Annotated in this window: 52 protein-coding genes, 3 tRNA genes and 1 riboswitch (2 of these 56 running past the window's edge); of the genes, 15 read left to right on the top strand and 40 right to left on the bottom strand. The window is 66.1% G+C overall.

The genetic code is table 11. The annotated features are described in order from the left end of the window. The 8 genes in view from N2K99_RS05525 to N2K99_RS05490 are tightly spaced (at most 44 nt apart) and all read right to left on the bottom strand, a layout consistent with a single transcriptional unit that may run on beyond the window. Positions 1-371: the 5' portion of an NAD(P)-binding oxidoreductase gene (locus N2K99_RS05525; protein WP_227924455.1), read on the bottom strand. 307 nt of this gene lie to the left of the window's left edge; the window shows 371 of its 678 coding nt (coding positions 1-371); its start codon is at positions 369-371; its stop codon lies beyond the left edge, outside the window. Positions 372-402: 31 nt separating this feature from the next. Beyond that, positions 403-1,215 (bottom strand): CoA ester lyase, encoded by an 813-nt coding sequence (locus N2K99_RS05520; protein ID WP_227934556.1) that lies wholly within the window; start codon positions 1,213-1,215, stop codon positions 403-405. A gap of 43 nt (positions 1,216-1,258) precedes the next feature. After that, complete coding sequence (locus N2K99_RS05515) at positions 1,259-1,765, bottom strand: MaoC family dehydratase (RefSeq protein WP_227934561.1); 507 nt, start codon at positions 1,763-1,765, stop codon at positions 1,259-1,261. Between the two features lie 31 nt (positions 1,766-1,796). Next, entirely contained in the window at positions 1,797-2,438 is a 642-nt protein-coding gene (locus N2K99_RS05510) for a CoA transferase subunit B (RefSeq protein WP_227934555.1), read from the bottom strand. A gap of 1 nt (position 2,439) precedes the next feature. Beyond that, complete coding sequence (locus N2K99_RS05505; protein WP_227924452.1) at positions 2,440-3,222, bottom strand: CoA transferase subunit A; 783 nt, start codon at positions 3,220-3,222, stop codon at positions 2,440-2,442. A gap of 44 nt (positions 3,223-3,266) precedes the next feature. Continuing rightward, a complete protein-coding gene (locus N2K99_RS05500; protein WP_227934554.1) occupies positions 3,267-4,430 on the bottom strand; it encodes an acyl-CoA dehydrogenase family protein in 1,164 nt (387 codons plus the stop codon). Beyond that, positions 4,417-6,585 (bottom strand): biotin carboxylase N-terminal domain-containing protein, encoded by a 2,169-nt coding sequence (locus tag N2K99_RS05495; RefSeq protein WP_227934553.1) that lies wholly within the window; start codon positions 6,583-6,585, stop codon positions 4,417-4,419. Before N2K99_RS05495 ends, N2K99_RS05500 begins: the two co-directional genes overlap by 14 nt. 6 nt (positions 6,586-6,591) lie before the next feature. Then, a complete protein-coding gene (locus tag N2K99_RS05490) occupies positions 6,592-8,196 on the bottom strand; it encodes a carboxyl transferase domain-containing protein (RefSeq protein WP_227934552.1) in 1,605 nt (534 codons plus the stop codon). A 143-nt stretch (positions 8,197-8,339) separates the two neighbouring features. Between N2K99_RS05490 and N2K99_RS05485 the strand changes: the two genes are divergently transcribed. Continuing rightward, positions 8,340-8,966 carry a TetR/AcrR family transcriptional regulator gene (locus N2K99_RS05485; RefSeq protein ID WP_227924448.1) on the top strand — a complete coding sequence of 209 codons (627 nt, stop codon included), beginning with the start codon at positions 8,340-8,342 and terminating at the stop codon, positions 8,964-8,966. 63 nt (positions 8,967-9,029) lie between these two features. Beyond that, a complete protein-coding gene (locus N2K99_RS05480) occupies positions 9,030-9,497 on the top strand; it encodes a GNAT family N-acetyltransferase (protein ID WP_227924447.1) in 468 nt (155 codons plus the stop codon). Positions 9,498-9,906: 409 nt separating this feature from the next. On the opposite strand, the gene N2K99_RS05475 is transcribed toward N2K99_RS05480, so the two are convergent. The 3 genes from N2K99_RS05475 to pdhA are packed head-to-tail and all read right to left on the bottom strand — an operon-like array spanning position 9,907 to position 13,423. Beyond that, positions 9,907-11,262 (bottom strand): dihydrolipoamide acetyltransferase family protein, encoded by a 1,356-nt coding sequence (locus N2K99_RS05475; protein WP_227924446.1) that lies wholly within the window; start codon positions 11,260-11,262, stop codon positions 9,907-9,909. Further along, positions 11,262-12,281, bottom strand: coding sequence for an alpha-ketoacid dehydrogenase subunit beta (locus N2K99_RS05470; RefSeq protein WP_227924445.1), 1,020 nt, complete (start codon positions 12,279-12,281; stop codon positions 11,262-11,264). Before N2K99_RS05470 ends, N2K99_RS05475 begins: the two co-directional genes overlap by 1 nt. Next, positions 12,281-13,423 carry a pyruvate dehydrogenase (acetyl-transferring) E1 component subunit alpha gene (gene pdhA, locus N2K99_RS05465; protein ID WP_374200075.1) on the bottom strand — a complete coding sequence of 381 codons (1,143 nt, stop codon included), beginning with the start codon at positions 13,421-13,423 and terminating at the stop codon, positions 12,281-12,283. Before pdhA ends, N2K99_RS05470 begins: the two co-directional genes overlap by 1 nt. 166 nt (positions 13,424-13,589) lie before the next feature. Here pdhA and N2K99_RS05460 point away from each other — a divergent pair, with 166 nt between their 5' ends. After that, the gene (locus N2K99_RS05460; protein ID WP_227924444.1) at positions 13,590-14,129 is read left to right on the top strand and encodes an Lrp/AsnC family transcriptional regulator; all 540 of its coding nucleotides are present in this window, start codon (positions 13,590-13,592) and stop codon (positions 14,127-14,129) included. 32 nt (positions 14,130-14,161) lie between these two features. On the opposite strand, the gene N2K99_RS05455 is transcribed toward N2K99_RS05460, so the two are convergent. Then, entirely contained in the window at positions 14,162-15,718 is a 1,557-nt protein-coding gene (locus N2K99_RS05455) for a cation acetate symporter (protein ID WP_227924467.1), read from the bottom strand. A 68-nt stretch (positions 15,719-15,786) separates the two neighbouring features. Continuing rightward, on the bottom strand, positions 15,787-16,158 hold the full coding sequence (locus N2K99_RS05450; protein WP_227924443.1) for a DUF485 domain-containing protein: 372 nt from the start codon (positions 16,156-16,158) through the stop codon (positions 15,787-15,789). Between the two features lie 256 nt (positions 16,159-16,414). Between N2K99_RS05450 and N2K99_RS05445 the strand changes: the two genes are divergently transcribed. Genes N2K99_RS05445 through N2K99_RS05430 form a run of 4 tightly spaced genes read left to right on the top strand, consistent with a single transcriptional unit; the run spans position 16,415 to position 20,284 of the window. Then, entirely contained in the window at positions 16,415-17,623 is a 1,209-nt protein-coding gene (locus tag N2K99_RS05445) for a sensor histidine kinase (protein ID WP_227934551.1), read from the top strand. Between the two features lie 10 nt (positions 17,624-17,633). Next, a complete protein-coding gene (locus tag N2K99_RS05440; protein WP_227924441.1) occupies positions 17,634-18,374 on the top strand; it encodes a LytTR family DNA-binding domain-containing protein in 741 nt (246 codons plus the stop codon). Beyond that, positions 18,371-18,757: a hypothetical protein gene (locus N2K99_RS05435; RefSeq protein WP_227934550.1), complete on the top strand. Its 387-nt coding sequence runs from the start codon at positions 18,371-18,373 to the stop codon at positions 18,755-18,757. The genes N2K99_RS05440 and N2K99_RS05435 overlap by 4 nt, the downstream gene beginning before the upstream one ends. 27 nt (positions 18,758-18,784) lie before the next feature. Beyond that, positions 18,785-20,284 carry a cation acetate symporter gene (locus tag N2K99_RS05430; protein ID WP_227924466.1) on the top strand — a complete coding sequence of 500 codons (1,500 nt, stop codon included), beginning with the start codon at positions 18,785-18,787 and terminating at the stop codon, positions 20,282-20,284. A gap of 6 nt (positions 20,285-20,290) precedes the next feature. Here the strand turns inward: N2K99_RS05430 and N2K99_RS05425 are convergent, their stop codons facing one another. The 6 genes from N2K99_RS05425 to rpsB form a co-directional block, all read right to left on the bottom strand. After that, positions 20,291-20,869, bottom strand: a complete 579-nt coding sequence (locus N2K99_RS05425) for a DivIVA domain-containing protein (RefSeq protein WP_227924439.1) — start codon at positions 20,867-20,869, stop codon at positions 20,291-20,293. Between the two features lie 173 nt (positions 20,870-21,042). Beyond that, positions 21,043-21,930 carry a phosphatidate cytidylyltransferase gene (locus N2K99_RS05420; protein ID WP_374200077.1) on the bottom strand — a complete coding sequence of 296 codons (888 nt, stop codon included), beginning with the start codon at positions 21,928-21,930 and terminating at the stop codon, positions 21,043-21,045. A gap of 80 nt (positions 21,931-22,010) precedes the next feature. After that, positions 22,011-22,568, bottom strand: a complete 558-nt coding sequence (gene frr / locus N2K99_RS05415) for a ribosome recycling factor (protein ID WP_227924437.1) — start codon at positions 22,566-22,568, stop codon at positions 22,011-22,013. 304 nt (positions 22,569-22,872) lie between these two features. Then, complete coding sequence (pyrH, locus tag N2K99_RS05410) at positions 22,873-23,604, bottom strand: UMP kinase (RefSeq protein WP_227924436.1); 732 nt, start codon at positions 23,602-23,604, stop codon at positions 22,873-22,875. 139 nt (positions 23,605-23,743) lie between these two features. After that, the gene (gene tsf / locus N2K99_RS05405; protein WP_227924435.1) at positions 23,744-24,583 is read right to left on the bottom strand and encodes a translation elongation factor Ts; all 840 of its coding nucleotides are present in this window, start codon (positions 24,581-24,583) and stop codon (positions 23,744-23,746) included. Positions 24,584-24,706: 123 nt separating this feature from the next. Continuing rightward, the gene (rpsB, locus tag N2K99_RS05400; protein WP_227924434.1) at positions 24,707-25,606 is read right to left on the bottom strand and encodes a 30S ribosomal protein S2; all 900 of its coding nucleotides are present in this window, start codon (positions 25,604-25,606) and stop codon (positions 24,707-24,709) included. Between the two features lie 452 nt (positions 25,607-26,058). Here rpsB and N2K99_RS05395 point away from each other — a divergent pair, with 452 nt between their 5' ends. After that, positions 26,059-26,601: a M23 family metallopeptidase gene (locus N2K99_RS05395; RefSeq protein ID WP_227924433.1), complete on the top strand. Its 543-nt coding sequence runs from the start codon at positions 26,059-26,061 to the stop codon at positions 26,599-26,601. 75 nt (positions 26,602-26,676) lie between these two features. Here the strand turns inward: N2K99_RS05395 and N2K99_RS05390 are convergent, their stop codons facing one another. From N2K99_RS05390 to N2K99_RS05350, 9 genes are all read right to left on the bottom strand, one after another. Further along, on the bottom strand, positions 26,677-27,861 hold the full coding sequence (locus N2K99_RS05390; RefSeq protein ID WP_227924432.1) for an acyl-CoA dehydrogenase family protein: 1,185 nt from the start codon (positions 27,859-27,861) through the stop codon (positions 26,677-26,679). 269 nt (positions 27,862-28,130) lie between these two features. Next, positions 28,131-28,204, bottom strand: a tRNA-Ile gene (locus tag N2K99_RS05385). A gap of 56 nt (positions 28,205-28,260) precedes the next feature. Continuing rightward, positions 28,261-29,460, bottom strand: a complete 1,200-nt coding sequence (locus N2K99_RS05380) for a glycosyltransferase (RefSeq protein WP_227924431.1) — start codon at positions 29,458-29,460, stop codon at positions 28,261-28,263. Continuing rightward, positions 29,457-30,389, bottom strand: a complete 933-nt coding sequence (locus tag N2K99_RS05375; protein ID WP_227934549.1) for a DMT family transporter — start codon at positions 30,387-30,389, stop codon at positions 29,457-29,459. The genes N2K99_RS05380 and N2K99_RS05375 overlap by 4 nt, the downstream gene beginning before the upstream one ends. A gap of 48 nt (positions 30,390-30,437) precedes the next feature. Then, complete coding sequence (locus N2K99_RS05370) at positions 30,438-31,079, bottom strand: CDP-alcohol phosphatidyltransferase family protein (RefSeq protein WP_227934548.1); 642 nt, start codon at positions 31,077-31,079, stop codon at positions 30,438-30,440. Positions 31,080-31,115: 36 nt separating this feature from the next. After that, the gene (locus N2K99_RS05365) at positions 31,116-31,904 is read right to left on the bottom strand and encodes a phage holin family protein (protein ID WP_227924428.1); all 789 of its coding nucleotides are present in this window, start codon (positions 31,902-31,904) and stop codon (positions 31,116-31,118) included. 101 nt (positions 31,905-32,005) lie between these two features. After that, the gene (locus N2K99_RS05360) at positions 32,006-33,442 is read right to left on the bottom strand and encodes a sugar porter family MFS transporter (protein ID WP_227924427.1); all 1,437 of its coding nucleotides are present in this window, start codon (positions 33,440-33,442) and stop codon (positions 32,006-32,008) included. Positions 33,443-33,728: 286 nt separating this feature from the next. Beyond that, positions 33,729-34,925 carry an NADP-dependent malic enzyme gene (locus N2K99_RS05355; protein ID WP_227934547.1) on the bottom strand — a complete coding sequence of 399 codons (1,197 nt, stop codon included), beginning with the start codon at positions 34,923-34,925 and terminating at the stop codon, positions 33,729-33,731. Positions 34,926-35,325: 400 nt separating this feature from the next. Then, positions 35,326-35,401, bottom strand: a tRNA-Asn gene (locus tag N2K99_RS05350). Between the two features lie 113 nt (positions 35,402-35,514). Between N2K99_RS05350 and N2K99_RS05345 the strand changes: the two genes are divergently transcribed. Then, complete coding sequence (locus tag N2K99_RS05345) at positions 35,515-35,970, top strand: NUDIX domain-containing protein (RefSeq protein WP_227934546.1); 456 nt, start codon at positions 35,515-35,517, stop codon at positions 35,968-35,970. 26 nt (positions 35,971-35,996) lie between these two features. Here the strand turns inward: N2K99_RS05345 and N2K99_RS05340 are convergent. From N2K99_RS05340 to dusB, 5 genes are all read right to left on the bottom strand, one after another. Further along, positions 35,997-36,069, bottom strand: a tRNA-Asn gene (locus N2K99_RS05340). Between the two features lie 73 nt (positions 36,070-36,142). Then, complete coding sequence (gene dnaG / locus N2K99_RS05335) at positions 36,143-38,188, bottom strand: DNA primase (RefSeq protein WP_227934545.1); 2,046 nt, start codon at positions 38,186-38,188, stop codon at positions 36,143-36,145. Positions 38,189-38,301: 113 nt separating this feature from the next. Then, positions 38,302-41,184 carry a thioester domain-containing protein gene (locus N2K99_RS05330; protein WP_227934544.1) on the bottom strand — a complete coding sequence of 961 codons (2,883 nt, stop codon included), beginning with the start codon at positions 41,182-41,184 and terminating at the stop codon, positions 38,302-38,304. Positions 41,185-41,504: 320 nt separating this feature from the next. Then, positions 41,505-42,788 carry a deoxyguanosinetriphosphate triphosphohydrolase gene (locus N2K99_RS05325; RefSeq protein WP_227924422.1) on the bottom strand — a complete coding sequence of 428 codons (1,284 nt, stop codon included), beginning with the start codon at positions 42,786-42,788 and terminating at the stop codon, positions 41,505-41,507. Positions 42,789-42,796: 8 nt separating this feature from the next. After that, positions 42,797-43,969, bottom strand: coding sequence for a tRNA dihydrouridine synthase DusB (dusB, locus tag N2K99_RS05320; protein WP_227934543.1), 1,173 nt, complete (start codon positions 43,967-43,969; stop codon positions 42,797-42,799). A gap of 179 nt (positions 43,970-44,148) precedes the next feature. Between dusB and N2K99_RS05315 the strand changes: the two genes are divergently transcribed. Then, positions 44,149-45,609: a short-chain fatty acid transporter gene (locus tag N2K99_RS05315; protein WP_227934542.1), complete on the top strand. Its 1,461-nt coding sequence runs from the start codon at positions 44,149-44,151 to the stop codon at positions 45,607-45,609. Between the two features lie 72 nt (positions 45,610-45,681). Next, the gene (locus tag N2K99_RS05310; protein ID WP_227934541.1) at positions 45,682-46,266 is read left to right on the top strand and encodes a TetR/AcrR family transcriptional regulator; all 585 of its coding nucleotides are present in this window, start codon (positions 45,682-45,684) and stop codon (positions 46,264-46,266) included. Positions 46,267-46,334: 68 nt separating this feature from the next. On the opposite strand, the gene N2K99_RS05305 is transcribed toward N2K99_RS05310, so the two are convergent. The 3 genes from N2K99_RS05305 to N2K99_RS05295 all read right to left on the bottom strand — a co-directional run bounded on the left by N2K99_RS05305 (position 46,335) and on the right by N2K99_RS05295 (position 49,833). After that, positions 46,335-47,240 carry a GNAT family N-acetyltransferase gene (locus N2K99_RS05305; protein ID WP_227934540.1) on the bottom strand — a complete coding sequence of 302 codons (906 nt, stop codon included), beginning with the start codon at positions 47,238-47,240 and terminating at the stop codon, positions 46,335-46,337. Then, positions 47,240-48,628, bottom strand: a complete 1,389-nt coding sequence (locus N2K99_RS05300) for a glycine--tRNA ligase (protein WP_227924417.1) — start codon at positions 48,626-48,628, stop codon at positions 47,240-47,242. Before N2K99_RS05300 ends, N2K99_RS05305 begins: the two co-directional genes overlap by 1 nt. A gap of 191 nt (positions 48,629-48,819) precedes the next feature. After that, positions 48,820-49,833 carry a DMT family transporter gene (locus N2K99_RS05295; RefSeq protein ID WP_227934539.1) on the bottom strand — a complete coding sequence of 338 codons (1,014 nt, stop codon included), beginning with the start codon at positions 49,831-49,833 and terminating at the stop codon, positions 48,820-48,822. Positions 49,834-49,909: 76 nt separating this feature from the next. Between N2K99_RS05295 and N2K99_RS05290 the strand changes: the two genes are divergently transcribed. Next, positions 49,910-50,140 carry an RNA-binding S4 domain-containing protein gene (locus tag N2K99_RS05290; protein ID WP_227924415.1) on the top strand — a complete coding sequence of 77 codons (231 nt, stop codon included), beginning with the start codon at positions 49,910-49,912 and terminating at the stop codon, positions 50,138-50,140. On the opposite strand, the gene N2K99_RS05285 is transcribed toward N2K99_RS05290, so the two are convergent. Next, entirely contained in the window at positions 50,137-50,799 is a 663-nt protein-coding gene (locus N2K99_RS05285; protein WP_227924414.1) for an alpha/beta hydrolase, read from the bottom strand. The two genes, N2K99_RS05290 and N2K99_RS05285, sit on opposite strands and share 4 nt — an antisense overlap. A gap of 88 nt (positions 50,800-50,887) precedes the next feature. On the opposite strand from N2K99_RS05285, the gene N2K99_RS05280 reads away from it, so the two are divergent. Further along, positions 50,888-51,730: an SGNH/GDSL hydrolase family protein gene (locus tag N2K99_RS05280; RefSeq protein WP_374200076.1), complete on the top strand. Its 843-nt coding sequence runs from the start codon at positions 50,888-50,890 to the stop codon at positions 51,728-51,730. Between the two features lie 8 nt (positions 51,731-51,738). Here N2K99_RS05280 and N2K99_RS05275 read toward each other — a convergent pair whose 3' ends face one another. After that, positions 51,739-52,179 (bottom strand): SRPBCC domain-containing protein, encoded by a 441-nt coding sequence (locus N2K99_RS05275; RefSeq protein WP_227924413.1) that lies wholly within the window; start codon positions 52,177-52,179, stop codon positions 51,739-51,741. A gap of 119 nt (positions 52,180-52,298) precedes the next feature. On the opposite strand from N2K99_RS05275, the gene N2K99_RS05270 reads away from it, so the two are divergent. After that, the gene (locus N2K99_RS05270; protein WP_227934538.1) at positions 52,299-53,078 is read left to right on the top strand and encodes a VOC family protein; all 780 of its coding nucleotides are present in this window, start codon (positions 52,299-52,301) and stop codon (positions 53,076-53,078) included. Positions 53,079-53,083: 5 nt separating this feature from the next. On the opposite strand, the gene N2K99_RS05265 is transcribed toward N2K99_RS05270, so the two are convergent. Both N2K99_RS05265 and N2K99_RS05260 read right to left on the bottom strand, forming a co-directional pair. Next, entirely contained in the window at positions 53,084-54,199 is a 1,116-nt protein-coding gene (locus N2K99_RS05265; protein ID WP_227924464.1) for a homoserine O-acetyltransferase, read from the bottom strand. A 38-nt stretch (positions 54,200-54,237) separates the two neighbouring features. Further along, a complete protein-coding gene (locus N2K99_RS05260) occupies positions 54,238-55,554 on the bottom strand; it encodes a bifunctional o-acetylhomoserine/o-acetylserine sulfhydrylase (RefSeq protein ID WP_227934537.1) in 1,317 nt (438 codons plus the stop codon). A 77-nt stretch (positions 55,555-55,631) separates the two neighbouring features. Then, positions 55,632-55,748, bottom strand: a riboswitch (SAM riboswitch). A 160-nt stretch (positions 55,749-55,908) separates the two neighbouring features. Between N2K99_RS05260 and N2K99_RS05255 the strand changes: the two genes are divergently transcribed. Further along, positions 55,909-56,140, top strand: partial view of a VOC family protein gene (locus N2K99_RS05255; RefSeq protein WP_227924410.1) — the start only. The gene runs 419 nt beyond the window's last position; the window shows 232 of its 651 coding nt (coding positions 1-232); it begins with the start codon at positions 55,909-55,911; its stop codon lies beyond the right edge, outside the window.

Genomic DNA, 56,140 nt, shown 5'->3' with positions numbered 1-56,140 from the left:
CGGGCGCCGCCTCTGACGGCGTCAAGGCCGCCGGAGGAGACCTGGAGGAACCGGCCGGCTCCTGCCTGCTCGGCGGCGTCGGCGAGCAGTACGGCGGCGGCGCGGTCCACGGTGTCCTTGCGGGCCGCACCGCTTCCCGGTCCGGCGCCGGCGGCAAAGACGGCCGCATCCGCACCGGTGAGGACCTGCACAACGTCCTCCAGGGTGCTGTTCTCCAGGTCCAGCACCACCGGTGCGACGCCGTCCGCCTCCAGGTCCGTTACCTGGTCCGGGTTGCGGATCAGGCCGGCAACATCGTGTCCGTCAGCCGCCATGAGGCGTCCCAGTTCGCGTGCGATTTTTCCGTGGGCTCCCGCTATGACTATGCGCATGATGAAAGAGTAGCGGCCGTCACGGCGGGATTCAGCCCTGCGCGCGGCGCAGCGTCTGCTCGGCCTGCTTCAGCAGCGGACCGTCGATCATCTGGCCGCGGAAGTTAAACACTCCCCCGTGGTTCCTGGCCTCGGCCAGCACCTGCTCGGCGTAGGTGACGTCTGCGGGGTCCGGTGCGTAAGCGGCGCGCACGGCAGCGACCTGGCCGGGATGGATGCAGGCCTTGGCTGCGAACCCCGAAGCGACGGCGTCGCGCGCTTCGACTTCCAGCCCCTCGGTATCCGGGATGTTGCCGTAGATCGAGTCGATGGCCCCCTTGCCAAAGGCGCCGGCTGCGAGCAGCACCGTGGAGCGGGCCTGCACGGCGACGCTGCGGTAGGTGCCGTCCTGGTGGCGGCTGGATTCCCCGCCGAGCGAAGCCAGCAGGTCCTCGGCGCCCCACATCAGGGCAGCCACGTTCTCCGTAGCGGCTATCTCCGCGGCCCGGACCACGCCCAGCGCCGTTTCCAGCAGGGCGACGACGGTGAAACCGGCGAGCGCCCGGGCGACGGCGGGTCCGTCCTCCGTCTTGGCCAGCATCACGGTGCGGTAGGGGGTCTGGTACAGGGCGGCGAGGTCTCTCTCGAAGTCCTCCGTCCCGAGGGGATTGACCCGGACAATGGTGCGTTCGGGGTCCAGCTCCGCGGCGATGATGTTCTTCCGGGCCGCTTCCTTGTCCCGGGGAGCGACGGCGTCCTCGAGGTCTAGGATGACGGCGTCCGCACGCTCGGCAGCTTTGCCGAAGCGTTCGGGCCGGTCCCCCGGGCAGAAAAGCAGGGCTGGTCCCATGGGGAAGGTGGTCATCGCTGTACTCCTAGGTCTTTCCTGTTGTGCTTGCCGATCCAACCTATCGCGTGCCGGCGCCTGCCTCATGTGCGGCGTAGCCCTCCTCCGTCCACATCAGGGCGGTCCGGGTGCACCGCCCGACAATGTCCCCGTTTTGGTTCCTGCCGGTGTGGGTCAGCGTGACGATCCCCTGCCCGGGACGGGAAGAGGAGAGCCGTTTGTCCGCGACTTCGGTTTCGGTATACAGGGTGTCGCCGTGGAAGAGCGGGTGCGGGAAGCCGACCTCCCCCAGCCCCAGCTGCGCCACCAGGGTGCCCTGCGTCAGTTGCCCCACCGACTGGCCCACCATCGTGGCCAGGGTGAACATGGAGTTCACCAGCCGCTGCCCAAACGGAGAGGCCCCGCTGTAGGCGGCATCCAGGTGCAGGCCCTGGGTGTTCATGGTCAGGGTGGTGAACAGGACGTTGTCCGCCTCGGTGACGGTGCGGCCGGGCCGGTGGCGGTAAACCGCTCCCGGCTCGAACTCCTCGAACCAGAGGCCGCGCTGCTCAATGACCCGAGGGGCCATCGCGACCTCCTCGGTGCCGGCGTCGGGCTCCTCATACGTCAAGGGAAACCTCCAACGGTGCATCCGTGCCCGCAACTACTTCCTCGACGCTGACGCCGGGAGCGGTCTCGCGCAGCACAAGCCCCTCCGGGCCAACCTCGATCACGGCCAGGTCGGTGACGATCAGGTCCACGCATCCCTTTCCGGTCAGCGGCAGGGAGCATTCGCGCACGATCTTGGGCCGGCCCGCCCGGTCCAGGTGCTCCATCATGACGATCACGCGCTTGGCACCGAACACCAGGTCCATTGCCCCGCCCATGCCCTTGACCATCTTTCCGGGCACCATCCAGTTGGCCAGGTCGCCGTTCGCTGCCACTTCCATGGCACCCAGTACCGCGACGTCCACATGACCGCCGCGCACCATGCCGAAGGAGGCGCCGGAATCAAAGAAGGACGCACCGCTGTTCACGGTGACGGTTTCCTTTCCGGCATTGATCAGGTCCGGGTCCAGCTGGTCTTCCGTGGGGTACGGCCCGACGCCGAGGATTCCGTTCTCGGAGTGCAGCACCACTTCCACGCCTTCGGGGATGTAGTTCGGAATCAGCGTGGGCATGCCGATGCCGAGGTTCACGTATTCGCCGTCGTGCAGCTCACGGGCTACCCGGGTGGCCAGTTCCTGCCGGCTCAGTGCCATCTCAGGACTCCTTGCTTCCGTTGGTGCTGCCCGCGCCGGCCGTAACCGTCCGCTTCTCTATGCGTTTCTCCGCGTCGGGTGCCAGGACCACCCGCTGGACAAAGATCCCGGGGACGTGGACGTGTTCGGGATCCAGCTCCCCGGGCTCCACCAGCTCTTCGACCTCGGCGATGGTGATGCGCCCGGCCATGGCGCAGAGCGGGTTGAAGTTCATGGCCGTGGCATGGAAGACCAGGTTTCCGTGCCGGTCTCCCTTCGCTGCATGGACCAGGGCGAAGTCGGGGGTCAGCGATTCCTCCAGCACATAGTCCGCGCCGTGAAAGCTGCGGACCTCCTTCGGGTCGGAGGCCAGCACCACGGACCCCTCGGCGTCGTACTTCTGCGGCAGGCCGCCCTCGGACACCTGCGTGCCTACCCCGGCCGGGGTGTAGAAGGCCGGAATGCCGGCGCCGCCGGCGCGCAGCTTCTCGGCGAGCGTGCCCTGCGGGGTCAACACCACTTCCAATTCGCCGGAGAGGAACTGGCGGGCAAATTCCTTGTTCTCCCCGACATAGGAGCTGACGGTACGCCGGATCCGGTGGTCGGCAAGCAACCGGCCGAGCCCCCAGTCATCCACGCCGCAGTTGTTGCTGACGGTTTCCAGGTCCGTAGTGCCTGCGGCATGCAGGGCATCGATCAACGCCACCGGAATACCGCAGAGGCCGAAGCCGCCCACGGCCAGGGAAGCGCCGTCCGGAATATCGGCGACGGCCTCGGCCGCACCGGGGTACACCTTGTTGATCATGGCAGTGTCCGTTCGTTCTCAGTTGGCAAAGTCACCGTCGGTTGTCACAGGCCCATACTGCGGGCAATCAGCATCAACTGCACCTCAGTAGTACCCTCACCGATTTCAAGGATCTTGGAATCTCGGTAATGCCGGGCCACCGGGAACTCGTTGATGAAACCGTAACCGCCGAAGATCTGGGTGGCGTCGCGGGCGTTGTCCATGGCGGCTTCGCCGGCCACCATCTTGGCGATCGCGGCCTGCGTCTTGAAGGGACGTCCGGCGAGCATGCGGGCGGCGGCGTCGTAGTAGGCGAGGCGGGCCGTGTGCGCCCGGGCCTGCATGCGCGCGATCTTGAAGGAGATCGACTGGTAGGTGCCGATGGCCGCACCGAACGCCTCGCGTTCCTTGGCGTATCGCAGAGATTCATCCACGCACCCCTGCGCGGCACCGGTGGCCAGCGCCGCGATGGCGATGCGGCCCTCGTCCAGGATCTGCAGGAAGTTCGCGAAGCCCCGCCCCCGGGCACCCAGCAGGTTCGCCTCGGGCACCCGGACGTCGGTGAGGGTCAGCGGATGCGTGTCCGAGGCATTCCAGCCCACCTTGTTGTACGGCTTTTCGGCCGTGAAGCCGGGCGTTTCGGTCGGCACGAGGATGGTGGAGATGAGCTTCCGGACGGAACCGTCCGGCTCGGTGACGGTGTCCGTCACAGCCGTGACGGTCACCAGGCGGGTGATGTCGGTGCCGGAGTTGGTGATGAACTCCTTGCTGCCGTTGATGACCCACTGCCCGTCCTCGAGCCGGGCGGTGGTCTTGGTGCCGCCGGCGTCGGAGCCTGCCTCGCGTTCTGTGAGGCCGAAGCCTGCGAGCGCTTCGCCGCTGGCGAGCAGGGGCAGCCACTTCTGCTTCTGCTCCTCGTTGCCGAACCGGTAGACGGGCATGGCGCCGAGCGAGACCCCGGCTTCCAGTGTGATGGCCACGGACTGGTCCACCCGGGCGATCTGTTCCAGCGCCAGGGCCAGGGCGAAGTAGTCTCCGCCCATGCCGCCGTATTCCTCCGGGAAGGGCAGCCCGAACAGTCCCATCTCCCCCATCTGGGCGATGACCTTGTACGGGAAGCTGTGCTCCGCGTCGTGCTGGGCGGACACGGGGGCGATGACTTCGTCAGCGAAGTCGCGCACCGTGTCGGAGAGGTCCTGGTATTCCTCGCTGAGTTCAAAGTCGGGCATGGTCTGCTCCTTGTTCGTTGTGCGGGTCTGTTGCGGCGTCGGTGCGGGAATCCGTTTCCGTTTCCGTTTCCGGCGTGAGGGTGGCCAGGACCTGGTCGGCCTTCACCAGGTCTCCGGGCTTCAGGCTGAGGGAGACGATGCCGGCCATGGGTGCCCGCAGCTGGTGTTCCATCTTCATGGCTTCGACGCTGAGCAGCGGCGCCCCGGCGGGTACCCGGTCACCGTCCGCCACGGCCACCGCGACGACGGTGCCCGGCATCGGCGAGCGCACCACCGGGTCCGCTTCGCCGGCAACGCGTCCGGCTGCCGCCAGGTGCCGGTCCAGCTGCTCGCGCCGGCTGCGCAGGCGCAACCGGACCGTGAACAGCTCGCCGGCCGTTCCTCCGGCGAGCCAGAACGCCCCGGTTTCCGGTTCGGCGGCGACAGTGAAGCTGTGCAGGACCCCGTCCAGGGAAACGCTCACGCGTCCCCCGTCCCGGGTCCCGCTGCCGGCCAGCAGGGAGGCGGTGTGCGTTATCCCGCCGATCCGCACCGCTGCGTCCCGAGCGGTGCCGGTAACGACCACTTCGACGTCGTTGCCGCCGGGTGCCGGGGCGGCAAAGACCAGGTGCAGGGGCGTTCCGCCGGCGTTGCCGTTCCCGCCGCCCGCACCGCTTCCGGCGATCCGCCAGCCGTCCGCCCGCCGCCAGGGAGAACCCGACGCCGTGTCCGCCAGCTCCTGCACGTACATCAGGGCGGCTGCGGCGAGTTCGGGGACCTGCGGCGACCGGAACTTCAGTCCGGGCAGGCGCCGCTCGATCAGGGTGGTGTCCAGCCGCCCGGCGCGGACATCGGGATCGGCCAGCAGCAGGCGGAGGTATTCCACGTTGGTGCCGATGCCCAGCACTGCGGTACCCGCGAGCGCCGTGTCCAGGCGGGCCAGTGCGGCGGCACGGTCAGGCCCCCAGGCGATGACCTTGGCCAGCATCGGGTCATAGCTGGAGGAAACGGCCAGTCCGGGCAGCAGGGAGGAATCCACCCGCACGCCGTCGCCGGCGGGTTCGCGCAGCCACTGCACGGAGCCCGACGTCGGCAGGAAGTCCCGCTCCGGGTCCTCCGCGTAGATCCGGGCTTCCACCGCATGCCCCGTGAGGGTGACATCCTCCTGTTTGAGGGACAGCGGATGCCCTGCGGCAATCCGGATCTGCTCGGCCACCAGGTCCACGCCGGTGACCATTTCGGTCACTGGATGTTCCACCTGCAGGCGGGTGTTCATTTCCATAAAGAAGAACTCGTCCGGAGCGGCGTCGGAAACCAGGAACTCCACGGTTCCCGCCCCGGTGTAATCCACGGAGCGGGCGGCATTGCACGCCGCCTCGCCGATGCGTTCCCGGGTGGCCGCGTCCAGCAGCACGGAGGGTGCTTCCTCGATGACTTTCTGGTGCCGCCGCTGCAGCGAGCATTCCCGCTCCCCCAGGTGGACGACGTTCCCGTGCGTGTCCGCGAGGATCTGCACCTCGATGTGCCGGGGTGAGGAGACCAGCCGTTCCAGGAACAGGGTGTCGTCGCCGAAGGCCGACGCGGCCACCCGCCGGGCCGTCTGCAGTGCTGCCGGCAGGTCGCCGGGATTCTGCACGGCCTGCATGCCTTTGCCGCCGCCGCCGGCGGAGGGCTTGATCAGGATGGGATAGCCGACGTCGGCTGCGGCCGCCAGCAGGCGGGCATCGTCCAGGCCTGGTTCGGCGATCCCGGGAACCACCGGTACGCCGTGTGCCTGCACATGGTTCTTGGCGCGGATCTTGTCCCCCATCAGATCGAGGGACCGGACCGGCGGGCCGATGAAGGTGATTCCGGCGTCAGCCAGGGCGGAGGCGAAGTCCGCGTTTTCGCTCAGGAACCCGTAGCCGGGATGCACGGCCTGTGCCCCGGTGCTGCGGCAGGCGGCGAGCACTGCGTCCACGGAGAGGTAGCTCTGCCGGGCCGGTGCCGGGCCGAGCCGGACCGCGAGGTCGGCTTCGCGCACATGGCGGGCACCGGCGTCGTCGTCGCTGTAGACGGCCACCGACCGGATCCCCAGCGTCCTCAGGGTGCGGATAACACGGCAGGCGATTTCGCCGCGGTTGGCGACCAGGACGGTGTCGAAAAGCGGTGCGGCGTTATAGGGCTGCGGGGTCATAGTCGCTCACATCCGGAACAGGCCGAAGGAGGTCTCCGGCAGGGGTGCGTTGGCGCAGACGTCCAGGGCCAGGCCCAGGACGGTGCGGGTGTCGAGTGGGTCGATGATGCCGTCGTCCCACAGCCGTGCCGTGGAGTAATACGGGCTGCCCTGGGTTTCGTAGGTTTCGCGGATCGGGGCCTTGAAGGCTTCCTCGTCCTCCGCCGGCCATTCCTCGCCGCGGCCCTCGAGCTGGTCCCGCTTGACGGTGGCCAGCACCGACGATGCCTGGGCTCCGCCCATGACGGAAATCCGGGCGGCCGGCCACATCCACATAAAGCGCGGCGAGTACGCCCGTCCGCACATGGAGTAGTTGCCGGCTCCGAAGGAACCGCCCACCACCACCGTCAGTTTGGGAACGCGGCAGGTGGCCACCGCGGTGACCATTTTGGCGCCGTTCTTGGCGATTCCGCCTGCTTCGTAATCCCGGCCGACCATGAACCCGGAAATGTTCTGCAGGAACACCAGGGGGATGCCGCGCTGGTCGCACAACTCAATGAAGTGGGCACCCTTGAGTGCTGATTCGCTGAACAGCACGCCGTTGTTGGCAACGATGCCGATCCGGTGGCCGTGCAGCCGGGCGAACCCGGTGACCAGGGTGGTGCCGTACTCCTTCTTGAACTCGTGGAACTCGCTGGCGTCCACCAGGCGGGCGATCAGTTCGCGTACGTCATAGGGGGTCTGCAGATCGGTGGGAACGGTGCCGTAGATTTCGGCCGGGTCCTCGGCGGGCGGCCGGGACTCCGCAATGTCCCCTACCGGTTCCTGCTGCGGGAAGGTCTCCACGATGCTGCGCACTATCTCCAGGGCGTGGGCGTCGTTTTCGGCCAGATGGTCGGTGACGCCGCTGATGCGGGAGTGCACGTCTCCGCCGCCCAGTTCCTCCGCGGTGACGATCTCGCCGATGGCTGCCTTCACCAGCGGCGGGCCGCCCAGGAAGATGGTCCCCTGGTTGCGCACAATCACGGTTTCGTCGCTCATTGCCGGCACATAGGCGCCGCCGGCGGTGCAGGAGCCCAGGACGGCGGCGATCTGCGGGATTTTCCGCGCGGACATCTGCGCCTGGTTGAAGAAAATCCTGCCGAAATGCTCCCGGTCGGGAAAAACCTCGTCCTGCCGGGGAAGGAAAGCTCCGCCGGAGTCCACCAGGTAAATGCACGGCAGCCGGTTTTCCAAAGCGATTTCCTGTGCCCGCAGATGCTTTTTGACCGTCATCGGGTAGTACGTTCCGCCCTTGACCGTGGCGTCATTGGACAGGATCATCACCTGCCGGCCCTGCACCAGGCCGATGCCGGCGATCAGTCCCGCACCGGGGCACTCGCCGTCGTACATGTCCGCAGCGGCCAGCGGCGCCACTTCAAGGAAGGGGCTGCCCTCGTCCAGGAGACGGATGACCCGCTCGCGGGGCAGCAGCTTTCCGCGTGCCGTGTGCCGCTCGCGGGAACGCTGCGGTCCGCCGGCGGCGGCGTCCGCCAGCCGTCCGCGCAGCTCCTGTACCAGCGCCTGCTGCGCCGCGGCATTTGCGGCAAACGCGGCCGAAGCCGTATCCAACCCGGATTTCAGTGTCTCCATTGACGTCTTTCTGCAACAGTGGCGAGGGAAAACCCTGCACTAAGCTGAGTTAATAACCCCTAACCCAAGTCAGGTTATTGGTTATTAACTCACCTGTCCACCACAATAGGAATAAATGCGCAGTCCAATCAGAAGGGGTGGGAATGGACGTAGCAAAAGACGAAGCAACAGCAGAGGCCCGAATGACCGGGCGCAGCCAGGCAAAGGCCTCCCGTCGGGCAGTAATGCTCGACGCCGCCGCATCCCTGTTTGCCGAACGCGGCTACAACGGTGTCTCCATTGAGGAGCTCGGTGCCGCCGCAGGGGTCAGCGGACCGGCGGTCTACCGGCATTTCAGCGGCAAACCCGCAGTGCTCTCCGCCCTGCTGATCGGTGTCAGCGAGGACCTGCTGGAGGGCGGGAAGGCGGTGGTCGCCGAATCTTCGACCCCGGAAATCGCCCTGCGCGGCCTGGTGGAATTCCAGGTTGATTTCGCGCTGCGCCAGGCGGACGTGATCCGGGTCCAGGACCGGGATCTGGGCAGCCTGCCGGAAGGCGACGAACGGCGGGTACGCTCCCTGCAGCGACAGTACGTCGAGGTCTGGGTGGACGCGCTTTCCGCGCTGCACCCCGGCTCCGACCTGCCGTTGCTGCGGCACCGGGCCCAAGGTGTCTTCGGCCTGATCAATTCCACCTCCCATACCGTCCGCGGCCGGATCAGCGCCCGCGAGACGGCAAGGCTTCGTACGCTGCTCGATAGAATGGCGTGGGCGGCCTTGAACGTCCAATAGCTGTCAGGCCTGCCGGCGTTCCCGGCAGGCAGAACTCCACCCCCCCGAGCAGAAAGACCTGCCGTGATTGAGCTTCGTGCCGTAGTTCCCGCCGACCTGGAGGAGTTTTTCTCCCACCAGCTGGACCCGAGTGCCAACCATATGGCCGCGTTCAGCGCCAAGAACCCGGCGGACCGCGGCGTCTTTGACCACCATTGGCAGAGCATCCTGAACGATCCGACCGTCACCGTGCGCACCATTGTGGCCGACGGCGAAGTGGTAGGCAGCATCCTCGCCTACCGTGACGGTGACATTCCCGAGATCAGCTACTGGATTGACAAGGCGCACTGGGGGCAGGGCATCACCACCGCGGCGGTGGGGTTGTTCCTGGAGGAATTCGCCGAACGCCCGATCCGGGCACGTGCCGTTGCGGACAACGTCAGTTCCATCCGCATCCTGGAGAAATACGGCTTCACCGTTATCGGTGAAACGCAGGGCTTCGCCAATGCCCGCGGCGCCGTGGTCAAGGAACTCGAGCTCGAACTGGCCTAGCTCCCGCGCTTTTCCTGCCACGCCGGACCGGGAAGCGCGTGATTTCAGGGCACCGGGCCCGGATTCCCTTCGGGTTGTCGGAATCCCTTCGGTTTGTGGCAATCCCTACGCCGCGCTGCGCAGGGATCCGGACAATCCGGAGGGATCTGGACAAAACGCAGGAACGGCGGGGCAGCGTCCGCCCCGGGCACCGCCACAGGGCGGGTCCGACGTAGGCGCCGGGATAAGGCGGCTTTAATATCCCGGCGAGCTCTGCGAGCAAGGGATTTCGTTGCCGCCTTTCCGGGCACCGAAGCGGACACCGAAGCTGTCTCCGTCCCCGTCGCCGGCCCGGGCTGCAGCAGGGTAAAGGGCCGCCTGCGGATTTCTCCGCAGGCGGCCCTTGATGCGTCTAAGCCCCTTTCTGCTCCTAAGCCATGGCCAGTGCCAGTGCGGGCTCGGCCAGAACGGCTCCCACTTCGCTCAGGAACCCTGCCCCCTGCTCGCCGTCGACGAGCCGGTGGTCAAAGGAGAGGCTCAGGGTCATTACCGAGCGCAGGGCAATGGCTCCGTTGTACTCCCACGGCTGCCGGCGGACTGCCCCCAGCGCCAGGATGGCTGCCTCTCCCGGATTCAGGATGGGCGTTCCGGTGTCGACGCCGAACACCCCCACGTTGGAGATGGAGATGGTCCCGCCCGCCAGGTCCGCGGGCTGCGTCCTGCCCTCCCGTGCGGTCTGCGCCAGGGACGTCACCGCAGCAGCCAGGCCATGCAGGCTCAGTGTCTGGGCATCCTTGATGTTGGGAACCATCAGCCCGCGCGGCGTGGCCGCGGCAATGCCGAGGTTCACGTAGTTGTAGCGGATGATTTCCCGTGCGGACTCATCCCACCGCGAATTCAGCGACGGGAAACGCTTCAGCCCCAGACAAACCGCCTTGGCCGCCAGCGTCAGCGGAGACAGCTTCAAGCCGTTGAAGGCCGGCTGCTGCCGGAGCCGTTCCAGCAGCTCCATGGTGGGAGTGACATCCACCGTGAGGAACACCGTGGCATGGGGAGCAGTGAAGGCGCTGGCCACCATGGCGGCAGCAGTATGCTTCCGCATGCCGGAGATGGCGATCCGTTCCTCCCGCCCCTCCGGCGCCGGCGGGGCAGGCACGGCAGCGGCGGAGTTCATTGCGGATGTTGGCGCCGTTTCGGCGGCGGGTGAAGCAGCACGGACGACGTCGGTACGCACCACGAGCCCGCCCGGGCCGGAGCCGTGTACCTGGGTGAGGTCCACTCCCATATCCCGGGCCAGCTTGCGGACCGGCGGGGTGGATCGCGGACGCTCCTGCACGGGGGCAGGCACGGGTGCAGCCGCAGCCGCAGCAGGGGCAGCCTCAGCCGCAGGCACCGCGGCAGGCACGGGTCCCGGGGCAGGAGCCGGGCCGCGGCGTCGTCGGGCGGGGCGACCGGTGGCATCCGGCACCGCACCGTACCCCACCAGGTTCGGCTCCCGCTTGGCCTGCACCGGCTCGCCGGCCGCTTCTGCCTCGGCACCCGCAGGCACCGCTACCTCGAATGAAACGATCGGGGATCCGACCTCGACCACCGTTCCGGCCTGTTCGTGCAGGCGGGCCACTGTCCCGGCGTAGGGGGACGGCAGCTCCACCACCGCCTTGGCTGTCTCAACATCGGCAATCACCTGGTTCAGCTGGACGATATCCCCCACGCTGACGTGCCAGTTCAGGATCTCGGACTCGGTGAGCCCCTCCCCCAGATCCGGGAGGCGGAATTCGCGCAGCATCAGCTCGCCGCCGATCCGGAAACGACGCCGGCCAGGGAACTGGGCCGGTCCATGGCACAGTCCACTCCGTCGAGGATGCGGTCGAGGTCCGGCAGGTGGTGGGACTCGAGCCGGGAGGGCGGATACGGGATGTCAAAGCCTGTAACCCGCACCGGAGCATGCTCGAGGTACTCGAAGCAGCGCTCGGTGATGCTGGCCGCGATCTCCGCGCCCAGGCCGCCGGACTGGGCTGCCTCGTGCGTGATCACCAGCCGCCCGGTCTTGCGCACGGAGGCCTCCACGGTGGCGAAGTCGACGGGTGCGAGCGAGCGCAGGTCGATGACCTCCACCGAGACGCCTTCGTCCGAGGCCGCCACTGCGGCGTCGCGGGCGGTGGGGACAAGTGGGCCGTAGGCGACCAGTGTTACGTCGCTGCCCTCGTTCAGCACCCGGGCGGAGCCCATGGGCAGCTGCGGTGCCGCTGCTTCGTCCACCTCCCCCTTCACGTGGTAGCGCCGCTTCGGTTCGAAGTAGAGCACCGGATCGTCGGAAGCGATGGCCTGCTGGATCATTGTGTACGCGTCCTGCGGGTTGGACACGCTGATGACGCGCAGCCCCGAAGTATGGGTGAAATAGGCCTCGGGTGATTCGGAATGGTGTTCGGGTGATCCGATGCCGCCGCCGAAGGGAACCCGGATGGTCAGCGGCAGTTTCACTGCTCCGCGGGTCCGGTAGTGCATCTTGGCCACCTGGGAAACAATCTGGTCGAACGCCGGGTAGATGAAGCCGTCGAACTGGATCTCCACTACGGGGCGGTAGCCGCGGAACGCCAGCCCCACTGCTGTGCCCATGATCCCGGACTCGGCGAGCGGGGTGTCCACGACGCGCAGCGGACCGAAGTCCTTCTGGAGTCCGTCTGTGATCCGGAAGACGCCGCCGAGCTTGCCGACGTCCTCACCCATAATCAGGACGCGGGGATCCTGTTCCATTGCCCGGCGCAGGCCGGCATTGATCGCCCGCCCGAAGGTCATGCTGGTCATTACCGGTTCTCCTCGCCAGCGAAACCGCTGAGATAACGCGAGTACTGCTCCTGCTGGCGGTCCAGCCAGGAGTGGGGCTCGGAATAGACATGGGCAAAAACTTCTGCGGGCACCGGGTCCGGCATACCGAGGCACGCGGCGCGCAGCTCGGCAGCTACGTCGTCGGCCCGGCGGCCGGCTTCGGCGGCGAACTCTTCGGTGAACAGTCCCATGGAAGCCAGCAGCGCCTGCAGCCGGGACAGCGGATCCTTTCGCCGCCACCGTTCCAGTTCGGCGGAGTCCCGGTAGCGCGTGGGATCGTCGGCCGTGGTGTGCGGACCCATCCGGTAGGTGACCGCTTCAATGAAGGTCGGCCCGTTGCCGGAGCGGGCCCGGTCCAGCGCCTCCCGGGTTGCGGCCATAACCGCAAGGACATCGTTGCCGTCCACCCGGATGGACGGGATGCCGAAGCCCGGGGCGCGGTTGGCGATGGGTACCTGTGCCTGCAGCGTGACCGGTTCGGAGATGGCCCATTGGTTGTTTGAGCAGAAGAAAACGACCGGGGAGTTGAAGCTCGAGGCGAAGACCATCGCCTCGTGGACGTCTCCCTGGCTGGTGGCGCCGTCGCCGAAGTAGCTGATCACCGCGTCATCGGTACCGTCGCGGGTGATTCCCATGGCGTAGCCGGCGGCGTGCAGGGCCTGGGCGCCGATGATGACCTGGGTGGGCGCCATGTTCACTTCATGCGGGTCCCAGCCGGCGCCGGCGTTGCCGCGCCAGACCCGCATCAGGTCACCCACTTCCACACCGCGGCAGTATGCCACGCCGTTCTCCCGGTAGCTGGGGAAAACGAAGTCGGAGGAGCGCAGGGACCGTACGGAGCCGATTTGTGCGGCTTCCTGGCCGAGCAGCGGAGGCCACAGCCCCAGCTCGCCCTGCCGCTGCAGGGCCGTGGCTTCGGTATCGATCCGGCGGATGACCGCCATGTCGATGTAGAGCTCCTGCAGCCGGGCGCCGTCGATATCCTCGACCCAGCGGTCATACAGGGGGTCCGGGGTACGGACGCCGTCGGGGGTGACGAGCTGTACGTAAGGGTCGGTGGGTGAGCTGCCGGAGTTTTCCGGGTGCCGCACCGGGGTATGCAGGGACACTTGGATACGCATCCTTCCGTGTTTGGGCCTCTGGGGTGGCGGGGCCAAACCGACCCCGGGCTCCATTGCCCGGGTACATGTGACCCTACTCACACCCAGCACCCGGCACAACCATTCCCGCAAAGACCGAGCATCCTGCCCTGTAAACGGCCAAAACGCCGTGCTAGCGTTGCGCACTATGCAGCCCCTCGACACCACCGACCTACGTCTCCTCCTTGCCCTGGCGGAGGATTCAACACGTACGGCCGTGGCCCTGGCGGCAGTCCTCGGCCTCTCCCGCAATACCGTCCAGGCCCGGCTGGCCGGACTGGAACGCAAAGGGGCGTTCCTGCCGTTTGAACGCCGGATCAGCACTGCCGCGCTCGGCTACCCCCTGATGGCGTTTGTGCATGTCCATGTCCACCAGCCGAGCCTGGCGCGGATCACCGAAGACCTGGCCGGACTGCCCGAGGTTGTCGAAGCCCACGGCCTCACCGGAGACGCCGACATCCTGCTGCGCGTCGTAGCTGCAGACGCCGAAGACCTGTTCCGCATCAACAAGCAGATCCTCGCCGTTGAAGGCGTCCAGCGCTGCGACACCAACCTGGCCATGGGTGAACTCATCCCCCTGCGCGCCGCTCCCCTGCTGCGCCGCGGGGCAGGACTGCCGCAGCCGCCGTCGTCGAGCCCCGAACGGCGGGAGCAGGCACCGGCCACGGCAAAGGCAGGCCCCGCCTGAGCGGAACCTGCCTTTGCTGAGGCTGTTGCCCCCTAGTGGTCGACGGCCTTCTCGGCGCCGACGCCGGTCAGTGACCGGACTTCCATCTCCGCCTGCTTGATGGCGGATTCGGTGTTCTTGTCCAGCACGGTACCCAGCCAGCCCAGGAAGAAGGCCAGCGGGATGGACACGATGCCCGGGTTATTCAGCGGGAACCAGGCAAAGTCCGCGCCGACGATCATTGAGGTTTCCGCACCGGAGACAACCGGCGAGAAGGCAATGAGCACAATCGCGGAGCCGAGGCCGCCGTACATGCTCCACAGTGCGCCCTGGGTGGAGAACTTCCGCCAGTAGAGCGAGTAGACAATCGTGGGCAGGTTGGCACTGGCCGCCACCGCGAAGGCGAGGGCCACCAGGAAGGCCACGTTCTGGCCCTGGGCGCCGATGCCGCCGAGGATCGAGATGATGCCGATCACCACTACCGTGGTGCGGGCTACCTTGACCTCGCCGTCTGCATCCACCTGTCCCTTGCGGATGACGTTGGCGTAGATGTCATGCGCGAAGGAGGCCGCTGCCGTGATGGTCAGGCCGGCCACCACTGCCAGGATGGTGGCGAAGGCGACGGCGGAAATCAGTCCCAGTAGCACCGGACCACCCAGCGCAAAGGCCAGCAGCGGTGCAGCCGAGTTCACTCCGCCGGGAGCTTCCTTGATGGCGTCCGAGCCGATCAGGGCCGCGGCGCCGTAGCCCAGGACCAGGGTGAACAGGTAGAAGATGCCGATCAGCCAGATGGCCCATACAACGGACCGCCGGGCTTCCTTGGCGGTGGGAACCGTGTAGAAGCGCATCAGCACGTGCGGCAGGGCGGCGGTACCCAGTACCAGTGCCAGGCCGAGGGAGACGAAGTCCAGCTTGGAGGTGTCCGACTTGCCGTACTGCAGTCCCGGATCCAGGATGGCCGGGTTGCCGGTGGTTTCGACGGCGGCACCCAGCAGTTCGGAGAGGTTGAAGCCGTGCAGGGCCAGGACCCAGACGGTCATAACGGCCGCGCCGACAATCAGCAGGAAGGCCTTGATGATCTGCACCCAGGTGGTGCCCTTCATGCCGCCGACCAGTACGTAGATGATCATCAGGGCGCCGACGACTGTGATGACCACGGACTGTCCGACCTTGCTGTCAATACCCATAAGCAGGGAGACCAGTCCGCCTGCACCGGCCATCTGGGCCAGCAGGTAGAAGAAGCAGACCGCCAGCGTGGTGATGGCTGCGGCAATGCGCACCGGCCGCTGCTTGAGGCGGAAGGAGAGCACATCGGCCATGGTGAACTTGCCGGTGTTGCGCAGCATTTCAGCGACCAGGAGCAGGGCGACGAGCCAGGCGACGAGGAAGCCGATGGAGTACAGGAAGCCGTCATAGCCGTTCACGGCGATGGCCCCGACAATGCCGAGGAACGACGCCGCCGAGAGGTAGTCACCGGCAATGGCGGTGCCGTTCTGCGGTCCGGTGAAGGACCGGCCGGCGGCGTAGTAGTCGGCCGCGGTCTTGTTGTTGCGGCTGGCGCGCAGCACCACCACCAGGGTGACGGCCACGAAGACACCGAAGATGACCATGTTCAGCAGGCCGGTGTCCTTGATGGACTCGGCCGTCACTTCGGTGGCGGCGGAAATGTGCAGGCTGTTCACTTGGTCTCCTCCGGGCGGCTCACTCCGTGGGCCTCAAGGTCACGGCGGAGGTCCGCCGCAATGGGGTCCATCTTGCGGTTGGCGTAGCTGACGTACCACATGGTGATGCCGAATGTGCTGACGAACTGCAGCAGGCCGAGGATCAGGCCCATGTTGATGTTCCCGATCACCGGGGTGGACATAAATTCGTGGGCGTAGTCGGCCAGCAGGACGTACGCGAAGTACCAGACCAGGAAAACCACGGCCATGGGGAAAATAAAGCTGCGCTGGCGCTTGCGCAGTTCCTGGAACTCAGGCGAGCTCTGGACGTCCCGGAAGTCCACCTGTTCCGGGTGCGCAGCGTGTGAAACCGGCTGCTCTTCAGCCATTGTTCCTCCTCTAGTGGGGCCCGCCGCGCGGCATCCACCTGTGGAGGTCAGGACACGACGCTGTGCAAGCTGTGACGCTGATCACTTTCCTACAGTCCCGGGGCGGTGTCGATCCGCCGCCCCGCGGCGTCGGTGAACGGTTGGTTCCGTGCGGTGAACGGCGGTGAACAGCGACGAACAGCGCTGAACGGCGTTCGACGGCGCTCTACGCGGCGTCGAACGGCCGAGACGTCCGCCGGGCCGTTAGGGTTGGTCCATGCTCAGTCCCGCCGTCGATATTGCCCTGGTCTGCGCCGTTGCCGTCCTGACCGTCGCCGTCGTGGGCGCACTCGGCTTCCGGCTCAGCCGATCGCAGCGGGACCTGGGGTCCGACGCCGAGCAGGCCACCTACTCAACCCTCCACACGGCGTCGCTCGCCTCGGCGCATCTGCGGGCCGGCCTGACGCCGGCCGGCGCCCGCAAGGCCAGCCGGCACCTGCGCGACCTGCTGGACTGCGACACCCTGGTGATCACCGATGCATCCGCCGTGCTGGCGTGGGACGGTGCGGTCAGTGACACTCCGTTCCGCCGCCAACGGCTGTTGTCGGCAGCGGCGCTGGTGCTCGAATCCGGCCGGACACGCGTCTTCCGCGGCGCCGCAGTGCGCGCCCTGGGCCTGGAGGACTGCGGCGAGCTGCTGGTCTCCCCGTTGCCGGTCAACGGCCAGACCCTGGGCACCGTCGCCGTGTTCGCCCCGACCGTCCGCGCCGGCCTGGTCCGGGCGGCCAACGAGGTGGCGGCCTGGCTTGCCACGCAGGTGGAGCTGGCGGAGCTGGATGCCTCCCGTGCGCAGCTGATGGAGGCCGAGGTCCGGGCGCTGCGGGCACAGATCAGCCCGCACTTCATCTACAACTCGCTGAACGCGATCGCGTCCTATATCAATACGGACCCGGCCCGCGCCCGGGAGCTGGTGGTCGAGTTCGCGGATTTCACCCGCTATTCCTTCCGCCGGCACGGCAACTTCACCACCATCGCCCAGGAACTGGAATCCGTGGACCGGTATCTCCTGTTGGAACGGGCACGCTTCGGCGAGCGGCTCAAAGTGGCCCTGCAGATTGCTCCCGAGGTGCTGGGTACGGTCATTCCGTTCCTGTCCCTGCAGCCGCTGGTGGAAAATTCCGTCCGCCACGGCCTGGAGACCAAGGACGGGCAGGGCCGGATCAGCATTGCCGCCGTCGACGCCGGAGCGGACGCCGTCATCACCATCGAGGACAACGGGGTGGGCATGGACCCCGAGTACCTCCGCTCCGTCCTGGCCGGCCACGCCGACGGGGACCATGTGGGCCTGCGCAACGTGGATGTGCGGCTGCGGCAGGTCTACGGCGAAAAGCACGGGCTCGTCATTGACACGGCACCCGGGGCCGGCACCCTGATCACCATGCGGGTACCCAAGTCGCAGCCGGAGAACCGGCCCACGAACGCGTAATCTGTTCTCCATGCGCAAACCTCTCCGGCCACTCACCGTTGTAGTGGCCGACGACGAAGCCCCCGCCGTCGAGGAGCTCGCCTACCTCCTGGGCCTGGACGCCCGGATCGGCACGGTCCACCGGGCTGCCAGCGGCGCCCAGGCGCTGCACGAAATCGAGACCCGCAACATCGATGCCGTCTTCCTCGACATCCACATGCCGGCCCTCTCCGGCCTGGACATCGCTAAGGCGCTGGGCCGGCGCGAGCGTCCGCCCGCCGTCGTCTTCGTGACCGCGGATGAGGACCAGGCACTGCGGGCCTTTGATCTTGCCGCCCTCGACTACCTGCTGAAACCCGTCCGGCCGGAGCGGCTCTCCGAGTCGGTCCGCCGGATCTGCGAGCTCGCGGCCGACGCCGAGCCGGAGGATGCCGACGTCGTCACCGTGGTCCAGGGCGCGACGACGAGGATCATCCCCCGCGGCGACATACGCTACGTCCAGGCGCAGGGCGACTATGCCCGGCTGCACACCGCGGACGCCAGCTACCTGATCCGGGTTCCGCTGGCGGATCTGGAGGAGCAGTGGGCCGGTGCCGGGTTCGTGCGCATCCACCGGTCCTTCCTGGTGGCCCGGACCCACATCCGCCAGGTGCGGCTGACCGGAGGGCGGGCAAGCGTGCGGCTGGGCGAGGTGGACCTTCCCGTCAGCCGGCGGCACCTGCCCGCCGTGCGCAACACACTCGCCGCCGGCCGCGTCCGGCCCACGCAGTGAACGGGGATTCCACTCCCGCCGCCTCACCTGGTTCCCGGCGCGTCCGGGTGACCGCGCCGGGCACGGGCGCAGCCCCGTTCCCGGTGTCCCGGGAGCTGGACGAGCAGTCCGAGGTGGGCGAGCTGATCATCGGTTCCCTGATCCGCAGCCAGCTCCGGCTGGCACTGGTGGTGGGCGGCGGCTTCCTGCTGATCCTGCTCAGCGTTCCGGTCCTGCTGGCTTTCCTGCCCGTGATTGCCGAGCTGTCCGTTTTCGGTGTCCCTGCTCCGTGGATCCTGCTCGGCGTCGGCGTTTATCCGCTGGTCATCGGCTGCGGGCTGCTCTACGTGCTCAGTGCCCAGCGGAACGAAAACCGGTACCGCGACCTGGTGGACGGACGGTAGCCGGTGAACTGGGATGTGGCCGCAGGCATGAACCCCGGCATCGGGTACACGGCGCTGGCACTGGTTTCCGCCGCGACCCTGCTGATCGGCTTCTACGGCCTGCGGATCTCGCGGACCACCAGCGACTTCTATGTGGCCTCCCGGACGGTGAAACCCTGGTGGAACGCCTCGGCCATCGGCGGCGAGTACCTCTCGGCGGCCAGCTTCCTGGGCGTGGCGGGGCTGATTGTCGCTTCCGGGGTGGACGCGCTCTGGTTCCCCATCGGCTACACCGGCGGCTACCTCATGCTCCTGCTCTTCGTCGCGGCACCGCTGCGCCGGTCCGGCGCCTACACCGTGCCGGACTTCGCCTCCGCCCGGCTGGAGTCACTCCCCGTGCGGCGCCTCACCAGCCTGCTGGTGATCGCCATCGGCTGGCTGTACATCGTGCCGCAGCTGCACGGTGCGGCGCTGACCATGCGCATCACCACCGGGCTGCCCGCCGAGATCGGCTGCCTGGTGGTCACCGGCGTCGTCTGCCTCAGCGTGGTGACCGGCGGGATGCGCTCCATCACGTTTGTCCAGGCTTTCCAGTACTGGCTGAAACTGGTGGCGATTGCCGTACCGGTGCTGTTCATCCTCTTCCGCCTCGCCGGTGACGGCCCGCCCGCCGGCGGCGGGCAGATCCTGGCGGAGGCGCTGAACCCGGAAACCCACGCTCCGCTGTACCGCAATATTTCGCTGAGCATCGCCCTGCTCTGCGGCACACTCGGACTCCCGCACGTGCTGGTCCGTTTCTACACCAACCCCGACGGCCCCTCGGCCCGGCGGACCACCCTGATTGTCCTGGGCCTGCTCTCGCTCTTCTACATCTTCCCGATCACCTACGGCGTGCTGGGCAGGATCTATGCCCCGGACCTGGCCGCCGGCGGTGCCGCGGATGCGACCGTGCTGCTGCTGCCGGGGCGGGTGTTCGACGGCGCCACCGGCGACCTGCTCGCGGCCCTGGCCACGGCTGGGGCATTCGCGGCGTTCCTCTCCACCAGCAGCGGTCTTACGGTCTCGCTCGCGGGAGTGATCAGCCAGGAGTTCTTCCGCGGCAGTGTCGGCGGGTTCCGGGTCTCCGCCGTGCTGGCCGCCGTCGTACCCCTGGTCATCGCCCTGCTGACTGAATCCTCGGCACTGGCCGGCAGCATCGGCACGGTTTTCGCATTCACTGCCTCCACCCTGTGCCCGCTGCTGGTGCTGGGCATCTGGTGGCGCCGGCTGACGGCGGCGGGCGCCGGAGCGGGAATGCTGACCGGCGCGCTGCTGTGCGGCGGGGCAATGGCCGCCGCGGCCGTCCTGCCGCGGATGGGCGCCGGCATTCCCGCCTGGATCGAACAGCCCGCGGCCTGGACGGTTCCCGCAGCGTTTGCGGTGATGGTGGCGGTGTCCCGACTGACGGCCGGATCAGCGCCGGACGGGACGGCGAAGTTCATGGCGCAGCTGCACACGCCGGAACCGCTGGATCGGCCCCGCCCGGGAACCGGAACAGGGGCGCGCTAGGACCGCCTAGTCTATGGAAGCCATCAGTTCGACCACGCGGTCGAGGAAGGCATCCACCTGGCTTTCCTCGTATCCCTGCTGGCCTTTGGCCTCGCGGAAGACGGCGCGGCGCACCACATCTACGCTGAGGGGCCGGTCGTGTTCGAAGTATCCAAGGAGCTCGTTGCACAGTGCGTCAACGTCCTCGACGTTGTAACTGGTGACGCGTTTCCTGCCGGGGCGGCGGAACCGCTCCCCCGGCTTGCGGTGCAGGCGGGCCCTAAGGACCGCGGACATCCGTCCGATCTGCAGCAGCCAGGCTTCTTCGCCGCGGTCGGATATCAGGCGGTCCCGTTCCCGCTGGGCGAAAACGTCTTCCAGCCGATCCAGTGCGGCGTCCACCGCCTGCGGCTCGTAACCGCCCTTTGCCGGGTCGAACGCCATGGACCGGACGTCCGCACTGGTCACCGGATTAGCCGACGTGGAATCCGAGTTGTAGTAGTTCCTGGCTTTCGTCAGGAACTCATCGACCTGGCGGATGTTGTAGCCGTAGTCCCGTCGTCCCACGCGTTCGAAAGGGGCACTGGCCTGCCGCACATCGTCCATGAATAAATTGTTCCTCTGTGGTTTTTCCCCGCGGAGTAATTCCCGCTGGATCCGGTTGTCCCTACAGGGCGCCTGCCGGGCATCGTCTGAAAACTCTGAAACATCTTACGATGCCCGTGCCGCGGACGTGATCCGGCACACCGGCCGTTGCCGGACCGTTACGGTTGCTCCTGCTAGGAAGCCGTGGAAAGCAGCACCGACAGCAGGAATACCACCGGGGAGGCGAACACCACGGAATCCAGCCGGTCCATTACTCCGCCGTGTCCCGGCAGGAGGTTGGACATGTCCTTTACCCCCAGTTCCCGCTTGACCATGGACTCGGAGAAGTCACCGGCGGTGGCCGCGGCCACTGTCGCCACAGCAAGCACAACGCCGAACCACCAGGGCTGGTCCAGGAACAGGACGGCAGCGCCGACGCCTACGACGGCGGCACCGACGGCAGAGCCGCCAAAGCCTTCCCAGGACTTCTTCGGGCTGATCTTGGGCGCCATCGGGTGCTTACCGAAGAAGGCACCTACCAGGTAGCCGAACGTGTCGTTGGAGACCACGAGCAGGAGCAGTACGGCGACTCGAACCTGTCCATCGGGTTCGCGCAGCAGCAAGAGTGCAAAGCTCAGCAGGAACGGCACCCAGAGAACCACGAAAATACCGGCGAGGATGCTCTGGATCGCTTCGGCAGCGGTGTCGATGCTCCGCCACAGGAGAATGGCAACCGACGTTGCGACCATCGCGAAGGCCAATGCTTCCGTGCCGCCGAAGAACGCCGCGAACGGCAGCGCCACGGAACCGACCAGCACCGGCACCTGCGGCACTTTCATGCCGCGCACTTCGAGCGCACGGTTGACTTCCCAGACACCGACGGCGGCGAAGCCAACCGCAATAATCACAATGGCGAAAGGGAAAAAGAGCAGGCCGCTAAGCAGGGAGCCGAGCAGAATCACGCCTACGGCGATGGCAGCAGGCAGATTGCGTCCGGCGCGCGAAACCTTTACGGGTTTCTCGGCGGACCGGCGGCCCCGGGCGGTGCGGCCGCCGACCTGTCCTGAATCAGCTGCGCTCATTTCCTTGGCCTTTGCTGCTGCCGGAACTGTCTCGACGGACGGTGAACCGCCAGCCTGGGTGGGAGGCTGGGCGTTACTCATCAGACCTCGAGAAGCTCGGCTTCCTTGCGCTTGAGGAGCTCGTCAATGGAATCCGTGTGCGCCTTGGTCAGTGCATCGAGATCCTTTTCGGCACGCGCGCCGTCGTCCTCGCCCACTTCGCTGTCCTTCACCAGGCGGTCAATGCCGTCCTTGGCCTTGCGGCGGATGTTGCGGACGGAAACCTTGGCGTCCTCGGCCTTGCCGCGGACAATCTTGACGTATTCCTTACGGCGGTCCTGTGTCAGCTCGGGCATGATGACCCGGATGACCTTACCGTCGTTGGACGGGTTGGCGCCGACCTCGGAGTCGCTCAGTGCCCGCTCGATGGCGCGCAGCGCGCTGACATCGTAGGGGGTGATGAGCAGGGTGCGGGCGTCAGGGGTGGCGAAGGATGCCAGCTGCTGCAGCTGCGTCGGGGAACCGTAGTAGTCCACCAGCACCCGGTTGAACAGCGCCGGGTTGGCGCGGCCTGTGCGGACGGAGGAGAAGTCCTCCTTAGCAACTTCCACCGCCTTGTCCATCTTGTCGGCGGCCTCTTTCAAGGTGTCTTCGATCACGGTCTCTCCTCATAAAACAGTGTCCACCAAGCGCTGTCGGCTTAGTGGCCGGACTCTTCTATCATCCTAAGCCAAAAGGGTGCGGGTTCCCTGCACCGAGCCTGCGAGGTGCAGGGGAACCCTTTCGGCGCAAAAGGGTGCAGGTTCCCTGCACCGAGCCTGCGAGGTGTAGGGGAACCCGCACCCTGCGGGGCCAGTCCCGGAGGGACCTGGAGGAAGGCGGCTTTAAATTCCGGAGGCCGCCTGCGGCCGAGGGGATTTCGTTGCCGCCGTTCCAGGTCCCGCAGGGACAAGCTGCCCAACGCTAGTTGGAAACGATGGTGCCGATCTTCTCGCCGCGGAGGGCGCGGGTAACGTTGCCTTCACCCTCCATGCCGAACACCACCATGTTCAGGTCGTTGTCCTTGCACATGGTCATGGCCGTCTGGTCCATAACGCGGATGTCCTGGCGCAGGGCGTCGTCGTAGGTCAGGGTCTCCAGCCGTACCGCGCTGGAATCCTTGTTCGGATCGGCGGTGTAGACGCCGTCCACGCCGCTCTTGGCCATCAGCACCTCGTCTGCGTGCACTTCCAGCGCCCGCTGGGCGGCTACCGTGTCGGTGGAGAAGTACGGCAGGCCTGCGCCGGCACCGAAGATGACCACACGGCCCTTTTCCAGGTGCCGGATGGCGCGCCGCGGAATGTAGGCCTCAGCCACCTGTCCCATGGTGATGGCGCTCTGGACGCGGGTCTCGACGCCGGCCTGCTCCAGGAAGTCCTGCAGTGCCAGGCAGTTCATTACTGTGCCGAGCATGCCCATGTAGTCCGCACGGGAGCGGTCCATGCCGCTGGTGGACAGCTCCGCGCCGCGGAAGAAGTTGCCGCCGCCGACGACGATGGCCACCTCAACCTCGCCCACGGTCGCAGCGATCTGCTTGGCCACTGCCCGCACGGTATCCGGATCCACCCCGAGTTTGCCGCCGCCGAACACCTCTCCTGAGAGCTTCAGCAGGACGCGTCGTCGCGGGGAATCGGTTTCTTTCAATACGTGGGCCATTGTGCCTCCCGGGCATAGGTGCTGGTGCTGCTTTTAAGACTAGTGAGCTGTTCTGGGCAGAGAAAAGGGGTGGTCACCCGTGGTGACCACCCCCTTTGCCATGATGACGTTTCCGTCGAAACCGTTGTTACCTAACTAATTAGGCGCCTACACGGAAGCGGGCGAAACCTGCCGGTGCAACAGCGGCTTCTTCGAGAACCTTGCCCACGGTCTTCTTGGCGTCCTTGGCGAACGGCTGGTCCACCAGGACGATTTCCTTGAAGAAACCGGTCAGGCGGCCTTCGACGATCTTCGGCAGTGCACCCTCGGGCTTGCCCTCTGCGCGTGCCGTCTCGTCTGCAATGCGGCGTTCGTTCTCGACCGTCTCTGCCGGAACTTCGTCGCGGGTCAGGTAGGTCGGAGCGTATGCAGCGGTGTGCACGGCGATGTCGTGGGCGGCGGTGGCAGCTTCTGCGCCTTCGCCGTCAACGGCGAACAGCACGCCGACCTGTGCCGGAAGATCCTTGGAGGTCTTGTGCAGGTACGCGTCGACGGTCTTGCCTTCGATGCGTGCCACGCGGCGGACGACAACCTTCTCGCCCAGGATGGCGCCTTCTTCGACAACAACCTCGGACAGCGGCTTGCCGTCAACGTTGTAGGCGAGGAGGGATTCGGCGTCGGCAGCAGCAGATTCAACTGCAGCGGCCAGGACCTTGTCAGCCAGTTCGATGAACTTCGGGGACTTGGCAACGAAGTCGGTCTCGCAGTTCAGCTCGATCATGACGCCAACCGTGCCGTCGATGACCTTGGCGGCAACCAGGCCTTCAGCGGTGGAACGGCCTTCACGCTTGGTCGCGCCCTTCAGGCCCTTGATGCGGATAAGCTCCATGGCCTTGTCGGCATCGCCGTTGGCCTCGTCCAGAGCCTTCTTTACATCCATCATGCCTGCGCCGGTGCGCTCGCGCAGTGCCTTGATATCAGCAGCAGTGTAGTTCGCCATTTGGACTCCAGTCCTCCCGTAATAAGTATTGGTGCGGTTCTGCCAGTGCGGCTGGCCGGTAAACCGGCCAGCCGCACCACAACCCATGTCCAGGGGATCCCCCGGACTAAGGAAATACGTTCTTTACTTCTCGGTTACTTCAGCGGCCGGGGCGTCAACGATGGCGTCGACATCAGCGGCGGGAGCCTCAGCAGCTTCAGCGGCCGGAGCGGCTTCAGCAGCGGGAGCTTCAGCAGCGGCGTCAGCGGCCGGGGTCTCAGCAGCACCCTCGAGGAGCTCGCGCTCCCACTCGGCCAGCGGCTCGGCCGGGGCTTCCGTGTTGCCGGACTTGTTGTGGCGGACGATCAGGCCCTCGGCCACGGCGTCGGCAATGACGCGGGTCAGCAGGTTGACGGAGCGGATGGCGTCGTCGTTACCCGGGATCGGGAAGTCGACGTCGTCCGGATCGCAGTTGCTGTCCAGGATGGCAACAACGGGGATGTTCAGCTTCTTGGCCTCGTCAATGGCGAGGTGTTCCTTCTGCGTGTCAACAATCCAGAGCAGGGACGGAGCCTTGGTCAGGTTGCGGATGCCGCCGAGGTTGGTTTCCAGCTTGGTCAGTTCACGACGGAGAAGCAGGAGCTCCTTCTTCGTGTGGCCGGAGGAAGCGACGTCCTCGAAGTTGATCTCTTCGAGTTCCTTCATGCGCTGGATCCGCTTGGCGACAGTCTGGAAGTTGGTGAGCATGCCACCGAGCCAGCGCTGGTTCACGTACGGCTGGCCAACACGGGTGGCCTGCTCGGCGATGGCTTCCTGTGCCTGCTTCTTGGTACCGACGAACAGTACGGTTCCGCCGTGGGCAACAGTGGCCTTGACGAACTCGAATGCACGGTCGATGTAGGACAGCGACTGCTGCAGGTCAATGATGTAGATGCCGTTGCGCTCGGTGAAGATGAAACGCTTCATCTTCGGGTTCCAACGGCGGGTCTGGTGACCAAAGTGAACGCCGCTGTCGAGCAGCTGGCGCATTGTAACGACGGGCATGTCGTCACTCCTTCCGGCAGCAGCCGTGCGCACGGCGCACTGGTCCTACTGCCAATTGACGGTTTTAGCTGTACGCCCGGGCGGGCGAAGCTCCTGGTATCCATCAGCCGCTGCCCCGTAGGAGCTGCGGCATGCTTCCCCTGCCGACGTTGCCGGACCGTTGGAGATGCACCCCCGGTGACGGGGATAATTGGGATACGCGTAGTCAGCCTCCATGCCTGTGGGCCGAACCGCCGGACTGAATCCGGCCGGACAAACCCGAGACCGAACCTGGACTAAAACGTCCGGGCAGGTCCCATGGCACAGCAAGCTGCTCCGTCAAGTGTACTACAGCGCCGGGCCCCTGCCATCCGGTGTCAACCTTTCCTCCCCACCCGTCTTCCGCAGCCGGACTTCGACCACGGCGCCCGGGAAATCGGCAACTGGAGCCCGCGCGGACGCAGGGTTGCTCCATGAAGCGAACACCCGCCCTGCCCCTCGCGGCGATTTTGACCGTCCTTGCCCCCGCGTCGGTGGCAGTCGACCCGCAGTCCGCTGTCACCGCGTCGGCCTATTCCCCGCCCTGGACCTGGCCCCTGAACCCGGAACCTTCCCTCCTGAGGTCCTTCGATCCCCCGGCACAGCCCTGGCTGGCGGGGCACCGCGGTATCGACGTCGCCGCGGCCGAGGGCGCCGGGGTCCTGGCCCCTGCGGACGGGCGCGTCGTTTTTGCCCGCCGGGTGGTGGACCGGCCGGTCCTGACCATTGACCACGGAGGCGGCTTGTTGAGCAGTTTCGAACCCGTCGAGGCGTCCGTGCCGGTGGGCACCGCAGTGTCAAAGGGCACGGTGGCAGGTTCCGTCCGATCGGGTCCGCACTGCGGTCCGGGATGCGTGCATTGGGGCGTCCGGCTGGACGGGGACTACGTGGATCCGCTCAACTATGTGACCGACCGCCGGCCCTCGATCCTCCTTCCGGTGCCTCCGACGATCCCGCCGACTTCAGACCCCGGTTAAACGTCCCGGCCGGACCCTTTGCAGGATCCGGCCGGGGTTCTTTGCTGGTCTAGCGGACGTTGATTCCGAAAGGGGCTATACGAACGCAGCCACTCCGGTGATCGCCCGTCCGGTGACCAGAGTATTGATCTCGTACGTGCCTTCGTACGAGTAGATGGCCTCGGCGTCAGCGAAGATCTTAGCCATGCCGAAGTCGGTGACAATGCCGTTTCCGCCCAGGATGCTGCGACCCAAGGCAACGGACTCGCGCATACGGGCAGTGGTGAAGGCCTTGGCGAGGGCGGACTGCTCATCCTTGGCCTGCCCGAGGTCTTCGAGCTGCGCCAGGCGGACCATCATGCCCAGCGAGGCGACGGTGTTGCCCAGGATCTTCACCAGCTGTTCCTGCACCAGCTGGAAGGATGCCAGCGGCTTGCCGAACTGCTTGCGCTCGACCGCGTACTTGCGGGCGACGTCGAAGGCAGCCATCTGCTGGCCTACGGCCTGCCAGGCCACGGCCAGGCGGGTAACCTTCAGGACCTTGTTGGTGTCGCGGAAGCTGTTTGCGCCCTTGAGGTGGAAGTCGTCACTCACCACTACGTTGTCGAGGACAATGTCAGCGTTCTGGACCGTGCGCAGGGCGATCTTGTTTTCGATCTTCGTCGCCGTGTAGCCGGGGGTCTTGGTGTCGACCAGGAAACCCTTGACCTGGTTGTCCTCGAGGTCGCGGGCGTAAATGACCACCCAGTCGGAGAAGGTCGCATTGCCGATCCAGCGCTTTTCACCGTTGAGGATCCAGTTGTCCCCCTCGCGGCGGGCGGTAGTGCGGGTGCCGCCGGCAACGTCGGAACCGCCCAGCGGCTCCGTCAGGCCGAAGGCGCCGATCTTCTTCATGGCGTAGATGTCCGGCAGCCAGGCTGCCTTCTGCTCCTCGGAGGCCAGTGCCTCGATGGAGCCGGTGAAGAGACCGTCATGGACACCCAGGAAGGTGGCGAAGGACGTGTCGGCACGGGTGATCTCGGCATGGCAAAGACCCGCGAAAAGGTTGGAGTAGCCCTGTCGGTAAACCGGGCTCATAACGTCCAGTTCGGCAATCTTGGGGATCATGTGGTGCGGGAATTCCCCGGCGTTCCACCAATCAGCGGCATGCGGCTTGACCTCGGCGGCGAGCCAGGCACGGATCTCGTGCAAGCGGTCGCGCTCCTTGTCGGTGAGCAGGTCTTCGAATGCGTAGAAGTCGCCGTCCGGGTACGGAAGGTTGTCGACGTCGATAAGTGCCATGGAGAATGTCCTTCGCTGCTGATCATCGGTGATCCGCTGGTGCCCATCCGGGAACCGGCTGAGCCCATGTTACCCACCAGTAACAACGATCACAACGTCTGCGGAAAATTGCCTCGCCGGCGTGTGTCTGCTTAGGCCCACTGGGAGTACAGATAGCGGGCCTACGGGGCGCCTCCGGCGAATCATGTCCAGGCAAAAGAAAACGCCCCGGTCCGAAGACAGGGGCGTTTACTAAGGCGGACCGGGACGTTCGTCCGATCCGTTTCGGGTAGGGCTGGTGGGGCTTGAACCCACGACCCACGGATTATGAGTCCGCTGCTCTGACCAGCTGAGCTACAGCCCCGGGTGCCCAAGAAGGCAACGATGCCATCCTAGTGGGTCCGGGGACTGGACAACCAATCAGCCCGCGTTCACGCGTTTCCCCGGATCCCCGCGGTAGAGATCTTCAAAGGTGGACAACGTGGCTTCCAGGCTGTGCCGGTCCACCATCTCGCGGCTGGTCCGGCCCATCTTCGCCCGCTCGTCGGCGGGCAGCTCCAGGATTTCCGTGATGCGCCCGGCAAGCTCCGAGCTGTCTCCCGGCGTAAACAGGTAGCCGTTGCGCCCCTTGTCCACAAGGTGCGGCAACGCCATCGCATCGGCCAGCAGTACCGGTTTCGACGCCGACATCGCCTCCAGCGTCACCAGCGACTGAAGCTCGGCGGTACCCGGCATGCAGAACAGGTCGGCTTTGAGGTACGCCTCGCGCAGTTCTTCATCGGAGACCAGTCCGCGGAAGACCACCCGGTCCTGCAATCCCAGCCGCTGCACCTGGGCTTCCAGCCCGGGACGGACTTCGCCGCCGCCGATGATTTCCGCCCGCACTCCGAGGTGGGCCGGAGTCTTCGCTACGGCGTCAATCAGCACATCCACGTGCTTCTCCTCGGCCAGCCGGCCGACAAACAGAACCGTGGGCGCTTCGTGCGGGGGAATCTGCTCCCCGTCACGGAGCTCGTAAACCGACGCGTCAATACCGTTGGACAACGGCATCACGTCGTGCAGGAAGGCGTGGCGGTACATCGCCTCGGCAGCCAGCGGCGTCGGCGTGGTGACCACGTGGGCCTGGCCCATGACCTTGCCCATGTCCTTCCAGGAGTTGGTCGCGACAATCCGCTTGACCCATTTCGGGAAGGGCAGGAACGGATCCAGGTTTTCCGGCATGAAGTGGTTCGTCGCGATGACGCGGATGCCGCGCTTACGGGCTTCGTAGAGCGTGTACTCCCCCACCATGTAGTGGCACTGGATGTGCACGACGTCGGGCTGCACCCGGTCGAACAGCAGCGCAATTTCCTTCTTGATCTCCCAGGGCAGGCAGATCCGCCAGTATTCATGGGTAGGAACCCCGTGGGAACGGAGCCGGTGGACCGGCCACTCTCCCTCAAGGTCGCTTCGGCTGCCGCCGTTGACATCATTGGGAGCCAGTACGTGGACGTTGTGCCCACGCCCGTGCATCCCCCGGGCCAGCCGGTAGCCGAACTGCGCGGCGCCGTTCAGGTGGGGAGGATAAGTGTCACAAGCGATGAGGACAGTCAGCGGTTTGTCTACCGGGGCGTCGGTCACGTTGTAGGTCCTGCTTTCGGATTCTTTGAGGCCGGCTTCTGCCGCCTCCGCTCTTCGTTCCGACGTTGAATAACGTCAGGGTGATACCTCGAGAGGGCAACGACCCCAACAATAGCAATCAGGGCCGCCACGGACATGGCCACCGCGGCGACGGCGGGAACATCCGGCCGCAATTCGTGCAGGACTCCAATGCCGATGGCGATTCCCACCATGGGGTCGATTACCGTCAGCCCCGCAATCACCAGGTCCGGCGGGCCGCTCGAGTAGGCGTTCTGCACGAACCAGGAACCAAGCGCACCGGCAGCGGCGATCGCCACGATGGTGTACCAGGGCACGTTCAGGAGGAACCGGCCGTTCGGGTTGAGCAGGTCCCCGGCAATAACCTTGGTCAGGACGGCAACGAAGCCGAACAGGATGCCGGCGCCGAGGATGTGCACGATGGCCCGCAGCCGCTTGCCGAAAAACACGTTCAGGCCGCCGAAGAAGATCACGACGACGGCGAGGATGAGGACAATAGTCACTTCCTGCCGCGGCTCCACTACCTGCTCTGAGCGGGTGACCATGATGGCCAGCGACACAAAAAGCATGCTGCCGGCAACGCACGCAGTAATGGCCGCGACCGTAATGCGGTTCATGTGCAGGCCCTGGTCCCGTGAATTCACGACTGTCGTGATGACCAGTGCGATGGAACCAATCGGCTGCACCACCGTCAGGGGAGCCATTGACAGTGCAGCCACGTTCAGGGCCATGCCCGTCCCCAGCAGCAAAAGCCCGAAAAGCCAGCGGGGGTTGCGCAGCAGGCGGCTGATCTGGGAGGAGTTCAGGCCCAGGCCGCCAGTGTCCGCCTTGACGGCGCTGCCTTGGCGCTGGGCACCGAAGGCAAGGAAAAAAGCGCTGGCCAAGGCGCAGGCTACGGCGATCCCTACCATCGGCCCGGTCCAGGAGCTGCCGTGCAGTGCGGGGAAACGGAGTGTGCCCTAGGGTGCATGGCCGGTCCCGGTTCCGGCCGGTACATGCTCGCGCTGGTGCAGGTATTTACGCCACGCAGCCACGAGGTATCCGGCGGCCGCCGCCACGTGACCGATGCAGCCCAGTGCCAGTACGGCGGAACCGGCCGCCAAGAGCCAGTGATGGTCAAATCCCTCCACCCGTTCCAGCAGCAGCAGGGGCGCACCCAGCAGCAGCAACGCGGTGCGGATTTTGCCGACGATGCTTACCGGCAGATCGGGGTTGCCCCGGAACAGCAGGAGCGAATTGGCGATCAGGACGGCGTCGGGGATGGCGATGCTCAGGATCAACCAGGCCGGCGCGATGCCGTCTGCCACAAAGGCGGCGGCCACAATGATCAGTGCCAGCCTGTCGGCTACCGGATCCAGCCACTGGCCGGTAGCGGAGACCTGGTTCAGCCGGCGGGCCAGGTAGCCGTCTATCCAGTCGGTACAGCCCACTGCCACCAGGGTGAGGAACGCACTCCCGTAGCGGTCCTGGCTGATGAACAGCACAAACAGGGGGATGCCGAGAAAGCGAAGGACCGTGACCAGATTCGGTAGGGTCCAGAACCGTTCCGATACGGTAATTTCCGTATCGGGACGCGCTCCGGCACCGATAAATCTGATCACGGTCCGATCCCCTCGTCAAAGATGTACGAGTACAGCTTACTTTCGCGCGAGCCGACGGGACATGAGGAGCAGTGCCAGCAGGGAGGCGGCCATTACCGAGAGCGGCTGCCAGCGTTCCTTGATCATGGCCAGCACATCGTCGGACGTGGAGGGACCGGCGGTGCTGGCTTCCTTGCCGCGGGATGCGGCAGCACGGCGGGACTTCAGCTCCTGGATGCGCGCCTTGACGTCCACCTTCTCGCCGAGCCCGTCACGGACCGCAGCGAGGTGCTCGCGGCGCTGCCGCGCACGGGTGCGCAGTTCCTCGGGAGTGGGCTGCTTCGGACCTTCAGGCTTGTCGTCCTTCTCGGCCTTCTTGTCCTTCTTTTCCTTCGGTTCCTTGGGCTTGTCCAGTGTGGCCGGATCGAAGCTGCGGCCTTCCTTCAGCACGCCGACGTCGTAGCGGATGCCGCGGATGGCTTCCTCAGGAAGCAGCGGGAGGGTCTTCTTGAAGCGGCTGTAGCCAATGAGTCCGGCGATGCCTGCGATCACCAGGAACAGTGCGGCGACCAGCAGGGCGGCCAGCCAGCCCGGCAGGACCAGCGACAGTGCCAGGATGCCGGCTACCAGCAGCGAAATGGCCAGTGCGGCAACCATAAGCAGAGCCACGACCATAAAGGCCGCAGCAATGCCTGCCTTGATGCCCTTTTGCTTCATTTCGGCTGTGGCGAGGGCGAACTCGTCATTCAGCTGACGCGGCGTCAGGCGGGCCATGACCTTCGCCAGCCCAACCAGCGACGAGCTTCCCGCCGTTCGCTGTGTCCGAGTGCTAGCGGAGCGGTTCATGCGCCCAGCCTCCGTCCCCTGTTCAGTATTCACCGTTGCCATAACCCCAAATTACCATTCTCCTCAGCGTTATCAGTTTGCCCATCCGCACCAGCTGCGCGTCAGGACGTTTCGAGGCCCTCACGGTCCTCGAGCTCGCGGCCGGACAGCTCGGGAAGTTTGGTCTTCACGAACCAGAAGGACAGCACCGCGAACGCGGTAAAGATGGCGTACATAATCCAGACCCCGAAGTTATCGCTGACCCACGGGAAGGCAAGGGTAACAATGAAATTGAAGATCCAGTTGACCATGGCGCCCAGGCCCAGGGCCAGGGACCGGATGTTGTTCGGGAAGACCTCGCCCAGCGTCACCCACATGACCGGACCCCAAGTGGCCGCAAAGAAGACCACGAAGAGGTTTGCGCCCACCAGGGCCACCGGGCCCCAGATACCGGGCAGGGAGACTTCGCCGTCTACGTCCACGGCCTGGAAGAACGAAACCGTGGCTGCCAGCAGGCCCACGAACATACCGGCGGAGCCGATCATCAGCAGCTTGCGCCGGCCGATGCGGTCCACGAAGGCAATCGCTACCAGGGTCATCAGCACGTTCACGATCGAGGTGATCACCGACGTCGTAAAGGAATCGCTCTCGCTGAAGCCTACGGACTTCCACAGGGTGGTGGAGTAGTAGAAGATCGCGTTGATGCCGACCAGCTGCTGGAACGCGGCGATGGCCATGCCCACCCAGAGAATGGGCTGCAGGCCGAACTTGGGTCCGCGCAGGTCCCGGAACGTCGGCTGCGGGCTCTTGAAGCTGTCGCGGATGTCGGCGATCTTGCGGTCCGTATCCGTCACACCGGAGATGGAGGTGAGCACCTTGGCGGCTTCCGCGTCGCGGTTTTTCCGGACCAGGTACTGCGGGGATTCCGGAATGGTCAGCGCCAGGACACCGTAGACAATGGCGGGGACGACGCCGACCAGCAGCATCCAGCGCCAGGCCGGCAGGCCCCACCACAGTTCACCGAGCGCGCTGCCTGCGGTGTTCGCCAGGAAGGCGTCGGAGAGCAGGGCGGCAAAGATGCCGATCGTGATTGCCAGCTGCTGGACTGAACCCAGCGCGCCGCGCCATTTGGCGGGGGCAACTTCGGCAATGTAGCCGGGGGCGATGACGGACGCGGTACCGATGGCCAGGCCGCCGACCAGCCGCCAGAGCATGAGGTCCCACTCGGAGAAGGCCAGTGCCGAGCCCACGGAGTTGGCCGCAAACAGCACGGCGGCACCGACCATAACCAATTTGCGGCCCAGCTTGTCCGCCAGTTGGCCGGCAAACCATGCACCGGCAGCACAGCCGAGCAGCGTGATGGCCACGGTAAAGCCCAGGATGCCCGGGCTGAGGGTGAATTCCTCGCCGATGGCATCCACCGCGCCGTTGATCACTGCAGTATCGAACCCGAAGAGCAATCCGCCCACCGCTGCGGCAACGGTGACACCAATCACCTTGCCGGGGTGGGCCACCCGTTCGGATCCGCCTTTGTTAGGTCCTGGCTGCGTCGCGCCCATCGACCGTTCCTCTTTTTCTACTCAACTAGCTGCGTACACGTGACTGGTGTCAAAACACTTAAGCCTACGCACAACACTAAGCATGCTTGTTCATGCACGGTAGCCGGAGCACGCCTCCAGCAACAGATACGCACCCATCGAAACGCGCAGATTGGTGGTCCCCGCCCTGGTATTCCGGCGCAGGCACCGGGCGGGGCGCCCCGTCGGGACGCCGGAACCGTGGAAGGGGAACATACCCGATGTCGTCCACTTCACAGGGCCCCGGCGCTGCTCCGACCGCAGGCGGTTATCCTGATGCCGCCGCGACCGCTGCTGCCACGGCAGGTGCCACCCGGGGATCCAACGCGCTGGGGACGATGTATTCCGCCCGCAGGTCCTCCCCCACGAGATCCGCGATTGCCGCAGCCGCGGCAACCTTCATCCGGGCGGTGATCCGACGGCAGCCGCTGTCCAGCGCGCCTCGGAACACGCCCGGAAAGGCGAGGACGTTGTTGATCTGGTTCGGGAAGTCGCTGCGGCCGGTGGCGACGACGGCGGCGTGGCGGCGGGCGATGTCCGGATGGACTTCAGGATCGGGGTTGGACAGGGCGAAGATGATGGCCTCGGGTGCCATGCCCGAAAGGACTTCCTCCGAAACCGTTCCTGAGGAGACGCCGATAAAAACGTCTGCTCCCTTCAGCGCCTCGGCCGTGCCGCCGTCGACGCCCCGGGGGTTGGTCCGGGCAGCCAGGTCCGCCTTGATGCTGGTGAGCCCGCTCCGGGAACCCGAAACGATGCCCTGTGAGTCCAGCACAACGACGTCGGCGATTCCCGCTTCCAGCAGGATATTGGCGCATGCGACCCCGGCCGCGCCGGCGCCGGAAATCACCACCCGCAGGTTCCGCAGTTCCCGGCCGGTCACCCGGGCGGCATTGCGCAGTGCCGCCAGCACCACAATGGCGGTGCCGTGCTGGTCGTCGTGCATTACGGGGCAGTCCAGCGCTTCGATCAACCGCTGCTCCAGTTCGAAGCAGCGCGGCGCGGAGATATCTTCCAGGTTCACGGCTCCGTAGCTGGGCCGCAGCCTGACGAGGGTTTCGATGATTTCGTCCACGTTGGTGGTATCCAGCACCAACGGAATCGAGTTCAGGCCGCCGAAGGTGCGGAAGAGTGCAGATTTCCCTTCCATCACCGGCAGGGATGCGGCGGCACCGATATCCCCCAGCCCCAGGACGGCGGTGCCGTCGCTGACCACCACCACCAGCCGGGAGGCCCAGGTGTGGGTTGCGGCCAGTTCCGGGTCGGCGGCGATGGCCCGGCTGACCTGGGCGACACCCGGCGTGTAGGCAATGGACAGAGCCCGCTTGGAATCCAGCGGCAGCCGGGTTTCCACGGAGAGTTTCCCTCCCTCGTGCGCGGCAAGGATTTCTTCGGCCGTAATGGGATCGGCACTGTTCAAATTGGCGGCGACGGGCGCGGGTGAAGCAGTTTCAGGTGTAGGCATAGCGGTGTGCTCCAGCTGTTGGTTCCAGGGAAGGTCCCGCCGTGCGGGCCCGGGATGAACGGGCGCAGGGACGGCGGATACCGGAAGCCGTAGGGCTCCGGGCCAGAGGCAACAGGATGGGATGCCTTAGCGGCCGGGGGCGGGGTCCGGGGATGCCGGAACTGCCCTGCCGGGCGCGATGACTGCCAGTCTAAGCGCAGGAATGGGCCAGCCTGCAACTTGGCGCGCGAGCGAATCCCCCGGGTGCGGGTGCATCCCTGCGTTTTGTGCAGATCCCTGCGCCGCGCACCGCAGGAAACCGGACAAAGTGCGGGGATCCAGACAAACCGCGGGAGGGCCGCTGGAGCTCCCACGAAAAAGGGCCTGCAACACGGGTGAAACCCGGTCACAGACCCTTTGCTGGCTCCCCCGACTGGACTCGAACCAGTAACCCTTCGATTAACAGTCGAATGCTCTGCCAATTGAGCTACGGGGGAAAGCGGCGTCCTCAACTATACAGGAAGTTTCCGGTCCTTCCGAACCACACCTCCCTTAAGGCACTCCGGTGTGCTGGCGGGCCACGGACGCTGGGCCCGTGAGACAGTTGCGCATGGTCAATCAGGTCCGGAAAGTCGTCTGCTATGCGGTGCAGCAGGGCCACCTGCTGGTTTTCACCCACAAGGAGGTGCCCCTGGAAGTCACGGGCGTGCAGGTTCCGGCGGGAACGATCCGGCCCGGTGAAAAGGCGGCCGATGCCGCAGTCCGCGAGCTGCGGGAGGAAACCGGGTTACCCGGCAAGGTTGCGGCATATCTCGGCGAGTCCCGGTACGACCTGCGGCCGATGCGCCAGGAGATTGCGACCCGGCACTTCTTCCTGCTGGAGGTTCCGTCCATGGATCCGGCCGCCCGCTGGGACGCCGGCGAGCCGGATCCGGAGCACGGCGGGCCACCCGCAGCCTGGACCTGCTGGTGGATGCCGCTGAGCCAGGCCCACGTCCTCGCCGCGGGCCTCGGCGCAATGCTTGGCGGGCTCGGGCAGCACAAAAAAGACCCCCGACCTGCATAGCTGCAGATCAGGGGCCTTCTTAGTTGCTCCCCCGACTGGACTCGAACCAGTAACCCTTCGATTAACAGTCGAATGCTCTGCCAATTGAGCTACGGGGGAAAGCGGCAGGTTTTACTTTACAGAGATTCTGCGCCGAAACGAAATCGGCACCCTGCCGGAGGAATCGGGGCGGTTACTGGTCTCCCCGCAGGGCCCGGCGCTGCATCTCCAGCTCCATGAGCTCACGGTTGAGCTGGTGGAACAGTTCCGGATCGGCGTTCGGATCCAGGCGCTGCAGCTGCCCCAGCTTTTCGGCCTTGAGGTGCGTCACCTGGAGCTCGAAGAGCCGGTTCAAAATGTCCCGGCAGTACAGGGCCAGCGCATCGGCGTCCCGGGCCGGCAGCGGCGTCACGGCCAGCTCGCTGACGAAACCGCGCATCGGCTCCGGCAGTTCCTCCCGCACCCGTTCCACCCAGGCGGCGGGCGCGGTTCCGGCTTCACCGGCAGCACGGATTGCGTCATGGACAGCCACATAGGCCGGAACCGTGAACCGGGCCGCCTTGAAGCGTTCCCACTGTCCGGCGTCGAGCATGCCCGGCTGCTGCAGGGCGACTTCCAGCGCCTGCCGTTCCATCCGGGCGGCGGGATCATTCGGGTTGGGACGGCTGAACCCGGATGAACGCTCCGGCTCCTGCTGCTCGCTCTGCTGCCCCTGCCACTGCCGCGGCGATTGCTCATCGCGCCGGCCGTACTGCTGCTGGCCCCCACGCTGCTGGCCGTACTGCTGCTGACCCCCGCCCTGCTGGCCGCCGCGCTGGCCGTATTGCTGCCGCCCCGGCTGCCCTTCCTGGCGCCGCCCTGCCGGTGCTGCCTGTCCGGCATTGTCTCCGCCCGGACCTGCCGTTCCGCGCTTGGCAGCGGCATTGACCGCACGGCTGACGTCGTCGACGTCGGTCCCGAGCCACCCCGCGAGTTCCCGCGCGTACGCGGGCCGCATGGCCGGGTCACGGATGTCCGCCACCACCGGCGCCGCGGCGCGCAGTGCGGAAACGCGGCCCTCCACGGTGTTGAGGTCGAACTTACGCAGCGTGGAGCGGATAGCGAACTCGAACAGCGGGCGGCGGGAAGAGATCAGTTCGGCAACCGCGGAGTCGCCGTGCGTCTGGCGGATGTCGCAAGGGTCCATGCCGTTGGGGTCCACGGCCACGTAGGTCTGGGCAGTGAACCGCTGGTCCTCTTCGAAGGCGCGCAGTGCCGCCTTCTGTCCCGCGGCGTCGCCGTCGAAGGTGAAGATGACCTCTCCCCCGGTGCCGTCGTCGGAGAGCAGCCGGCGGGCGATCTTGATGTGGTCGGTGCCGAAGGCAGTGCCGCAGGTGGCGACGGCGGTGGTGATGCCGGCCAGGTGGCACGCCATAACGTCGGTGTAGCCTTCCACGACCACCAGCTGCCGGGTCTTGGCAATGTCCCGCTTGGCCAGGTCGATGCCGTAAAGGACCTGCGATTTCTTGTAAAGCGGCGTTTCGGGGGTGTTGAGGTACTTGGGGCCCTGGTCGTCTTCGTAGAGCTTGCGTGCGCCGAAGCCGATAACGGCGCCGGTGAGGTCCCGGATGGGCCAGATGAGCCGGCCGCGGAAGCGGTCGTAGAACCGGGAGGCGTCCGAGCCGGTGGAGAACATTCCGGTTTCGGCGAGTTCCTCGCGGGTGAAGCCCTTGGCCGTGAGGTGCTTGAGCAGCGAATCCCAGCCCTGCGGGGCATAGCCGACCCCGAAGTGCTCCGCTGCTGCCGGGTCGAAGCCGCGTTCCTGGAGGAAGTTCCGGGCCGCGGCGGCTCCCTGGGTGCCGAGCTGGCTGCGGAAGAACTCTGCCGCTACCTTGTGCGCATCAAGCAGGCGCTGGCGCTTGCCCACGTCTTCGCGGCGGGGTCCGGTGCCGCCGTCTTCGTAGTGCAGTTCGTAGCCGAGCCGGGCGGCGAGTTTCTCCACCGTTTCGGAGAAGGTGCCGTGGTCCATCTTCTGCACAAAGGAGATGACGTCGCCGCTCTCACCGCAGCCGAAGCAGTGGTAGGTGCCCACCTGCGGACGGACATGGAAGGACGGCGAGCGCTCGTCGTGGAAAGGGCACAACCCCTTAAAGGAGCCGATACCCGCCGATTTCAGGGTCACGTAACCATCGATCACGGCCTTGATATCAGTGCGCAGCCGCACTTCATCTATGTCTTCACGCTTGATCAGTCCGGCCATAGCATCCAGTCTATTCTTCCCCGCCAAACCGGCCGGGAAGCCCCGGCGAAGCGGGGAAGATGCGCTCGGCGTCCGCGAATGAAGCCGCGGGCGCCGAACGCCTCCGATATTCCCTAGTTCTCCTCTTCCGGACGCCGGCCGAGGAAGATCCCCAGGCCGCCGATCAGGCACAGCCCCGCGCCCAGCGCCAGATAGGCACCGGCGGATACCTCCAGCCCGGTGGCAGGCAGGTACGGCCGGCTCGGCTTGTACCCGGCCGGTGCCGGCCGATCCGCCGGACCCGGACCCGCTGCGAAGCTGAACGTATTGGACACCTCTGCCGTGGCGGTACCCCTGGCGGGGATGGTGACCGGAGCCGGAAGGGCCGAGACCACTTGCACCGCAGACGTAGCCCCGCTGGCTATCTCCGTCACCGTGCATTCACTGCCCGCAGCCAGACCATCGAATTCAGCGGTCACGTCCCCCGTGGCGCCGGCAGGGATCCTTACGGTTTCGTCCAGCACCGAGCCGTCCGGTCCGCACCGGACCTGCAGGATAATCTCCCCCTGCTCCCCCGCTGCCTCACCGGTAATGACCTTTGTGACCGCAAGCGTGCCCGGGAGGAACGCATATGTATTCGTCACCGTGGTGTCGACGGTATCGCCCGCCAGGATTTCGACGTCGCCGGGCAAATCAGTGTCCACGGTGACTGCCGCAGTGGCTCCGGTCACCGGTTCCGTAATGGCGCAGGAGGCGCCTGCCGGGATATTCGAGAACACCGCGCCCACGTCTTCGGTGGTTCCGGCCGGAACCTGTGAGATCTCCTCAAACACCGTCACCCCGTCCAGGGTGCATAGGACATCGACCTCCACCGAATCCTGGTTTCCAGCCGCATTACCGGCGATGACTTTGGTGACGGTCAGGGAGCCCGGGTTCACGGCGTAGGTATTGGTGACGGTGGCTTCCGCCGTTTCCCCGGCGGCTATGGTCACGTCTTCGGGCAGGTCCACTGTGACACCCACCGTGGACGTTTCACCTGTTGCTGGTTCGGTGACCGCGCAGCTGGCACCTTCCGGAATTTCGCTGACTGTGCCGGGAACGGTTCCTTCGGCGCCTGCTGCGATGGTGATTTCCTGCCGGACCACCTCTTCTCCGTCTGCGGTGCAGACGACCTCGACCGTGATGGGACCCTGCTCCCGGGCTGCCGGGCCGGCGATCACCTTGTCCACGGTCAGGGCACCGGGGTTCACTGTGTAGGTATCCGTGAAAACCACTTCCGCGCCGCCGTCGGCAGGGATGGTGACAGTCCCGCCCGCTGGATCAACCACAGTGGTGACGCTGACCTCGGTGGTGGCGCCGTTGGCGGTCTCGGTGACCGTGCAGGTGGCTCCCGCAGGCAGGTCCTCGAACTCCTCGGTGGTCGGCTCAGTGGTGCCGGCTGCAACGGTCACGGTCTCGTTCAGGACCGTCGCGCCTGCAGCGGTGCAGGTCACCTGCAGTGTGACGACCCCCTGCCGTCCTGCCCCGGCCCCGGCGATGTCCTTTCTAACGGCGAGGGTTCCGGTGGTGAAGGTGTAGTCATTGGTCAGGGCGGCAGTAACGCTGCTTGCGGGCGGAACCGTTACGGTCCCTTCCCCGGTCACGGTAACGGCCACGGCCTCGCTTGAACCATCAGCCGTTTCCGTCACGGTGCAGCTGGTGCCGGCGGCAAGGTCGGGGAATTCGGCCGCCTCGGGGGTAATGGTTCCCTCCGGAATGTTTACCGTGGTGTCCAGCACGGTGGTCCCGTCCAGGGTGCAGACGACGGAGATGGTCACCTCGCCTTGGGCGCCGGCAGCCTCCCCGGTATTGGTCTTGGTTACCACCAGCGTTCCCGGCGTAAAGGTATAGGTGTCCGTGACCGCCGCCGTCGCAGTGCTGCCGGACACGATCGTGACGGCGCCGGGCAGGATAGTGCTCACCTGGACGCTGTCATTGGCTCCGGTGGTCGGTTCGGTGATGGTGCAGGTGGAACCCGCGGGAATGTCGTTGAACGTCTCGGACGCTGTCCCGGTGGCCTGCGCGTCGATGGTGAAGGTGAACGGGGTCCCGGTGCCGCAGTCGATATTGATAACGACGGCGTCCTGGCTGCCGGCGGACGGTCCGGCAATCGTCTTCGTGACGGTAAGGGAGCCCACCTCGGTGAAGGCTGCGGCCGCCGTCGCGTTGGAGCTGAGCTCCCGCGTGACAGCTAGGATCAGCTTCTGGGCGTTGTCCACCCCCGGCGTTGCCGCGTCGTAGAGATAGACGTTGCCAGTGGGTACGGTGACCGCGGCCCGGGCCGTTAGGTTTGCCGGTCCCGTTGCGCCCGTGTCGCTTCGCACCCAGATCTGCGTTCCGCTGGGAACTGGACTGTTCAGCGGAACGGTCCCGTCGGCGTCGGCGTAGAGGCTGAAGCCTTCGTCCACCGTTACTTCGATTTCATCCGCTTCCGACGTCACCGTGTGCGGTCCGGCGACTCCGGTCACGGGTGCTCCGGTAGTGGGCGGAGTGATGGCGATCGCCGGAGGGTCCGGCTCCTCCAGCGGCCCGGCTGCGATGGTCGCATTCACGATCGACGCAACTGTGGAGTAGATGCTGCTTTGCCGATTTACCACGTAGCCGTCCGTGAAAAACCAGATGGCTGCCTGCACTGCGGCCGCCCTCGTGTTGTTATTCACGCCGGCGGGGAGGTTCGTACTCGGATAATAATTGTTCAGGATCCGGTTGACGTACCCGATGTTGGGAACGTTGGACTCATCCCACGAGCCGTTTTCGTAGCCGATTCCCGCTCTCGTGGAGGTGCGCAGGTCGATGCAGTACATCTCGGCAGTGGTGGTGCCGCTGGCGTCCTGGGTATTGATGATGCCGGCAAAGTTGACGTTTTCCGTCTGGTACCCGGCCGGAACACCGGCGGGATACGCGTCAATGGGCCAGGTTTGCCCCAGGGGCGGCAGCCCTCCCGACACCCTTGTCCCGGCACCCAGCGAGGTGATCACGATGTCAGTGTTCGAGTTGTTGCCAGAAGGCGCACCAAGAAGAGGCCCGGGATCCACGGCGGCCTGCGCGGGCAGCCCCAGCGGCAACATCGCCAGGCCCAGCAGGAAAACCAGGAGGCTCCGAGAGTGGAACCGTCGGCTTCCTTTCCTGACGCGACGTATCTGACGGGAACGGGTTGACTGCTGTGTGCTCATTGGCGGTCCTCGGGTGCGCGTGTTCGGCCGACCGCCCGGCGATAGTGAATCACCGGACGCTGGACCACCCCGCGCCAAAGGCTAACGGGGCAAGCACCCCACCGCCAGAGAGTTGACCGGAACCCCTACCAGAGCGCCGGAACCGGACCTACGAGCCGCTCGTGGAGGGCGAGTGCCGAACCGTCCGTCAGCGAGGCCACCTGGTCGACGACGACGCGCAGCCGGGCGCCGTCGTCGGCCGCGTCCCGCCAGTCTGCGGCGAACATCGGGTCCAGGTGCTTATCCCCGGTGGCGGAGAGCTGGGCGACGAGGGCAGTGAGAATCTCACGCTGGCGTTCGTACAGGGGCTGGCGTTGGTCAGTGGTCATAACGAACGTGGTGGCCAGGCCCTTCATAACGGCGATTTCCAGCTGGGTGTCCTCGGGGACCACCATTTCGGCGTTGTACCGGGTCAGCGGATCGGTGCCGTAGATGCCCCGCGTCGCTTCGAGGGCGCTGTTGCAGAACCGGCCGATGAGCTGGCTGGTCATGTCCTTCAGGGCAGCCATCGCACGGCGGCTGCCGTCGGATTCGCGCACCCAGACGTTCGTGGCTTCCAGCCGTGCGAGGGCGGCTTCAATGGCGGCGGCCTCGACGCCCGGCAGGTACCACTGCTGCGTGTAGCCGACCACGCGGGCACGCTGGTCGGGATTGTCCAGCCATTTGAGCTGGACGTGGCCGGCGACTATTGCGTCTTCGACGTCGTGCACCGAGTAGGAGATGTCGTCCGCCAGGTCCATCACCTGCGCTTCGAGGCAGGAGCGTCCGTCCGGAGCTCCGTCGCGCAGCCAGGTGAAGACGGGCAGGTCATCCTCGTAGACACCGAACTTCGTGGTGCGGTGCCCGTTGACGAGCGGAGCGTCTGCAATGGACCACGGGTATTTGGTGGCGGCGTCCAGGCTTGCCCGGGTCAAATTCAGCCCGGCAGGCGTGCCGTCGGGAGCAATGATCTTCGGCTCCAGCCGGGTCAGCAGCCGCAGCGTCTGCGCGTTGCCTTCGAAGCCGCCGATCGCATGCGCAATGTCGTTAAGCGCGGTCTCGCCGTTGTGGCCGAAGGGCGGGTGGCCCAGGTCATGGGACAGGCACGCGGCGTCGACGACGTCGGGATCGCAGCCGAGCGCATTGCCCAGTTCCCGGCCCACCTGCGCCACTTCGAGGCTGTGCGTCAGCCGGGTGCGGACGAAGTCGTCCGTATCCGGGGCGACCACCTGAGTCTTGGCACCCAGCCGGCGCAGGGCGGAGGAATGCAGCACCCGTGCCCGGTCTCGGCCGAACTGCGTGCGGTTGGTGTTTTTCGCCGGTTCCGTAACCCAGCGGGCCAGGTCAACTTCGGTATAGCCTGCGGTTTGGACTGCCTGCGGGAAGGTCATGGGTTGCTTTAGCCGCCTGATACGTCGAGTTCGGCTGCCGAGATGATGGATTTCTGGGCGGCGTTGAGTTCCCGCCCGTCCAACCAGCCTTCCGGCAGCGCTGTCTTTTTGGGTGTTCCGGCCCGTCCGCGCGGTCCCTCGGCGTCTGTGCCGGGGTAGGGAGCATCGGGGTCCAGCTGGTCCAGCAGTTCACGGAGTACCGCCAGGGACGGTACCGTGGCCAGTTTAGCGCGGAGGTCTCCCCCTACTACGTAGCCCTTGAAGTACCAGGCCATGTGCTTGCGGATGTCGCGCAGGGCAATCACTTCGTCACCGAAGGTCTCCACCAGCAGTTCCGCATGCCGGTACACACTGTCGGATACCTGCTTCAATCCGGGCCGGTGCCGCTCGGTGCGTCCCTCGAAAGCCGCTTCCAGGTCACCGAAGAGCCACGGGCGGCCCTGGCAGCCGCGTCCGATGACGACGCCGTCAACGCCGGTTTCGCGAACCATGCGGATGGCGTCCTCAGCGGACCAGATGTCGCCGTTGCCCAGGACGTTCATGTCCGGCAGGGCTTCGCGCAGTTCCGCGATGGCGGACCAGTCGGCTTTGCCGGAGTAGAACTGCGACGCGGTACGTCCGTGCAGGGTCACGGCAGCAACGCCGGAGTCGCGGGCGATCTTCCCGGCATCAAGGAAGGTCAGGTGGTCCTCGTCAATGCCCTTGCGCATCTTGATGGTCAGCGGCACGTTGCCCCGGGAGGCTTCCTTCACCGCCGTCTGCACAATGGCGGTGAACAGGTCCAGCTTCCACGGCAGGGCCGAACCGCCGCCCTTGCGGGTGACCTTCGGGACGGGGCAGCCGAAGTTCAGGTCAATGTGGTCGGCACGGTCCTCCTCGACCAGCAGGCGGACGGCTGCACCGACGGTCTTGGGGTCCACGCCGTAGAGCTGGACGGAACGGACCTTTTCGTCGTCGTCGTGCTTGATGATCCGCATGGATTCCGGCGAACGTTCCACGAGGGCGCGGGAGGTGACCATCTCAGTCACGTACAGCCCTCCCCCGTATTCGCGGCAGAGCCGGCGGAAGGCCTTGTTGGTGATGCCGGCCATGGGTGCCAGGATCACCGGGGTGTCCACGGTGATCGGGCCTAGTTGCAGCGGGGGAAGCTCAAGCTTGAGTTCCGGAGATAAAACAGTCACCCCTCTATTCTCGCAAGCCGATGCAAATCCGGTACCGCCCGGCGCCGAGCCCGGGAAAGCTGACGGCGCGGGGAATTGACACCGGTTCCCTGCCACCCTAGCGTGCTGGTGATCTGCATCACTTTTCACTTCAGCATCAAATCGGTTTCGCCGCTGCAACCGAAGATTCGAGGTTTCCCATGACCACCGCTGCCAAGAGCACCTCCGCACCGTCCGAGAAGGGGTTGGCCCGCGTAGCCCAGGTGATGGCCCGCTGGACGGAGAAATGGTTCCCGGATGCTTATGTCTTCGCCCTCGGCGGCGTGGTTCTTGTCGCTTTGGCTGCCCTGCTGAACGGTTCCTCGCCGCAGGCCGTGGTGGACTCCTTCGGGAACGGCTTCTGGGACCTCACGGCCTTTACCCTGCAGATGGCCATGGTGGTGCTCACCGGCTACACCGTGGCCACGTCCCCGCCGGTGGCACGGCTGATCGCCCGGCTGGCGCTTGTTCCGCAGACGGCGGCAACCGCCGTCAGCTTCGTGGCTTTCCTGTCCATGTCCGTGTCCTTCCTGAACTGGGGGCTTAGCCTGGTCTTCGGCGGGCTGCTGGCACGTGCGATTGCCCGCCGGCGCGACCTCCAAGTGGACTACCGCGCCCTGGGAGCAGCGGCGTTTATGGGGCTGGGCGCCGTGTGGGCGCTGGGGCTCTCTTCCTCAGCCGCGCAGCTGCAGGCAACGGCGGCCTCCCTGCCGCCGGCGCTGTTGGAGGTCACCGGGGTGCTGGACTTCGGCAAGACCATCTTCACGTGGCAGTCCCTGCTGACCTGCGCCATCCTCATCGTGCTGACTACCCTCATTGCCCACTTCTCCGCTCCGCGCGGGGCGGCTATCCGCACGGCGCAGGACCTGGGCGTGGACCTGGACGATTCCCCGGAGCCGGCGGCCAAGCGCGAGCGTCCAGGCGAGTGGCTGGAGTACAGCCGCATCCTGCCGGTGCTGCTCGGCCTGCTCACCGTCGGCTGGCTGGTATCGCAGTTCGTGACCAAGCCCTTCCTGACGGTGATCTCGAGCCTGAACGGCTATCTGCTGGTCTTCCTGATCCTGGGCCTGGTGCTGCACGGCACCCCGCGCAACTTCCTGCAGGCGGTAACCAAGGCCGTTCCGGCGACGGCCGGCATCCTGGTGCAGTTCCCCCTGTATGCGGCCATGGCGGCCATCCTGACGAAGGCTGAGGGGTCCGGCGGCATAACCGTCTCCGAACATCTGGCCGAGTTCTTCACCAGCATCGGTTCCGGGGGCGGCTTTGCCGTGGTGATTGCGGTCTATACCGTCATCCTCGGCGTCTTTGTTCCATCGGGCGGCGGGAAGTGGCTGGTGGAGGCACCCTATGTGATGCAGTCCGCCACCGACGTCGAAATGAACCTGGGCTGGACCGTACAGATCTACAACGTAGCCGAGGCCCTGCCGAACCTGGTGAATCCCTTCTTTATGCTCCCGCTGCTGGCGGTCTTGAAGCTGCGGGCCAGGGACCTGGTGGGATTCACGTTCCTGCAGTTCACCATCCACCTCCCGGTGGTGCTGCTGCTGGTCTGGCTGCTGGGCATGACCTTCAGCTTCGAACCTCCCGTGATCCCTCCGGAGGCACCCGCACCGGCACCGTAGTCCGGCCCGGGCCCGGCGGCATCTAAGATCGAAGGGACAGTATTTCCCTTCCGCCTAAGGACCCATTGCCGCATGCCACGCGAATCCGGCACGAAGCGCGCCATACTCGACGCCGCATTGGACCTGGCCGCCGCCAACGGCATCTCCGGAACCACCATGGACGACGTGGCCGAACGGGCCGGGGTGGCCAAGGGCAGCCTCTATTACAACTTCTCCTCCAAGGACAAGCTCTTCGAGAAGCTCCTGCTGGAGGGTGTGGGCGCCTTGACCGAGTGCCTCCGGAATGCGCGCAGCGGCCTGGCCGGCTGGAAGGCCATCGAGTCGATGGTCCGCGCCCTGCTGGAGCTGCTGTCCGAAAACCGCGCCCTGGCCAAGCTCATGGCTGCGGAGATCCTGCGCACAGACCGGACCTGGCAGCACTCCCTGCACCTGCTGCGGCAGGAGGCGCTGGCCGAGTTCGTGGAGCCCATCCGTCAGACCGGCGGGCCCGACGGCCTGCCCGACGGCGGAACGGACCGGCTGACCCTGATTGCCGGCAGCGTCTTTGGCGCCACCCTGATGGGTGCGCTTGACTGGCTGGTGTTCGATCCGGAACGTTCCGTGGATGATGTGGCCGCAGCCGTGCTTTATGCGTTGTCCGGGCGGCTGCAGTCCTGAGTCCTGACACGAAAAGAGGCGGCCCCGCATGGTGCGGGGGCCGCCTCTTTTCGTTCTGCTGAGGAAGGCTAGTCGCTGAGGATCAGCGTTTCGCTGCCGACCTGCCGGGCCACACCCGCCTTGATCAGCGGTTCCAGGGCCCGGACCACTGCGGTCATGGACTCATCCACTTCCAGCTGCACCGGGTACTGGTACGCGAGCATCGCCACCAGGGACTCCACTGCGGCCTGCGCCTCGTCGAGGTCCAGGGTGGTGTCATACCCCACCAGCACATCGGCGGGTTCGTCCGTGCGTTCCTGCGTGTAGCTCACGGCGAAGGCAGCGATCTTCCCGCCGTCCTTCTTCGGCTTGTCCCGCAGGACGACAGCGCCGGAAGCTCCGGTGGCGTCATTCAGCAGCATCTGCTGGGCCTTGCCGAGTGTCATGTCGGCGCGGTCCCAGTCATGCACGGCGTTGTAGAACTGCGTGACTGACTGGGTGAGTTCCACCGAACCGGTGGCTGCTTCGTCCAGCTGGGGTCCGTCGTCGGTGAATACGGGCAGCTTCAGCTTGCCCGGTTCCACCAGCACCACGCAGGACCGCTGGATCGGGGTGAGCCCGGCTGCTTCGGCGAACCCGGCGGCCGGGGTGCCCGGCTCCACCTTCGCGCGCAGCTTGGTCACGCCCGACGGCGCCGACTCGGCTTCCTTGCGCAGCATGCCCAGCAGGGCGGTGCCCAGGCCGGCGTGCCGGTTTTCCCGGGCTACCTCCACGTAGGCCCACAGCCGGTCCGGGTGCAGGCTCGTCTCGTAGACAACGCCGGCTGCTACCGGAATGCCGTCGTCTTCGGCCACGATGCAGCGGCTCCACGGCTCATTGGAGGACGGGCGCAGCACGGCACGGAACTGCCCGGCCTGCGCACTCTCCGGGTCGCCCCAGAGCTGGTTGAGCTTGAGATCGTCGTCTTCACGCCATTCGCGGAACGAAATAGCCATTACGCGCCGATCAGCCGTTCGGCCAGGTAGCCCTCAACCTTGTCCAGGCTCACGCGCTCCTGCGCCATGGTGTCGCGTTCGCGGACGGTCACAGCCTGGTCCTCGAGCGTGTCGAAGTCGACGGTGATGCAGAACGGGGTGCCGATTTCGTCCTGCCGGCGGTACCGGCGGCCAATGGCGCCGGCGTCGTCGAAGTCGATGTTCCAGTTGCGGCGCAGCTGCGCGGCGAGGTCCTTGGCCTTGGGCGAAAGGTCTTCGTTGCGGCTGAGCGGCAGCACGGCAGCCTTGACCGGTGCCAGGCGCGGATCCAGCTTCAGGACGGTGCGCTTGTCGACGCCGCCCTTCGCGTTGGGTGCCTCATCCTCGGTGTAGGAATCCACGAGGAACGCCATGAAGGAACGGGTCAGGCCGGCGGCGGGCTCGATCACGTACGGGGTGAAGCGTTCGTTCGTGGCCTGGTTGAAGTAGCTCAGGTCCGTACCGGAGTGCTTGGAGTGCGTGCCGAGGTCGAAGTCGGTGCGGTTGGCAATGCCCTCGAGCTCGCCCCACTCGGAGCCCTGGAAACCGAAGCGGTATTCGACGTCGGTGGTGCCCTTGGAGTAGTGGCTGAGCTTCTCCAGCGGGTGCTCGAAGAGGCGCAGGTTCTCCGGGTTGATCCCCAGCTCCGTGTACCAGTTGAACCGGTTTTCGATCCAGTACTTGTGCCATTCCTCGTCCGTGCCCGGCTCGACGAAGAACTCCATTTCCATCTGCTCGAACTCGCGGGTGCGGAAAATGAAGTTGCCCGGCGTGATTTCGTTGCGGAAGCTCTTGCCGATCTGGCCGATGCCGAACGGCGGCTTCTTGCGCGAAGTGGTCAGCACGTTGTTGAAGTTCACGAAGATGCCCTGCGCGGTTTCGGGGCGAAGGTAATGCATGCCTTCTTCATTGGCCACGGGGCCGAGGAAGGTCTTGAGCAGGCCGGAGAATTCCTGCGGTTCGGTCCACTGGCCCTTGGTGCCGCAGTTGGCGCAGGCAATGTCGGCCAGGCCGTTTTCGGGTGCGTGGCCCTTCTTTTCCTCGTAGGCCTCTTCGAGGTGGTCGGCCCGGTAGCGCTTGTGGCAGCTCAGGCACTCCACCAGCGGATCCGAGAACACCTCAACGTGGCCGGAAGCTTCCCAGACCTGGCGCGGAAGAATGACGGCGGAATCCAGCCCGACGACGTCGTCGCGGCCGCGGACCATGTGCTGCCACCACTGCTTCTTGATGTTTTCCTTGAGTTCGACACCCAGGGGGCCGTAATCCCAGGCGGACCGGGACCCGCCGTAAATCTCTCCCGACTGGAAGACGAACCCCCGGCGCTTGGCCAGGGAGATGATGGGATCCAGCTTGGATTTGGTCGAAGCCATGGAATGGTACCGCCGTTCTTTTCGTGTCGAGGGGGCCGCTGGGTGCGGTCCTCTTCTGGTGTCCCTTGGGCATCCGTACCACCGCGAAACGGGTGCACGGTTCTGAGCCGCCCGGGCAAAGCTACAACTACCAGCTTAAGGCGGCGACGCCCCGCTTACCTACCGGCCCGCGCGAGCGGCGTTTTCCGGGTTCAGCGCGGGGTGGATCCGATGTTGGTCCGGCCGGTACGACGACGGCGGAACGGGCCGCCGCCGGGCATGTTCCACGGCAGCGTGGCCAGCACGATGGCGACCAGTGTCAGCAGCGTGCCGAGTACCGTTGCCGCCACTACCACCGAACCGGGCGCGGGGAAGACAATGTCCAGGAGCAGCGAGCCGATCAGCTGTCCGCCGATGAGCCCGAGACTGGTCAGCAGGACTCCCAGGCTGCGCACCAGCAGGGCACCGACACCGATGAAGATGCAGCCCAGCGGCCCGCCGAGGTACAGCCACCACTCGCCGGGCAGCGGATTGCCCGGTCCCGAAACCGCCACCTTGATTCCCCACATCGCGGCCAGCAGGACGGTGCCGGAAATGAAGTTCACCAGCGTGGCGGTGATGGGGGTGCCGTAATGCATGCCCGTGGTGCCGTTCATGGCCTGCTGGAAACTCATCAGCATGCCGGCAGTCAGGGGAAGCAGCACCGGCAGGAGCCATTCGGACGGCTCTCCCCCGCCCCCAAGCTTCGGGCTGACGGCCCAGGCCACGGCGGCAATGGTCAGCACCGCGCCGACTACGCGCATCACGGTCAGCGCCTTCTTGCCGGCCGGTCCGATACCGAGCCGGTCCACCACCAGCCCGGTGAGGGTCTGCCCGGCGACGGCGGCGACCGTGAACACTGCCACGCCCAGGACGGCCACCGTCAGGGTCTGGGAGAGCACGAAGTAGCCGCCGATCATGCCGGCCAGCACGTAGTAGCGCGGGAACCGCCGTTCCCGCAGCGAGGGAATCAGCTGTCCGGTGCCGGCCCGGCCGCGGGGCAGGGCCAGGCTGATGCCGATCATGACCACCAGCCCCACCAGGAAGCTGACCAGGGCGGCGGCCAGGCCGTCGTCGAGCCGTTCCCCCAGGGCGCCGTTGACGCGGGCCTGGGACGGGATGGCAACCCCGGCGAGCAGGGACAGGGGCAGACCGATCAGCGGGGACATCCGCACAGCATTTGGCACCCGACTACCCTACAACCGTCAACGGCTCGGACCGGCCAGCGGAAGCAGCGGCGGGAAAGTCGGGCAGAATGGAGGCATGAGTTCCTCCGATGCCCAAGACCTTCCCATCCGCGACGAAATGATCCGCCTGGGCCAGCTGCTCAAGCTCGCCAACCTGGCCGAAGACGGCATCCAGGCCAAACAGCTGATCGAAGACGGAATGGTCAAGGTCAACGGCGACATTGAAGAGCGCCGCGGCCGCCAGCTGCACGCCGGCGACCTCGTCTCCGTCAACGGCGAAACGGTGCGGGTTACCCGCGAGGGCTAGTTCGCCCGGGTGTTGGCGCGCAGCACCGTATGCACCAGGAACTCCTTCACATGGCCCAGCTCCTGCATGTTGATGCCGTGGCCCATGTTCGAATAGAGGATCTTGGTCAGTGCGGTGTGGGCATTGAGCCACGCGTGCGTGTATTCGATCCGCGGCGCGTCGATGACCGGGTCGGCCTGGTCGCGTCCCCAGAAGAACTGCATGCCGCCCGGCTGCAGTTCGTCGTCGTGGAAGAACGGGTTGTCCTGCGAAGGGACCACAAAACCGGAGAGTCCGACGACGGCGGCGAAGTCCTGCGGCCGGTGCCGCATCAGGGTGGTGGCCACGGCCATCCCCATCGAAAAGCCCAAGAGGCTGACGCTGGTGTGATTGTCCCGAACGGTGTCGAGCCATGCGGCGACGTCCGCTACCGAATCAACCACTGCGTCCACTGAGTAATCGGCGTCGCTCATCAGCGGGAACCAGGTGTAGCCCGGCCCGGAGGCCTGCGGTGCCCGGACCGAAGCGATGGTGAAGTCAGAGGGCAGGTAATCGGCCAGCCCCATCAGGTCCTCTTCATTGGCCAGGTAACCGTGGAACAGCACCAGCAGCGGGGTGCCGGCCCGTTCGGCTTCGGGTTTGGACCAGAGGACAACAGGATTCCACGCGGATTTCGTCATGCATTTATTCTGGCATGCCGGTATTTACAACCTACGGTCGCGTAGCCAAGGGTCGGTTTGCAAGTATTGACCGGTGAGTACAAATTCCTTGCCCGAAGCCGTTTCCGCCCCCGATTCCCGGCAGGCGCAGCAGCCGCTGCACCTCTGGTCCCGGTTCGTGGCCATGGGCGATTCCTTCACCGAGGGCATCGGCGATCCCAATCCGGACAGTCCGGGCGGCAACCGCGGCTGGGCGGACCGGGTGGCGGAGGAACTGGCTTCGGGGCAGCCCGACTTTTCCTACGCGAACCTCGCCATCCGGGGACGGCTGCTGAACCAGATCATTGACGAGCAGCTGGAGCCGGCCCTCGCCTTGAAGCCGGATCTGGTCACCATCTGCGCAGGCGGCAACGACGTGATCCGTCCCGGCGGCGATCCGGACCGGCTGGCCGAACGCATGGACGGCGCCGTGGCCCGGCTGCGCGGATCAGGTGCCGGGGTGGTCCTGTTTACCGGCCCTGATCTCGGGAGCACTCCTGTGCTGGGCGGTGTCCGGGGCCGGGCGGCTATCTACAACGAAAACCTGCGGACCGTAGCCAAGCGGCACGGCGCCGTCATTGCCGACATGTGGGCGCTGCGCGAGTTGAATGATCCGCAGATGTGGGCTCCGGACCGCCTGCATTTCTCTCCGCTGGGACACCACACCATTGCCGCGATGGTGCTGGATACCCTGCAGGTACCGCATTCACTGCAGCCCCTGGAGACCAAACCGCTGCCTGCAAAAAACTGGCGGACGGCGCGCTCCGAGGACATGGTCTGGGCCCGCGAGTTCCTGTTCCCGTGGGTGGTCCGCCGGGTGCGGCACCAGTCCTCGGGTGACGGGATCTCCGCCAAGCGTCCCGAGGCCGGACCGATGTTCGGGCAGCGGATGCCGCAGGGATCAGCAGACTAGACCTGCTTTCAGGAGCCGCCCGCCTGCTGTGCCTGGTCGGTTTTTTCGGCCTGCTCAATGAGGTTCGCCAGGTGGAAGGCCCACCCTTCCCGGTGGGCTGCGGAGAGTTCGGCACCCACTCCGGCGTCGAGCGCTGCAAAGCCGCTCTCGGTCACTGCCACCCCCGTGGCATCTATTTCGTCGGTCAGTTCGAAACTGACCACTGTGTGGGCACCCCATTCGGGTGCGGTCCAGCGGAAGGAAAGCAGCCGGCCGGGGGCGACGGCCAGGACCGTACCGGTGGCTGTGTGCTCCACTCCGTCCTCGCTCCACCGCTCCTTCAGGGGCGCTCCCGGATGCGCAGCGAAGTCCATGTCCGGCCACCAGGCCGCCCGGTTATCAACGAGCACGTGCCAGAGAACCTCCGGTGTGCACTGCGCCCGGCCGGAAAGCGAGATCCGATCTGCCATGGGGAATGTTCTCCCATGAATTGCCGCGGCGGGCAAGGGGTAGGCCCCTGTTGTCCGCCGAACGGGGTTGGTATAACAGCGGATATCCCTGCAGTTCCTCCAAAAAGAGGTGGCCCGCCATGCCTGCTGCACCCGATCGTTTCCCTGCCGGTTCCCCCTGCTGGGCGGATCTGGCCTCCTCCGATCCTGCCCGGGCCCGGGAGTTCTATGCCGGACTACTCGGCTGGGACGCCGTGGACCTGGGCAGGGAATCCGGACATTACCTCCACTTCCGGCACAACGGGGACGTGGTGGCCGGCATGATGCAGAACTCGCCGGAGAACACGTTCCCGGATTTCTGGACCGTGTACCTTGCCTCCGACGACGCCGGCGCCACAGCCGATTCCGCTGCCGCCGCCGGAGGGCAGGTGATGCTGGACCCGGCGCGTGCCCTGGACCAGGGCACGGTGGCAGTGGTTGGCGACCCCACCGGAGCGGCCATCGGTGTCTGGCAGCCGGATAGCCACCGGGGATTCGCGCGGATCGATGAGACCCGGGCACCGGTCTGGTACGAGCTCATGACCAATGACTATCCGGCGGCCCTGGCGTTTTACCGGAACGTGTTCGGCTGGGAAACAGAGGTCCTGTCAGACACCGACGAGTTCCGCTACTCCACGCTGCAAAGCAACGGCCGTCCGGTGGCCGGGGTGATGGATGCCGCCGCTGAACTCCCGGAGGACGTCCCCTCCCACTGGGAGATCTACTTCGGCCACGCGGACATCGACGCCGCGGCCGAGCAGGCGGAGCAGCTGGGCGGATCGGTGTTAAGCGTGCCGGAGGATTCCGACTTCGGCCGGATGGTCCAGCTGGCCGACCCCACCGGAGCAGCGTTTTGGCTGATGGAGGCCCCGGACGCTTGAGCGTCCTACCCGAACACCTCCCGCTTCAAGGCGCCGGAAATCTCCCGGACGCTGGTCAGGAAACCGTCATGCCCGATGGGTGCCCGAATGAGATGGACCTGCGTTCCCCGGGGCAGGGCCGCTGCCAGATCCGCCGACTGCTGGGGAAAGTAGAGCCGGTCCGATTCCACCGCGGCAATAAAGAAGTCCGCCGTCGTGCCTGCGAGCGCCGCGCGCAGGCTTCCCCGGCCCCGGGCGACGTCGTGGCTGACCAGGGCTTCGGTGAGCGCCAGATAGCTGTTGGCATCGAACCGGTCGGCCAGTTTCCGGGCCTGGTGGTCCAGGTAGCTCTCCACGGAGTACCGGCCCCTTCCGGCCGCGTAGGCGGCGCCGAAAGGGTCCTCGGACGCCTGGGAACTGCGTCCGAACCGGTATTCCAGTTCCGGTTCGGACCGGTAGGTGATGTGCGCAATCCGGCGGGCCAGGCCGAGGCCGGCCAGCGGAGGCGTGCCGTTGTAATAGTCGCCTCCGTTGAAATCCGGATCCAGCCGGATAGCGGCCAGCTGCGCCTGGGCAAACGCGATCTGCTCGGCCGTGCTGGCTGCGGTGGCTGCGATCACCCCGCAGTGCCGCACCCGGTCCGGTTCGGTCACCGCCCATTCCAGCGCCCGCGCTCCCCCGAGCGAACCGCCCAGCACGGCATGCCACCGTGCAATGCCCAGCCGGTCCGCCAGCCGCGCCTCCGCCCGGACCGAATCCCGGACGGTGACGAACGGAAACCGTGAGCCCCACGGCAATCCGTCCGGGTCAGCCGAGGCAGGTCCCGTGGAGCCGTAGCAACCGCCCAGCATGTTGACCGAGACCACGAAGTACCGGCGAGTGTCCACAGTCCGGCCCGGGCCCACCAGCTCCTCCCACCAGCCCGGTTCGGTGCTGCTCCCGCGGGCTACGTGGGTGCTGCCGGTCAGCGCATGCGGGACCAGCACGGCGTTGCCGGCGTCCGGGTCCAGCTGCCCCCACGTCTCGTAGGCCAGGACGACGTCGGGCAGGTACCCTCCGGTTTCCAGCTCCAGTCCGCCGATGGAGGCGTACTGCAGCACCCCATCCTGATTGGAGGGGTGCTGCAGCGGGGGCACCGTCAGCGGCTCGTGCCGGGGTGCCGGGTGCCGTGACACGGGCGCTATGCTCCCTTGGCGGCCCGGAACCCTGCGTCAAGGTCCGCGAGGATGTCGTCGATGTGCTCGATGCCGACCGAGAGACGCACCAGTCCGGGGCTGACCCCTGCGGCGAGCTGTGCTTCGGCACCCAGTTGGCTGTGGGTGGTCGACGCCGGGTGGATCACCAGGGAACGGACGTCTCCGACATTGGCCACATGTGAGTGCAGCTCCAGTCCGTCCACAAAGCGCTTGCCGGCGTCGATGCCGCCCTCGATCTCGAAGGACACAATGGCGCCGGTGCCGCGCGGCCCGTATTTGCGGCCACGCTCAAACCACGGACTGGACTCCAGGCCCGCGTACGCAACCGACACGACGTCGTCGTGGCCTTCCAGCCAGTTCGCTACGGCGACGGCGTTGGATACGTGCCGCTCCAGCCGCAGGCTCAGCGTTTCCAGTCCCTGGGCAATCAGGAACGCGTTGAACGGCGACACTGCGGACCCGAGGTCCCGCAGCAGCTGCACCCGCGCCTTCAGGATGAAAGCCAGGTTCGCCCCGAGGGCCCCGTTGACGCCGAGGTCCCGGGCGTAGACGAGCCCGTTGTAGCTTTCGTCCGGGGTATTGAACCCGGGGAACTTCTCCGGATCCGCGGCGAAGTCGAAGTTGCCCGAATCGACGATGACGCCGGCAATGGCCGTCCCGTGCCCGCCGAGGTACTTCGTGGCCGAGTGGACCACTATGTCGGCTCCCCATTCGATCGGACGGATCAGGTACGGCGTCGACAGCGTGTTGTCCACGATCAGCGGCACGCCCGCCTCGTGGGCCACGGCGCTGATGCCTTCCAGGTCCAGGACATCCTGGCGGGGATTGGAGACCACCTCGCCGAAGAAGGCCTTGGTATTGGGCCGGACGGCATCGCGCCAGTGGTCCAGGTTGTCCGGGTCCTGCACGAAGGTGGTTTCGATGCCGAACCGCTTCAGGGTGTGCTTCAGCAGGTTGTAGGTCCCGCCGTAGAGGCTGGGGCTGGCGACCACATGGTCACCGGCCTGCGCCAGGTTCAGCAGCGCGAAGGTTTCGGCCGCCTGCCCGGACGCCAGCAGCAGGGCGCCGACGCCGCCCTCAAGGGAGGCGATCCGGTTTTCCACCGCTTCCTGGGTAGGGTTGCCGATCCGGGTGTAGATCGGTTCCAGTTCGGCCAGGGCAAACCGGTTCGCAGCGGCCTCTGCACTCGGAAAAACGAAGGATGTCGTCTGGTAGATCGGCAGGGCACGAGCGCCGGTGACGGCGTCGGGCTCCTGGCCTACATGGATCTGGCGGGTTTCAAATGACCAGTCTGCACTCATGATGCTCCCTCAAACCAGGGGCCGCACAACGCCGCCGGGGTGCATCCGGGTACGCCGGATGTCCGGTGGGGTCGTGGGACCCGCGCTTGCCGGACGCCCGTTTGGCGTACGGCCAGGTCTTCACCCGGGGCACCCCACCGCGGTTGGAGGGTTGCCGGCCAGCAAGCCGGGGCTATCTGCTGGCACTCATGACCTGCACCTATGGAAACCGATATGCCGCCGTCGCGCAACCTCTGTGACGCACCGTGAAATGCGGGAGCCTTTTGGCTGTAATCCGGTACTGCGTCGGGGAACATTCCGCACTTAGGCTTTCCTTGGTCGAGACGGGTATCACAACGTGTCACAATGGGCCGCATGCGCTTGGACCATGTTTCTTATGCCTGTGAACCTGACGGTCTTTTGGCCACTACCGAGAGGATTGCTGCTGCTCTCGGCGCCGATTTCGTGAAGGGTGGCGTCCACCCCCGATTCGGTACCCGCAATATGATCCTGCCCCTCGCCAACAACCAGTACGTCGAGGTGGTGGAGGTCCTGAACCACCCGGCGTCGGACAAGGCGCCGTTCGGCCAGGCCGTGCGCCAGCGCT

The sequence above is a fragment of the Arthrobacter sp. zg-Y1110 genome, assembly GCF_025244865.1.
Classification (GTDB): Bacteria; Actinomycetota; Actinomycetes; order Actinomycetales; family Micrococcaceae; genus Arthrobacter_B.
This window is presented reverse-complemented; position numbering and strand designations above follow the sequence as displayed.

Bases quoted from the DNA above. Each gene is read 5' to 3' on its own strand.
- N2K99_RS05360 (WP_227924427.1), bottom strand. From the start codon at position 33,442: ATGGGCGCGACGCAGCCAGGACCTAACAAAGGCGGATCCGAACGGGTG.
- N2K99_RS05315 (WP_227934542.1), top strand. From the start codon at position 44,149: ATGACCACCGCTGCCAAGAGCACCTCCGCACCGTCCGAGAAGGGGTTG.
- N2K99_RS05305 (WP_227934540.1), bottom strand. From the start codon at position 47,240: ATGGCTATTTCGTTCCGCGAATGGCGTGAAGACGACGATCTCAAGCTC.
- N2K99_RS05450 (WP_227924443.1), bottom strand. From the start codon at position 16,158: ATGGCTGAAGAGCAGCCGGTTTCACACGCTGCGCACCCGGAACAGGTG.
- N2K99_RS05520 (WP_227934556.1), bottom strand. From the start codon at position 1,215: ATGACCACCTTCCCCATGGGACCAGCCCTGCTTTTCTGCCCGGGGGAC.
- N2K99_RS05460 (WP_227924444.1), top strand. From the start codon at position 13,590: ATGCAGCCCCTCGACACCACCGACCTACGTCTCCTCCTTGCCCTGGCG.
- N2K99_RS05270 (WP_227934538.1), top strand. From the start codon at position 52,299: ATGCCTGCTGCACCCGATCGTTTCCCTGCCGGTTCCCCCTGCTGGGCG.
- N2K99_RS05325 (WP_227924422.1), bottom strand. From the start codon at position 42,788: ATGACCTTCCCGCAGGCAGTCCAAACCGCAGGCTATACCGAAGTTGAC.
- N2K99_RS05430 (WP_227924466.1), top strand. From the start codon at position 18,785: ATGAACCCCGGCATCGGGTACACGGCGCTGGCACTGGTTTCCGCCGCG.
- N2K99_RS05390 (WP_227924432.1), bottom strand. From the start codon at position 27,861: ATGGCACTTATCGACGTCGACAACCTTCCGTACCCGGACGGCGACTTC.
- N2K99_RS05275 (WP_227924413.1), bottom strand. From the start codon at position 52,179: ATGGCAGATCGGATCTCGCTTTCCGGCCGGGCGCAGTGCACACCGGAG.
- pyrH (WP_227924436.1), bottom strand. From the start codon at position 23,604: ATGGCCCACGTATTGAAAGAAACCGATTCCCCGCGACGACGCGTCCTG.
- N2K99_RS05495 (WP_227934553.1), bottom strand. From the start codon at position 6,585: ATGACCCCGCAGCCCTATAACGCCGCACCGCTTTTCGACACCGTCCTG.
- N2K99_RS05375 (WP_227934549.1), bottom strand. From the start codon at position 30,389: ATGGTAGGGATCGCCGTAGCCTGCGCCTTGGCCAGCGCTTTTTTCCTT.
- tsf (WP_227924435.1), bottom strand. From the start codon at position 24,583: ATGGCGAACTACACTGCTGCTGATATCAAGGCACTGCGCGAGCGCACC.
- N2K99_RS05505 (WP_227924452.1), bottom strand. From the start codon at position 3,222: ATGATCAACAAGGTGTACCCCGGTGCGGCCGAGGCCGTCGCCGATATT.
- rpsB (WP_227924434.1), bottom strand. From the start codon at position 25,606: ATGCCCGTCGTTACAATGCGCCAGCTGCTCGACAGCGGCGTTCACTTT.
- N2K99_RS05420 (WP_374200077.1), bottom strand. From the start codon at position 21,930: ATGAGCGCAGCTGATTCAGGACAGGTCGGCGGCCGCACCGCCCGGGGC.
- N2K99_RS05470 (WP_227924445.1), bottom strand. From the start codon at position 12,281: ATGACCAGCATGACCTTCGGGCGGGCGATCAATGCCGGCCTGCGCCGG.
- N2K99_RS05475 (WP_227924446.1), bottom strand. From the start codon at position 11,262: ATGCTGCGCGAATTCCGCCTCCCGGATCTGGGGGAGGGGCTCACCGAG.
- N2K99_RS05310 (WP_227934541.1), top strand. From the start codon at position 45,682: ATGCCACGCGAATCCGGCACGAAGCGCGCCATACTCGACGCCGCATTG.
- N2K99_RS05285 (WP_227924414.1), bottom strand. From the start codon at position 50,799: ATGACGAAATCCGCGTGGAATCCTGTTGTCCTCTGGTCCAAACCCGAA.
- N2K99_RS05355 (WP_227934547.1), bottom strand. From the start codon at position 34,925: ATGCCTACACCTGAAACTGCTTCACCCGCGCCCGTCGCCGCCAATTTG.
- N2K99_RS05260 (WP_227934537.1), bottom strand. From the start codon at position 55,554: ATGAGTGCAGACTGGTCATTTGAAACCCGCCAGATCCATGTAGGCCAG.
- N2K99_RS05345 (WP_227934546.1), top strand. From the start codon at position 35,515: ATGGTCAATCAGGTCCGGAAAGTCGTCTGCTATGCGGTGCAGCAGGGC.
- N2K99_RS05510 (WP_227934555.1), bottom strand. From the start codon at position 2,438: ATGGCACTGAGCCGGCAGGAACTGGCCACCCGGGTAGCCCGTGAGCTG.
- N2K99_RS05485 (WP_227924448.1), top strand. From the start codon at position 8,340: ATGGACGTAGCAAAAGACGAAGCAACAGCAGAGGCCCGAATGACCGGG.
- N2K99_RS05455 (WP_227924467.1), bottom strand. From the start codon at position 15,718: ATGGTCATCTTCGGTGTCTTCGTGGCCGTCACCCTGGTGGTGGTGCTG.
- N2K99_RS05500 (WP_227934554.1), bottom strand. From the start codon at position 4,430: ATGCCCGACTTTGAACTCAGCGAGGAATACCAGGACCTCTCCGACACG.
- N2K99_RS05440 (WP_227924441.1), top strand. From the start codon at position 17,634: ATGCGCAAACCTCTCCGGCCACTCACCGTTGTAGTGGCCGACGACGAA.
- N2K99_RS05445 (WP_227934551.1), top strand. From the start codon at position 16,415: ATGCTCAGTCCCGCCGTCGATATTGCCCTGGTCTGCGCCGTTGCCGTC.
- N2K99_RS05515 (WP_227934561.1), bottom strand. From the start codon at position 1,765: ATGGCCCCTCGGGTCATTGAGCAGCGCGGCCTCTGGTTCGAGGAGTTC.
- N2K99_RS05490 (WP_227934552.1), bottom strand. From the start codon at position 8,196: ATGGAGACACTGAAATCCGGGTTGGATACGGCTTCGGCCGCGTTTGCC.
- N2K99_RS05290 (WP_227924415.1), top strand. From the start codon at position 49,910: ATGAGTTCCTCCGATGCCCAAGACCTTCCCATCCGCGACGAAATGATC.
- N2K99_RS05300 (WP_227924417.1), bottom strand. From the start codon at position 48,628: ATGGCTTCGACCAAATCCAAGCTGGATCCCATCATCTCCCTGGCCAAG.
- N2K99_RS05395 (WP_227924433.1), top strand. From the start codon at position 26,059: ATGAAGCGAACACCCGCCCTGCCCCTCGCGGCGATTTTGACCGTCCTT.
- dnaG (WP_227934545.1), bottom strand. From the start codon at position 38,188: ATGGCCGGACTGATCAAGCGTGAAGACATAGATGAAGTGCGGCTGCGC.
- N2K99_RS05425 (WP_227924439.1), bottom strand. From the start codon at position 20,869: ATGGACGATGTGCGGCAGGCCAGTGCCCCTTTCGAACGCGTGGGACGA.
- N2K99_RS05365 (WP_227924428.1), bottom strand. From the start codon at position 31,904: ATGAACCGCTCCGCTAGCACTCGGACACAGCGAACGGCGGGAAGCTCG.
- pdhA (WP_374200075.1), bottom strand. From the start codon at position 13,423: ATGCGTATCCAAGTGTCCCTGCATACCCCGGTGCGGCACCCGGAAAAC.